This is a genomic window from Streptomyces sp. PA03-6a, from assembly GCF_033792765.1.
Lineage (GTDB): Bacteria > Actinomycetota > Actinomycetes > Streptomycetales > Streptomycetaceae > Actinacidiphila.
The window spans coordinates 1-44,564 of sequence record NZ_JARAVK010000052.1; the positions used below are offsets into that span (position 1 = coordinate 1).

Sequence of the window (44,564 nt, forward strand, 5' to 3'; positions counted from 1 at the left end):
CCTCCCTGCGGGGCGGGCGGGGCGGGCGGGCCCTTGGAGTTGGAGGTCGCCGGCGACCGGCGCCTTTTCGACCGGCTCCTGGCCCGGGACCAGGAGGCGTAGCCAAGGAGGGGACCCGGGGCCGCCGGACGACCGGCGGCCCCAGAGGCGTCTCAGGCGCGGGCCGCGGCCGCCGCGGCCGGCTCGTCCTGACGGGCGGCGAGCGAGGCGACGATCTCACCGGCCCGGACGGCGGTGGTGGACAGCAGCGTGGAGGTCAGCCCGTGCGTGTGCTCGGTGCCGCCCTGCACGTAGATGCCCGCCCGCACCTCGGGGGCGACCTCGACGCGGTGGTCGCGGCCGACGCGGAGGGCGTCGCCGTCGTCGCGCAGGCAGATCTTGGCGGACTCCCCGAGGAGCGTGCCGACGTCCTGCGAGCGGTACCCGGTGGCGTGCACGAGGACGTCCGCCTCCAGGACGTGCCGCTCGCCGGTCGGCAGGAACTCCACCGTCACGTCGAGGCCGTCGTCCGCGGCGCTCACGTCGCGGATGCGGGAGACGTTGAGGAAGCGCAGCCGTTCGCGGCCCTGCACCTTCTCGCGGTAGGAGGTCGCGTACAGGGCCTCGATGAGGTCCATGTCGACCACCGAGTAGTTGGTGCTGCGGTGGTAGTCGACGAGGGACTGCTTCACCTCGGACGGGGAGCCGAAGTAGAGGTCCACCGCCTCCGGGTCGAAGATCCGGTTGGCGAAGGGGCTGTCGTCGGCGGGCGTGTAGCCGTACTTGGCGAACACCGCGCAGATCTCCGCGTCGGGGAAGGTGCGGTGCAGGAAGTCGACCGCCTCGGCCGCGCTCTGGCCGGCGCCCAGGACGACGGCCCGGCGCACCGGGGTGCCCGTCGCGGTGAGCTCGGCGACCCTGGGCAGCAGCTGGCTGTTGTGCCACACCCGGTCCGACAGCTCGGTGCCCGGCGGCAGGTGCGGCTCGAGCCCGACGGCCACGCTGATGTTGCGGGCTCGGTGGGTGACCGTCCGCGCGGGGTCCTCGGGGTCCCGGCACGTCACGTCGAGGTGGTCGACCTCGCCGCCGGCGTCGCGGACCGGTGTGACGGACAGCACTTCGCAGGAGTAGTCGACGACGTCGGCGACGCGGGCGGCGGCCCACTCGAAGTAGTCGTGGAACTCCACGCGGAGCGGGAAGAGCGTCTTCTGGTTGAGGAAGTCGACCAGCCGGCCCTGTTCGCGCAGGTAGCACAGGAAGCTGAAGTCGCTGGTCGGGTTGCGCATGGTGACCAGGTCCTTCAGGAACGAGACCTGCATCGTCGCGTCGTCGATCAGCATGCCGCGGTGCCATCCGAAGCGGGGCTGCCGCTCCAGGAAGCGGGCGTTGATCCGCCGGGAGGCGGGGACTTGTGCGTTGTGCTCCTCGATGGCTATCGCCAGAGCCAGATTTGACGGACCGAAACCGATTCCCAGGATGTCGTGGATCGTGTCCGGCTCATTGAGCGGTGCTGTCACCGTTGCATCGCCTCCCTATGCGCGCCACATACTAGATAAGGTAAGCCTAACCTTGCAATAATCACTGAAGGAGAGGCAGCCCATGCGGGTCGTCATGTTCGGCTATCAGACCTGGGGACACCGGACGCTGCAGGCCCTGCTGGAGTCGGATCACGAGGTCGTCCTCGTCGTGACCCACCCCAGGAGCGAGCACGCGTACGAGAAGATCTGGGACGATTCGGTGGCGGAACTCGCCGAGAAGCACGGCGTGCCCGTGCTGCTGCGCAACCGCCCCGACGACGCCGAACTGCTGGAGGCCATCCGCGCCGCGGCACCCGACATCATCGTCGCCAACAACTGGCGCACCTGGCTGCCGCCGGAGATCTTCGACCTCCCGCCGCACGGCACCCTCAACGTGCACGACTCCCTGCTCCCCGCCTACGCGGGTTTCTCCCCGATCATCTGGGCGCTGATCAACGGCGAGGAGCGCGTCGGCGTCACCGCCCACCGCATGGACGGCGAACTGGACGCCGGCGACATCCTGCTGCAGCGCTCGGAGCCCGTCGGCCCGGACGACACCGCGACCGACCTCTTCCACCGCACCTGCGACCTGATCGCACCCCTCGTGCGCGAGTCCCTGGACCTGATCGCCTCCGGCCGCGCCAAGTGGACGCCCCAGGACCGCTCCCGCGCCAGCTTCTTCCACAAGCGCTCCGTCGAGGACAGCCGCATCGACTGGAACTGGCCCGCCGAGGACCTGGAACGCCTGGTGCGGGCGCAGTCCGACCCGTACCCCAACGCCTTCACGTACCACCGCGGCGAACGCATCAGGATCGTCTCCGCCGCCGTCTCGCAGGCCCGCTACGGCGGCACGCCCGGCCGCATCTTCATCCGCGAGGGCGACGGCGTCGTCATCGTCGCCGGCGCGGACGCCCGCGGCGGCCACCGCAAGGGACTGCTGGTGCGCACGGTCCGCACGGACGACGGCACCGAGTACGCGGCCGGCGACTGGTTCCGCACCATGGGCGGCTACCTGACCGCGCGTCCGTGACGACGGCCCTGGCCGGCCCCGGGCCGCTTCCCGCCCTGCGCGCGCTCGGGGGCCGCACCGTCGTCGTGAAGGTGGGTGGCAACGCCATGGGCGACGGCGCTCTGCTGCGCACCTTCGCGCAGGACGTCGTCCGCATCCGGGAGGCCGGGGTGCGGGTCGCGGTGGTGCACGGCGGCGGCCCGCAGATCAGCGCCCAGCTCGACCTGATCGGCATCGAGGCCCGCTTCGTCGGCGGGCTGCGGGTCACCACCCCCGAGGTCCTGGACGTCGCGCGGATGGTCCTGGCCGGCAAGGTCCAGCGGGACCTGGTGGGGCTCCTCAACGAGCACGGGCCGTACGCCGTGGGGCTCACCGGCGAGGACGCGCACACGCTGACCGCGGTGCGCCGCTACGCCGAGGTCGACGGCGAGATCGTCGACATCGGCCTCGTCGGCGAGGTGACGGAGGTCAACACGGCGGCCGTGGACGTGCTCCTGGACCACGGCCACATCCCCGTCGTCTCCTCGCTGGGCCGGGGCACGGACGGCCAGATCTACAACGTCAACGCGGACGCGGCTGCCGGGGCCCTGGCCGCCGCGCTCGACGCCGAGGCGCTGGTCGTCCTCACCGACGTGCCCGGGCTGTACGCCGACTGGCCGCGCCGCGAACGGGTCCTGGACCGGCTCACCGCCGCCGAACTGGAGGCGATGCTCCCGGCGCTGGGCGGCGGCATGGTGCCCAAGATGGAGAGCTGCCTGCGGGCCGTCCGGGCGGGCGTCCGCACGGCCCGCGTGCTGGACGGCCGCGCCCCGCACGCCCTGCTGCGCGCGCTGTCCGTCGGGCCGGGCGGCGCCGGCACGACCGTCCTGCCGGGCTAGGGCCGTGAGGTTCGCCGGGGTGGCCGGGCCGCGGTCGCCCGCGCCTGTCCGCCCCGGCGGCCGAAGCCGGCAGCCGGTCAGTCGGTTCCTGCCGGCCAGTCGCCTTCGTCCCCCGGCTCGGGCAGGATGCGGCCTCCCTCGGCGGCGAACCGGGCCGGGCTGTCCTTGATGATCACGAGGATGTGCGTCTCCGGCACGCCGGTCACCCTGCTGCCGGCGGCCGAGATGTCCTTGGCCAGCTGTGTCTTCTCCGTGTCCGCGTGGCCCGCCCGTGTGGTCGCCTCGATCAGCAGGGGACGTGAGGGAGCCGCATCCGTGAAGACGCTGCCTTCGGGCAGTTCGGCGAACGTCACGTGCACGAAGGAAGTGGGCGCCCCGGTGATCGACGCGTGGAGACGCGTGATCTCCGCCGCCAACTCGGCCTTCTGCCGCGCCGAGACCGTGTTCTGCGTGGTGACCACATGGTAGACAGGCATGGCCGGCTCCGATCAGCCGTGCGGACCCCGTACCAACACCGTAGGCCGCAGCCGTACGCGCCGCAGGTCGGCGGTGTCCGGCTCCCGGATCGCCTCCGGCCCGCCACCGGGCGGGTCACTCGGCGGCGACGGGGACCGCCTCGTGGTGGCGGCCCATGGGGATCACCAGCGGGGTGCCGCTCACCGGGTCGGTGGTGACCTGGCAGCGCAGGTCGAAGACGTCCTCGACGGTCCCGGCGGTGATCACCTCGGCCGGTGTGCCCTCGGCGGCGATCCGCCCCGACTTCATCGCGATGACGTGGTCGGCGTAGCGGCAGGCCTGGTTGAGGTCGTGCAGGACCATCACCACCGTGCGGTGCTCTCGGCGGTTGAGGTCGGTGACGAGGTCCAGGACGTCGATCTGGTGGGCAAGGTCCAGGTAGGTGGTCGGTTCGTCCAGCAGGAGGACGGGGGTGCCCTGGGCGACGGCCATGGCGATCCAGGCCCGCTGGCGCTGGCCGCCGGACAGCTCGTCCACGGCCCGGTTCGCGAGCTCGGTCATGCCGGTCGCCGCCAGTGCCTCGTGGACCGCCAGCTCGTCGGCCTTGGACCACTGCCGCCACCACGTCTGGTGCGGCGAACGGCCGCGGCTGACCAGGTCGATGACGGTCAGCCCCTCCGGGGCCACCGGGGTCTGCGGCAGGATGCCCAGCCGTTGGGCGAGTTCCCTGGTCGGCACCGACCGCAGGGCGCGGCCGTCGAGTTCGACGACGCCCTGACGGGGCGCGAGAAGCCTGGCCAGGGCGCGCAGGAGGGTGGACTTGCCGCAGGCGTTGGCGCCGACGATGGCGGTGATGCGGCCGGAGGGTATGACGAGGTCGAGGTCCTCGACCACCAGCCGGTCGTCGTACGCCAGGTGCAGCCCGCGTGCCCGCAGGTCGGGGCCCGCGGCGGCGGTGGGGGCGGGGTCGGTGGTCGCCATGGGTTCAGCCTCCTGAGCCCGCGCGGTTGGCGCGGATGAGCAGCCAGAGCAGGACCGGCGCGCCGATGACGCCGGTGACGATCCCGACCGGGAGTTCCGTGCCGGGGATCGCTTCACGCGCGATGAGGTCGGACCCCAGGACGACCAGCGCGCCGGTCAGTCCCGAGGCGGCCAAAGGCGGCCACGCCGTGCCGGCCATCCGCTGGGCGATCTGCGGGGCGGCCAGCGCCACGAAGGCGACCGGTCCGGCCGCGGCCGTGCCGAAGGCGATCAGCCCGACGCCGATGAGCAGCAGGGCCAGCCGTACCGGCTGCACCGGCGTGCCGAGGCCGGCCGCCACGTCGTCGCCCAGCTGCAGGGTCCGCAGCCGGCGGCCCATGCCGAGGGCGAGGGGCACGAGCACGGCCGTGGCGACCGCGAGTTGCGTGACCTGGTCCCAGGTGCGGCCGTTGAGGTTGCCCACCAGCCAGCCGAGGGCGGCCTGCGCCTCGAACCGCTCGCCGCGCGCGACCAGGTAGTCCGTGGCGCTGGTGCACATCCAGGACACGCCGATGCCGACCAGGATGATGCGGTAGCCGGTGGCACCGCCCTTCCACGCCAGCGCGTACACCAGCAGCGCCGTCACCAGCGCTCCGAGCAGGCCGAGGCCCTGGGTGCCCAGGCCGCCGTCCCAGCCGAGCACGATGCCCGCGACCACGGCGGTCCCCGCGCCCTCGGTCAGCCCGATCATGTCGGGGCTGGCCAGCGGGTTGCGGGTCATGGTCTGGTACAGCGCGCCGGAGATGCCGAAGGCGATGCCGACGAGCAGTCCCGCGAGCGCGCGCGGCAGCCGCAACTCCCGTACGACCAGCACCGTTCCGGGGTCGCCGGCGCCGGTGAGGGCCTTGACCACGTCGGCGAACCCGATGGGGTAGTCCCCGAGGGAGACGCCCCAGCAGAAGAGCAGGAACACCGCGACGACCAGGGCGGCGCACACGGCGACCAGCCGCGGCCGGAGCACTCCGGAGACCGGTGGGGCCGCCAGCCGGAAGGGCCGGCGGCCGCGGAGGGGGGCGAGGGCGGTCATGCTCAGACCTCCGCGAGTTTGCGCCGGCGGACCAGGGCGACGAAGAACGGGCCGCCGATGAAGGCGACGAGCACTCCGGCCTGGACCTCGGTGGGCCGTGCGACGACCCGGCCGAGGATGTCCGCGGTGAGCAGCAGGCACGGGGCGAGCACCGCGGAAAGCGGCAGCAGCCAGCGGTGGTCGGGGCCGATGCCCGCGTGCTGGGCCAGCACCCGGGCGACGTGCGGTACGACCAGGCCGAGGAAGACCACCGGGCCGATCACGGCGACCGACGCTCCCGTGAGAAGCATCACCGCGACGACCCCCTGCAGGCGTACGAGGCCGAGCCGGCGCCCGAGGGACGCGGCCACGTCGTCGCCCAGGGCCAGGCTGTTGAGCGCGGGGGCGGCGGCGAGCGCGAGCACCGCCCCGACCGCCAGGAACGGCAGGATGCTCCGCACGACGGTGCCGTCCTGGTCGGCGAGGGTGCCAGCGGACCAGAAGCGGTAGCGGTCCAGGGCGTCGGGATCGGTGAGGACGATCGCGTTGGTCAGCGAGAACAGCAGGAAGGTGACGGCGACTCCGGCCAGCGCCAGCTTCACCGGCGTCGCGCCCGAACGGCCCGTCCGGCCCAGCAGGAAGACCAGCACGCTGGTGCCGAGCGCGCCGGCGAGGGCGAACCAGATCGTGCCGTACAGCGAGCCGAGCCCGAACAGGGCGATGGCGACGACGATCCCGAAGGACGCGCCCGCGCTGACCCCGAGGATGCCGGGGTCGGCGAGCGGGTTGCGGGTCAGGGCCTGCATGAGTGCGCCGGACAGCCCCAAGGCGGCGCCCGCGGTGAGGCCGAGGACGGTGCGCGGTACGCGGACGGTCCAGACGATGTTGTCCACGAGATGGCTCGAGGGGTGGCCGAAAAGCGCCCGGACGACCTGGTCCGGGGGGATGTCGACGGCACCCAGCCCGATCGACAGCACGCACAGTCCGGCCAGGGCGACGACCGGCAACACGACGAGCAGGGCTGGGCGCAGGTTTCCGCGCGCGGTCACCGGCCTGGCCCCACGGCCAGCATCCTTAGGTTAGGCACACCTTAACCCTACCGCCGTGAGCTGTGCGGTCATGCCCCGATGGGGAGGTCTATCAAGTTAGGTAATGCTTACCTTAATATGGCGAGCGGTCACGGCTCGGTCGAGTCGATTCCGCACATAAGGGAAGGCACGGGCACCGGTGTCGGGTAACGAAGAACTGGCGATGGCGGCAAAGGACTTCTGGCGCGAGCGGCTGATTCCGCTCGCACAGGAGACCGTTCTCCCCGTCGACTTCCCCTATCCGCAGCGTCCCGCGGGACCGGCCGCGGTCCGCTCCCGTGCCCTGCCCGGCACGGCCTCGGGTCAGGAACGGCACCTCGCGGCGTACGTCGCCCTGCTCCACCACTACGGCGGCGGGGCCACCGACCTCGTCCTCGCCCACGACGGCCTGCCGCTGCGCGTCGCCCTCACCGCCGACACCACCTTCGCCGGGCTCACCGCGCGGGTGGCCGACGCCGCGGAGCGGGCCCGTGCCCACCGCGCCCCGGCCACCGTCCTCGCCGCCGAGCTGGGCGCCGCGGCGACCCGCGGCGGCGGTCTGCTCTGCAACACCGGCTTCGCCGCCGGCGACTGGGCCGGCGGTCCTCTCGACCTCGAACTGCGGGTGGCGTCCGGCGAGGTCCACGCCGCCTATCACCCGGGCCTCTTCGAGGCCGCCACCGTCGACCGGATCCTCGGCCACTACGCCACCCTCCTCGCCGACGCCACCGCGTACCCCGACCGCGCGGTCGGCGACCTCGCGCTGCTCGACGGGCCGGAGCGGCACCGGGTCCTCCACGAGTGGAACGACACCGACCACGACGTGCCGCTCGCCACCTGGCCCGCCATGTTCGCCGAGCAGGTCCGCACCCGGCCCGACGAGACCGCCCTGGTCTTCGAGGACGTCCGCCTCACCTACGCCGAACTCGACGCCCGCGCCAACCGGCTGGCCCACGCCCTCGTCGCCCGGGGCGCCGGCCCCGAGACGGTGGTGGCACTGGCCGTGCCGCGCTCGGCCGAGCTGATCGTCGCCGAGGTCGCGGTGCTCAAGTCCGGCGCCGCCTACCTGCCGGTCGACACCGACTACCCCGCCGACCGCGTCGCCTACATGCTCGCCGACGCCACGCCGGTGTGCCTCGTCACCACCGCCGAGGTCGCCGCCGACCTGCCCGGCGAGGTGCCCACGCTGCTCTTGGACGCCCCGGAGACCGTCGCCGAGCTCGCCGGGCTGCCGGCCCACGACCCCGGGTCCGGCGGCCGGCTGACGGTCGCGAACGCCGCCTACGTCATCTACACCTCCGGCTCCACCGGCCGGCCCAAGGGCGTCGTCCTCTCCCACGCCGGCGTCGCCAAGCTCGTCGCCACCCAGAGCGAGCGCTTCGGCATCGGCCCGCACAGCCGGGTGCTGCAGTTCGCCTCCCCGAGCTTCGACGTCGCCTTCTGGGACCTGTGCCTCGGCCTGCTCTCCGGCGGACGGCTCGTCGTCGTACCCTCCGAACGACGCGTCCCCGGCCCGCCGCTGGCCGACTACGCGAACGCCCACGGCATCACCTTCATGATCCTGCCGCCCGCGCTGCTCGCCGCCATGCCCGACGACGTGCACCTGCCCGCGGAGGCGACGCTGCTCGCCGGCACCGAGCGCGTCTCGCCCGAACTCGTCGGCCGCTACGCGCGCGGCCGCATGATGTTCAACGCCTACGGCCCGACCGAAGCGACCACCAACTCCACGCTCGGCCTGTGCGATCCCGACACCCCGGCCGGCACCATCGTGCCCATCGGCGTACCCGATCCCGGCACCCGCGCCTACGTCCTCGACGCCCGGCTGCGGCCGGTCCCCGCCGGTGTCGCGGGAGAGCTCTACCTCGGCGGCGCCGGGCTGGCCCGCGGCTACCTCGGGCGCCCCGACCTGACGGCCGAGCGCTTCGTCGCCGACCCCTTCGGCGAACCGGGGGAGCGGCTGTACCGCACCGGCGACCTCGTGCGCTGGAAGTCCGACGGGCGGATGGAGTTCCTCGGCCGCGTCGACAGCCAGGTCAAGATCCGCGGCTTCCGCATCGAGCCCGGCGAGATCGAGTCGGTGCTGCGCGCCCACCCCGGCGTCGCCCAGGCCGCCGTCGTCGTCCGCGAGGACCGGCCCGGCGACCGGCGGCTGGCCGCTTACGTCGTGCCGTCGCTCGACGCCGACGCCGAGGTCGCCGAGTGGAAGGACCTGCACGAACTCCTTTACTCCGCCGCGGGTTCCGAGGGCTTCCAGGAGAACTTCGCCGGCTGGAACAGCATGTACGACGGGCTGCCCATCCCGCTCGCCGACATGCGCGAGTGGCGGACGGCCACCGTCGAGCGCATCGCCGCGCTCGCGCCGCGCCGCGTCCTGGAGATCGGCGTCGGCAGCGGCCTGCTGCTGTCCCGCCTGGCCCCCGGCTGCGAGGCGTACTGGGGCACCGACGTCTCCGAGGAGGCCGTCGCCGCGCTGCGCGCCCAGATCCGCGACGTACCGGAACTCGCCGGTCGCGTCGAGCTGTCGGCCCGCCCCGCGCACGACACCACCGGACTGCCCGAGGGCCACTTCGATGTCGTCGTCATCAACTCCGTCGCCCAGTACTTCCCGGGCGCCGACTACCTCCAGGACGTGCTGCGCAAGGCCGCCGCGCTGCTCGCCCCCGGCGGTGCGATCTTCGTCGGCGACGTGCGCAACCTGCGGCTGCTGCGCACCCTGCGCGCCGCCGTGGAGAGCCGCCGCGGTGCCGGCGACGAGGGCGCCGCCGGTGACGCCGCCGACAAGGAGGCCTTGCGCGCCGCCGTCGACCGCTCGGTGGCGTGGGAGGGCGAACTCCTCGTCGACCCGGACTGGTTCGCGGGTCTCGACGGTTTCGCCGCCCAGGTGCGCGTCAAGCGCGGCGTCCACCACAACGAGCTGACCCGCTACCGCTACGACGTCGAACTGCGCCCGGCACCCACCTCGGTGGAGCCGGACACGGGTGACGAGATCGCGTGGGCGGCCCTCGGCGGCCTCGACGCCCTGGACGCCCGGCTCGCCGCGCGCCCGGAGCGGCTGCGCGTCACCGCCGTGCCCAACGCCCGCCTCACCGAGGACCTCGACGCCCTCGCCGTCCTCGACGACAGCAGCCGCCCCGGCGCAGACGGCGCCGGCAGCGTCGATCCTGAATCGCTGCACGAACTCGCCGCGCGGCACGGCCTGTCCGCCGCCCTGACCTGGACCGGGGACGCCGACGACGGCAGCGTCGACGCCGTCTTCACCGCCGAGGGCGCCGACCCGGGCCCGCTGTACCGGCCCGGCGGCGGCCGCCCGTTCGCCAACCGGCCCGCGCCCTTCCGCGACGTCACCGCGCTGATGCGCACGCTGCGCGCGCACGCCGCCGAATTCCTGCCGGAGTACATGGTCCCCGCGGCCCTCGTGCCCCTGGACCGGCTGCCGGTGACGCCCAGCGGCAAGCTCGACGGCGCCGCCCTGCCCGTCCCCGACTACGCCGCCCTCAGCTCGGGCCGCGCCCCGCGCGACCCCCGCGAGGAGCTGCTGTGCGCCCTGTACGCGCAGGCCCTCGGCGTGCGGACCGTCACGATCGACGACGACTTCTTCGCGCTCGGCGGCGACAGCATCGTGGCGATCCAGCTGCTCGTCCTCGCCCGCCGCGCCGGCCTGCGCCTCACCCCGCGCGACGTGTTCCGGCACCGCACCGTCGCCGCGCTCGCCGAGGTCGCCGAGGAGGGCGGCCCGGACGACGCCACCGCGGAGGAGCAGGCCGCGCCCCTGCTGTCCCTGACGGACGCCGAACTGGCCGCCGTGCGCGGCGACCTCGCGGTCACCGTCGACGAGGTGCTGCCGCTCGGCCCGCTGCAGGAGGGCTTCTTCTTCCACGCCCTCGTCGACGGCGCCGACCACGACGCCTACGTCGTGCAGCAGGCCGTGGAGCTGTCCGGCCCCGTCGACGGCGCAGCGCTGCGTCGCGCCATGGAACGGCTCCTGGAGCGGCACGCTCCGCTGCGCGCCTGCTTCCGCCAGCTCCCCGACGGCCGGCCCGTCCAGGTCGTCACCAGTGGCGCCGTGCTGCCCTGGCGCGAGGTCGACCTGTCCGCGCAGGAGGACGGCGTGCGCCGCGGCCTCGCGGACGCCGTCGCCGCCGACGAGCGGTCCCGGCCCTTCGACCTCGCCCGGCCGCCGCTGCTGCGCTGCGCGCTCGTCCGCCTGGGCGCGGACCGCAGCCGCCTGCTGCTGACGTTCCACCACATCGTCGCGGACGGCTGGTCGCTGCCCGTCCTCCACCGCGAGCTGATGGCCCTGTACGCGGACGACCCGGCGCCGCTGCCCGCGGTGCCCGCGTACGCCGGCTACCTGCGCCGCATCGCCGCCGCCGACCGGGACGCCGCCCGCACCGCGTGGCGTACCGCGCTCGCCGGGCTCGAAGGCCCGACGCGCCTGGTGGACGCGCCCGCGGACGGCGGCCCGGTGGAGCCCGCGCAGATCCGCGTGGAGCTCTCCGAGCGCGTCACGGCCCGCCTCACGGCCCGTGCCCGCGAGCTCCGCGTCACCCTCGGCACCGTCGTGCAGGGCGCCTGGGGCCTGCTGCTGGGCCGGCTGACCGGACAGCAGGACGTCGTGTTCGGCACCACCGTCTCCGGCCGCGACGCCGCCGTCGACGGCATCGACTCCATGGTCGGCCTGTTCATAAACACCCTGCCGACCCGGCTCGCCTGGGACCCGGCCACCGGCCTCGGCACGCTGCTGCGCCGCCTCCAGGACGAGCAGAGCACCCTGCTGGACCACCAGCACCTCGGCCTCGCCGAGATCCAGCGGGCCGCCGGGCACGCGGGCGGCGGCGAACTCTTCGACACCCTCGTCGTCTTCGAGAACTACCCCGCCGAGACCGGCCTCGCCGACCCCTCGGGCACCGTGCGCGTCAGCGGCCACGCGTTCCACGACACCGTGCACTATCCGCTCGCGCTCATCGTGAAGCCCGGCCGCCGCATGGACCTGCGGCTCAAGCACCACGTGCGCCGGATCGACGCCGAGGCCGTCCGCGCCCTCGGCGACCGGCTCACGCTGCTGCTGGAAGCCATCGCCGACGACCCCGGCCGCCCGGTCGGCTCCGTCGACCTGCTCACCCCGCACGAGCACGCCACCGCCCACCTCGACGGCGCCGCCCGCGACGTCCCGGCGACGACGCTGCCCGCCGCCATCGCCGCGCAGACCGCCCGTACCCCCGGCGCGACCGCCGTCGTGTACGGCGACACCACCCTGACGTACGCCGAACTCGACGCGCGCGCCGAGGCGCTGGCCGCGCGGCTGCGCGCCCGCGGCGCCGGCCCCGAGGGCTTCGTCGCCGTCGCCGTCCCGCGTTCGGCGGAACTGATGGTGGCGCTGCTCGGCGTCCTCAAGTCCGGCGCGGCCTACCTGCCCGTCGACCTGGACTACCCCGCCGAGCGCGTCGCCTACATGCTCGCCGACTCAGGCGCCACCACCGTCGTCACCACGGCGGCCGACGCCCCGCGGCTGCCCGCCGTGGAGGGCCTGACACCGCTGCTGGTCGACGCCCCCGCCGAAGACGCCCAGGTGAACGGTGCGGGTGCGGCGGCCCGGCCCGACGACCCGGCGTACCTGATCTACACCTCCGGCTCCACCGGCCGCCCCAAGGGCGTCGTCGTCACCCACCGCGCCGTCGTCAACCGCCTCGCCTGGACGCAGGGCGAGTACGGCCTGACGGCCGACGACCGCGTCCTGCAGAAGACCCCGTCCAGCTTCGACGTCAGCGTGTGGGAGTTCTTCTGGCCGCTGTGCGAGGGCGCCGCCGTCGTCCTCGCCCGGCCCGACGGGCACCGCGACCCGGTCCACCTCGCCGGGCTCGTCCGCGAACAGCGCATCACCACCATGCACTTCGTGCCCTCCATGCTGGAGGCGTTCCTCAGCACGCCGGAGGTGACCGCCGACGCCTCGTGGGCGGCGAGCCTGCGTCGCGTGCTCAGCAGCGGCGAGGCCCTGCCCGGCGCCGCCGCCGCGCGCTGGCAGGCGCTCACCGGGGTGCCGCTGCACAACCTCTACGGGCCCACCGAGGCCGCCGTCGACGTCACCCACCACGCCTTCGACGGCGCCCCGGACACCACCGTGCCCATCGGCCGCCCGGTGTGGAACACGGGCCTGCGCGTGCTGGACGCCTGCCTGCGCCCGGTGCCGGACGGCGTGCCCGGCGAGCTCTACCTGACCGGAGTGCAGCTCGCCCGCGGCTACCACGGCCGCTCCGCGCTCACCGCCGAGCGTTTCGTCGCCGACCCGTACGGCGCGCCCGGCGAGCGGATGTACCGCACCGGCGACCTCGTGCGCCGGCGTTGGGGGTCCCCCCGGACGGAGGCTGGGGGAGGTGTCCTGGAGTACCTGGGCCGCACCGACCGCCAGGTCAAGCTGCGCGGCAACCGCATCGAGCCCGGCGAGACCGAGGCCGCCCTCGTACGGCTCCCGCAGGTCGCCCAGGCCGCGGTGACCGTGCGCGAGCAGCGCCTCGTGGCGTACGTCGTCCCGACGCGCGACTGCCGCCCGGACACCGCCGCCCTGCGCGCCGCCGTGGCCGAGCTGCTGCCCGCGCCGCTCGTCCCGGACGCCTTCGTCGTGCTGGACGCGCTGCCGCTGACCCCCAGCGGCAAGCTCGACCGCGCCGCGCTGCCCGCGCCCGAGGCCGAGCGCGCCCCCGCCCGCGCCCCGCGCACCGACCGCGAGCGGACGCTGACGGAGGTCTTCGCGGCCGTCCTCGGCCTGCCGGACACCGGCCCCGACGACGACTTCTTCCTCCTCGGGGGCGACAGCATCAGCTCCATAGGCGTCGCCAGCCGCGCCCGCGCCGCCGGTCTCGAACTGACCCCGCGCGACGTCTTCGAGCACCGCACCCCCGCCGCCCTGGCCCTGGCCGCCCGCACCGGCGCCACCGCCCCGGAGCGAACCGGCCCCGTCCGCCCCGAGCTGACGCCCGGGGAGACCGAGCGCGTCCACCGCACCGCCGGGGGAGCCGTCGCCGAGATCTGGCCGCTCGCCCCGCTCCAGGAAGGCCTGTTCTTCCACTCCGCCTACGACGACGGCGCCCTGGACGTCTACACCGTCCACGAGACCTTCGACTTCGCCGAGCGCCTGGACGAGGACCGGCTGCGCGCCGCCGCCCGCACCCTGCTCGACCGCAACCCGGGGCTCCGCGCCGGGTTCACCAGCGACGGGCTGCGCCAGCCGGTGCAGTTCATCGTCGCCGAGCCCGAAGTGCCGCTGGAGACCGTCGACCTGTCGGAACTGCCCGCCGCCGAGCAGGAGGTGCGGCTGCGCGCCCTGATGGACGAGGAGCGCACCTGCCGCTTCGACCTGTCCGCGCCGCCCCTGTTCCGCATGCTGCTCGTACGCCGCGGCGCGGAGCACGGCGACCGCCTCGTCATCGGCCGCCACCTGATCCTGTGGGACGGCTGGTCCGCCTGGCTCTTCCTCGACCAGCTCTTCGCCCTCTACGCGACGGGCGGCGACGACGCCGGCCTGCCGCGCCCCGGCTCCTACGGGGACTACCTGGCCTGGCTCGGCACCCAGGACGACGCCGCCGCGACCGCCGCCTGGCGCGCCGCGCTGGCCGGCCTGGAGGAGCCCACCCTGCTCGTCCCGGCCGTCGCCGACGCGGGCCTGGAACCCGTCATCCCCGAGCAGCTGGACGCGGTGCTCCCCGCGGAGCTCGGCGACTCGCTGCGCGAGCGGGCCCGCGCCCACGGCCTCACCCTCAACACGGTGCTCAACGCCGCCTGGGGCCTGACCCTGGCCTCCGCGACCGGCCGCACCGACGTCGTGTTCGGTACGACCGTCGCGGGCCGGCCGACCGAGGTGCCGGACGTCGGACACGTCATCGGCATGTTCCTCAACACCGTTCCCGCCCGCGTCCACCTCGACCCGGCGGAGCCCGTCCTGGACCTGCTGCGGCGCATCCAGGGCGAGCGCCTGGAACTCATGCCGTACGAGTACCTGGGCCTCGGTGTGCTGCAGGCCGAGACCGGTCACCGGCGGCTGTTCGACACCCTCTTCGTGCTGCGCAACAACGACACCGAGGACCGGCTGGAGCGGCTGCGCACCGAGCACGGCGCCGCCGCCGTCGCCAACGTCGACGCCACGCACTACCCCGTCAACCTGATCGTGACGCCGGGGCAGCGCGTCCTCGTCACGCTCGCGCACCGGCCTGACGTCGTCCCGCACGAGACCGCCCGCGCGCTGCTGGACCGCTTCACCCTCCTTCTGGAGCGCTTGGCGCAGGACCTGACGGCCCCCGTCGGCGGTCTCGACCCGCTGCTGCCCGCCGAACACGCCGCCCTGGAGCGGGAGTGGGCCGTCAGCCGCGTCCCGGAGCCCACCGAGACCATCGCCGACCTCCTCGCCGCGCAGGCCGCCCGCACCCCGGACGCGACCGCCCTCGTCTTCGGCGAGCGCACCCTCACCTACGCCGGACTCGACGCGGCCGTGAACCGCACGGCCCGGCTGCTGCTGGCCCGCGGCGCGGGCCCGGAGAAGGTCGTCGCGCTGGGCCTGCCCCGCTCCGCCGAGATGGTCGTGGCCCTCTTCGCGGTGCTGCGGACCGGCGCCGCCTACCTGCCGCTGGAGCTGGACCACCCGGCCGACCGGCTCTCGTTGATGCTGGAGGACGCCCGGCCGCTGCTGCTCCTGACCAACGCCGCCGTCTCCGCCACCCTGGACGCCCGCACCCCGCGCGTCCTGCTCGACGATCCGTCCGTCGCCGCCGAGCTGGCGGAGCTGTCCGACGCCCCGGTCGTCGCGAGCTTCAGCCTGGAGCACCCCGCGTACGTCATCTACACCTCGGGCTCCACCGGCCGCCCCAAGGGCGTCGTCACCCCCTACCGGGGCCTGACGAACATGCAGCTCAACCACCAGAAGGAGATCTTCGAACCGGCGATCGCCGCGGCGGGGGGCCGGCGGCTGCGCGTCGCGCACACCGTCTCCTTCGCCTTCGACATGTCGTGGGAGGAGCTGCTGTGGCTCGTCGAGGGCCACGAAGTGCACGTCTGCGACGAGGAGTTGCGGCGTGACGCCCACGCGCTGACCGCCTACTGCGAGCGGCACCGCATCGACGTCGTCAACGTCACCCCGACCTACGCCCGGCTGCTCATCGAGGAGGGCCTGCTCGAAGGGCACGTCCCGCCGCTGGTGCTGCTCGGCGGCGAAGCCGTCCCCGAGGCGGTCTGGACGCGGCTGCGCGACACCGAGGGGAGTTACGGCTACAACCTGTACGGCCCCACCGAGTACACCATCAACACCCTCGGCGGCGGCACCCACGACAGCGCCACGCCCACCGTCGGCCGCCCCATCCGCGGCACCCGCGCCCACATCCTCGACGCCTGGCTGCGCCCGGTGCCCGACGGCGTCCCCGGCGAGCTGTACATCGCGGGCATCGGCCTGGCCCGCGGCTACCTGGACCGGCCGGGTCTGACCGCCGAGCGGTTCGTCGCCGACCCCTTCGGCGAGCCCGGCGAGCGGATGTACCGCACCGGCGACCTGGTGCGGCGTAACCCGGATGGGAACCTCGACTTCCTCGGGCGCACCGACGACCAGGTCAAGATCCGCGGCTACCGCGTCGAGCCCGGCGAGATCGAGACCGCCCTCAGCCGCCACCCGCGCGTCTCGCAGGCCGCCGTCGTCGTCCGCGACGACCGGCTGATCGGCTACGTCGTCCCGGCCCCCGCCGACGCCACCGAGCGCGAGTCCACCGAGCGCGCCCAGGTCGGCGAGTGGCAGGAGATCTACTCCGACGAGTACGAGGAGATCTCCACCGCCGTCTTCACCGAGGAGTACGCGGGCTGGGACAGCTCCTACGACGGGCAGCCCATCCCCTTCGAGGACATGCACGAGTGGCGCGAGGCCACCCTCGCACGCATCCGCGAACTGCGCCCGCGCCGCATCCTGGAGATCGGCGTCGGCTCCGGCCTGCTGCTGTCGCGGCTGGCCCCGGACGCCGATGCGTACTGGGCCACCGACTTCGCCGCCCCCGTCATCCGCAAGATCGGCGAGGAGCTGCGGCGCGATCCGGAGCTGGCCGCCAAGGTGGAGCTGCGCTGCCGTCCCGCCGACGACCTGGAGGGGCTGCCCACCGGGTACTTCGACACGGTCGTCATCAACTCCGTCATCCAGTACTTCCCCAGCGTGGCCTACCTGGAGTCGGTCGTGCAGGGCGCCATGGACCTGCTCGCCCCCGGCGGCGCGCTCTTCGTCGGCGACGTCCGCAACCTGCGGCTGGCCCGCACCTTCCACACCGAGATCCAGCGCGCGCGGGGCACCGACGGAGAGGAGTTCGAGCGGGCCGTGGAACGCGGCCTGCGCCTGGAGAAGGAACTCCTGGTCGACCCGGACTTCTTCGCGCACCTCGGCTACGGCCTCGACCTGCGCACCAAGCGCGGACGTCACCACAACGAGCTGACCCGGCACCGCTACGACGCCGTGCTCTACCGCGGAGAGGCCTCCGTTCGGCTGGGCGAGGAGTCCGTGGTGGCGTGGTCGCCCGGTCTTGCCGAGCGGCTGCGCGAGGAGCGGCCCGAGCGGCTGCGCCTCAGCGGCGTGCCGGACGGCCGCGTCCGTCCGGACGGCGTCGACCCGGAGACCCTGCACGACCTGGCCGCCGACCTCGGCTGCCGCGTGCTCACGACGTGGGGCGCCGAAGCCGGCACCTACGAGGCCGTCTTCGTCCCGGCCGGCACCACCGGTACGACCGCCGGGCTGTACCGGCCGGGCGGCGGCAGCGCCCCGTACGCCAACGACCCGGCCGCGGGCCGCGACGAGAGCGCCCTGGTCCGCGTGCTGCGCGAGGACCTGAAGCGCGAACTGCCCGAGTACATGGTCCCGGCCGCCTTCGTCACCCTCGACCGGCTGCCGATGAACGCCAACGGCAAGCTCGACGTGCGGGCGCTGCCCGACGCCGAGCCGGCCGTGGCCCTCGGCGGCGGACGCGGACCGCGCACCCCGCAGGAAGAGGTGCTGTGCCGCCTCTTCGCCGAGGTGCTGGCCCTGCCGTCGGTGGGCGCCGAGGACAGCTTCTTCGACCTGGGCGGCCACTCGCTGCTCGCCACCCGCCTGGTCAGCCGGGCCCGCACCGAGCTCGGCGCCGAACTCGCCATCCGCGACCTCTTCGAGGCCCCGACGCCCGCCCGGCTCGCGGAGCGCGCCGACGCCGGACGGCCCGCCCGCCCCGCGCTCACCGCGGCCGCCGAACGGCCCGCCCTCGTCCCGCTCTCCGCCGCGCAGCGCCGCCTGTGGCTGGTGGAAGGCCTCACCGGCGGCGGCGCCGCGTACAACTTCCCGCTCGTCTTCCGGCTGCGCGGCGCCCTGGACACCGACGCACTGCGCCGGGCCCTTGGCGACGTCGCGGCCCGCCACGAGGCGCTGCGCACCCTGATCGGCGAGCAGGACGGCGAGCCGTACCAGCGGATCGTCCCCGCGGCCGAAGCCCTGCCGGGGTTCAGCGTCGCCGAGTGCGCCGAGTCCGACCTCCCCGGGCTGATCGAGGCGGCCCAGCGCCGCCCGTTCGACCTGACGGAACACCTGCCGCTGCGCTGCGAGGTGTTCCGGGTCGGCGCCGACGACCACGTGGTGGCCGTGGTGCTGCACCACATCACCACCGACGAGTGGTCCGACCGCCCCTTCATGGCGGACCTGACCGCCGCCTACACCGCCCGCGCCGCGGGCTCCGCCCCGGCCTGGCAGCCGCTGCCCGTCCAGTACGCGGACTACACCCTGTGGCAGGAGCGCCTGCTCGGCACCGTCGGTGACACGCAGCTCGCCTACTGGACCGACCGGTTGCGTGACCTGCCCGAGGAGCTGGCGCTGCCGCTCGACCGGCCGCGTCCCGCCGCGCCCACCGGCGCCGGCGCGATCGCGCGCGGTGAGGTGCCCGTGGGGCTGGGCCGGGAACTGCGGGAGCTGTCCACCGCGACCGGCACCAGCATGTTCATGCTGTTCCAGGCCGCGACCGCCGCGCTGCTGCACCGGCTCGGCGCGGGCGAGGACGTCCCGCTCGGCGCGCCCATCGCCGGCCGTACCGACAGCGGTCTCGACGACCTCGTCGGCTTCTTCGTCAACACCCTCGTGCTGCGCACCGACCTGTCCGGCAACACACTGACGTTCCGTCAATTGCTTGGCCGGGTCCGCGAGTCGGCCCTTGAGGCCTTCGAGCACCAGGACATGCCCTTCGACCGGGTCGTGGAGGCGGTGAACCCGCCCCGCGCGGCGGGCCGCAACCCGCTGTTCCAGGTGATGCTGGGCTACCACCACCGCCCCGACGGCGACCCCGACGTCTTCGGGCTGCCCACCGAGTGGTTCGACATGGACACCGGCACGGCCAAGTTCGACCTCGACTTCACCTTCGTCGACCACGGCGAGGCACACCCACTGGCTCTGCTGCTGGAGTACGCGACCGACCTGGCCGACGAGGCCACCGCCGCGCTGCTCGTCGCCCGCCTGGTCCTGCTGCTGCGGCAGGCCGCGGCCCACCCGGACCTCCCGCTGGCGGAGTTCGACCTGCTCACGCCCGCCGAGCACGAGGCCGCCGCCGTCGCCTGGAACGACACGACGCGGCACGGAGCGGAGACCCGGGCGGTGCCCGAGATCCTCGCCGACACCGTACGGGCCCACCCGGAGCGGACGGCCCTGGTGACCGCCTCCGGCACGCTGACCTTCGCCGAACTGGGCGTCCGCGTCGACTCCGTCGCCGCCCTGGTCCGTGCGCACGGCGCGGCCGAGGGCACGGTGGTGGCCCTCGCGCTGCGGCGGCACGCCATGGTCCCGGCGATCCTCGCCGTGCTCGCCTCGGGCGCCGCCTACCTGCCGCTCGATCCCGCCCTGCCCGCCGACCGGCTGGAGTTCATGCTCCGCGACGCAGGCCCGGTCTGCCTGCTCACCACCGCCGACCTCGCCGAACGCCTCCCGGCCACGCCGGGCGTCGCGCGGCTGCTGCTCGACGGGCCACTGCCCGAGGCCGAGTTCGCACACCCCGCCGGGTACCCGCCGCCGAGTGCCGCGTACACCCTCTACACCTCCGGCTCCACCGGCACCCCCAAGGGCGTCATCGGCACCCACCGGGGCCTGTCCAACCTCTTCGGCGCCCACCTGCGCGACATGGTCGAACCGGCTGTCCGTGCCACCGGCCGCGCGGTCCTGAAGGCCGCGCACACCGCGTCGTTCAGCTTCGACGCCTCCTGGGACCCGCTGCTGTGGCTGCTGGCCGGCCACGAACTGCACGTCGTGGACGAGACGACGATGACGGAACCGGCCGCGCTCCTCGCGCACCTGGCGGAGACCGGCGCCGACTACGTCGACCTCACCCCGACCTACCTGGGCGAGCTGACCCACCACGGTTTCCTCGCCGCGGGCGGCTACGCGCCCGCCGTCCTCACCGTCGGCGGCGAGGCCACCCCGCCCGGCCTGTGGCAGCGGCTGTCCGGGCTCCCCGGCACCCAGGTGCACGACCTGTACGGGCCCACCGAAGCCTCCGTCGACGCCTACGGTCGCCACAACGGCGCACCGGAGTGGGCGGCGCCGCTGGACAACACCCGCGCGTACGTCCTCGACGAGCGGCTGCGCCCGGCACCGCTCGGTGTGGCCGGCGAGCTCTACCTCGCCGGAGCGGGCCTGGCCCGCGGCTACCTCGGCCGGCCGGACCTGACCGCCGAGCGGTTCGTCGCCGACCCGTACGGCACCCCCGGCGAGCGCATGTACCGCACGGGCGACCTGGCGCGACGCCGGGCCGACAGCACCCTTGAGCACCTGGGCCGTACCGACGACCAGGTCAAGATCCGCGGCTTCCGTGTGGAGCCCGGCGAGATCGAGTCCGTCCTCACCGCCGATCCCGGTGTGTCCACGGCCGCCGTCGTCGTCCGCGAGGACACCCCCGGCGTGCCGCGCCTCGTCGCGTACGTCGTCCCCGCCCCCGGCCACGAGCCCGACCCGGCCGCGCTGCGCGCCCGTGTCGCCGCCGTGCTGCCCGAGCACATGGTGCCCGCGGCGTTCGTGAACCTGGCGGCCCTGCCGCGCACCGTCAACGGCAAGCTGGACCGGGCCGCGCTGCCCGCCCCCGACCTGTCGTCCGCGGTCGGCGGCCGCCTGCCCCGCACCCCGCGCGAAGAGCTGCTCGCCGAGCAGTTCGCGGCCGTGCTGGGCCTGGAACGGGTCGGCATCGACGACGACTTCTTCGTCCTCGGCGGCCACTCGTTGCTCGCGATGCGTCTGATCAGCCGCATCCGTACCGCGCTCGGCGGCGAGGTCACGCTGCGCGCCGTCTTCGACTCGCCCACCGTCGCCCGGCTCGCCACCCTGCTGGACAGCCGGGGCGCCGAGGAGCGTCCGGCCCTGACCGCCGGCCGCGCCCTGCCCGAGCGGCTGCCGCTCTCCTCGGCCCAGCGCCGGCTGTGGCTGCTGCACCAGGTCGATGCCGCCGACCCCTCGTACAACCTCCCGGCCGCCTGGCGCCTGACCGGCGCCCTGGACCGTGCCGCGCTGGAGGCGGCGCTGAACGACCTCGTCGCCCGCCACACCACCCTGCGCACGGTCTTCCCGGCCGTGGACGGCGTGCCCCACCAGCACGTCCTGGCCCCGGAGCAGGCGCGCGTGACGCTCGGCACCGCGACCCCCGACGAACTGCCCCGGATCGCCGCGCGGCCGTTCGACCTGGAGCGCGAACTCCCGCTGCGTGCCCACCTGTCCGCGACCGGTCCTGACGAGCACGTACTGCTGCTCGTGCTGCACCACATCGCCACCGACGAGTGGTCCGACCGGGCCCTGCTCGCCGACCTCGGCACCGCCTACGCCGCGCGCGCCGCAGGCCACGGCCCCGACTGGGCCCCGCTGCCGGTGAGTTACGCCGACTACACGCTCTGGCAGCGCGAGCTGCTGGAGCACTCCGGCGACGACCTGCTCGCGTACTGGACCGAGACCCTGCGCGGCCTCCCCGAGGAACTGGCGCTGCCCACCGACCGGCCGCGCCCCCAGGAGTCCTCGCACACCGGCGGCACCGTGGGCTTCACGATCCGGCCCGAGCTGGAACGCTCCCTGCGCGCGCTCGCCCGCCGCGAGGGCGCCAGCATGTTCATGGTCTCCCAGGCCGCCGTCGCCGCCCTGCTGCACCGGCTCGGCGCGGGCGAGGACATCCCGCTCGGCGCGCCCGTCTCCGGGCGCGCGGACGAGCGCCTGGAGGACCTCGTCGGCTTCTTCGTCAACTCCCTCGTGCTGCGGACCGACCTGTCCGGCGCGCCCGGCTTCGCGGAGCTGCTGCGCCGCGTCCGGACCGCCGACCTGGCCGCGTACGAGCACCAGGACCTGCCCTTCGAGCGGCTGGTCGAAGCCCTCAACCCGAGCCGCTCGCTGGCCCGGCACCCGCTCTTCCAGGTGATGGTCGTCCATCTCGCCGAGCGCGCCGGCACCCCCGTGCTGCCGGGCCTCACGGCACGCCCGGAGCCGGTCGGCCAGGACACCGCCAAGTTCGACCTCAGCTTCGACTTCGTCGAGCAGGGCGAGGGCAACGGCATCCAGGGCTGGATCGAGTACAGCGCCGACCTCTTCGACCGGCCGACCGCCGAACTCCTCGCCCGCCGCATGGAACGCCTGCTGGAGCAGGCCGCCGCCGCACCCGAGCGGCCCGTCGGGCACCTGGACGTACTGGAGGACGACGAACGCACCCGCGTCCTGGGGGAGTGGAACGCCACCGGCCACGCCGTGCCCGGCCGCACCCTCCCCGAGCTGTTCCGCGCCCAGGCCGCCGCGACCCCGGCCGCGCCCGCGCTGCTGGTGGAGGACACCCCGGTTGCGTACGCGGAGCTGGACGCCCGCGTCGAACGCCTCGCCCACGTCCTCGCCGGCGCGGGCGTCGGCCCGGAGTCCACGGTGGCCGTCGCGCTGCCGCGCTCGGCGGCCCTGGTCGTCACCCTGCTCGCCGTCCACCGCGCGGGCGGCGCCTACCTGCCGCTCGACACCGACTACCCGGCGGAACGGCTGGCGTTCATGCTCGCCGACGCCCGCCCGGTGTGCGTGGTGACCACCGACGGCGTCGGCCTGCCGGACACCGACGCGCCGCGCCTCCTGGTCGACGCCGACGGCGCCCCGGCGGCGGACGCCGCCACCGGCCCGCTCCCGCAGGCGTACGACCCGCTCCGGCCCGCCTACGTCATCTACACCTCCGGCTCGACCGGCCGTCCCAAGGGCGTCGTCCTACCGCAGGAGGGCATCGTCAACCGCCTGCTGTGGATGCAGGACACCTACGGCCTGACCGCCGACGACCGCGTGCTGCAGAAGACGCCGTCGAGCTTCGACGTGTCGGTCTGGGAGTTCTTCTGGCCGCTGATCACCGGCGCGACGCTCGTCGTGGCGCGCCCCGAGGGCCACAAGGACCCGGCCTACCTCGCCAGGCTCATCCAGGACAGCGGCGTCACCACGGCGCACTTCGTGCCGTCGATGCTGCGTGCCTTCCTTGACGAGCCGGCCGCGGCCGGCTGCACCGGACTGCGCCGTGTGATCTGCAGCGGCGAGGCGCTGCCCGCCCCGCTCGCCGCCCGTTTCCACGCGGTGCTGGGCACGGCCGGGCTGCACAACCTGTACGGCCCCACGGAGGCGTCCGTCGACGTCACCGCCCACCACGTCACGCCGGGGGCCGGCACCGTCCCCATCGGCCGTCCGGTGTGGAACACCCGCACCTATGTGCTGGACGCCTCGCTGCGCCCGGTTCCCCCTGGCGTGCCGGGTGAGCTGTACCTCGCGGGCGTCCAGCTGGCGCGCGGCTACCTCGGCAGGGCCGGGCTGACCGCCGAGCGGTTCGTCGCCGACCCGCACGGGGAGCCCGGGAGCCGGATGTACCGCACCGGCGACCTGGCCCGCTGGACGCGCGAGGGGGAGCTGGACTACCTGGGCCGCGTCGACGACCAGGTCAAGCTGCGCGGCTTCCGCGTCGAACCGGGTGAGATCGAGGGAGTGCTGTCCGGGCATCCCGCGGTCGCCTCGGCCACCGTCCTGCTGCGCGACGAGCGCCTGGTGGCGTACGTCGTCCCCGCTCCGGGACAGGACGCCGGCACGGCGACGCTGCGCGCCCACGCGGCCGCCGCGCTGCCGGAGCACATGGTGCCCGCCGCCTTCGTCGTCCTGGACGGACTCCCGCTCACGCCGAACGGCAAGCTCGACCGCGCGGCCCTGCCCGCGCCGGACTTCGCCGCCCAGGTCACCGCGACCGTGCCCCGCACCCCGCGCGAGGAGCGCATGTGCGAGCTCGTCGCTGCCGTCCTCGGCCTCGAACGGGTCGGCGCCGACGACGACTTCTTCACCCTCGGCGGCGACAGCATCGTCGCCATGCAGCTCGTCGTCCGGGCCCGCGCCGCCGGGCTGACGATCACGCCGCGCGACGTCTTCCGCCACAAGACCCCCGCGGGCCTGGCGGCCGTCGCCGTCGACACCGTCCGCGAGGACACCGAGGGCGACACCGAGCTGCTCCCGGATCTCACCGACGCCGAGCGCGCCGAACTCCCCGGCGCCGGAACGGCCGAGTTGTTGCCGCTCACCCCGCTCCAGGCCGGCCTGCTCTTCCACGCCTCCTTCGACTCCGGCGACCAGGGACCCGACGTCTACACCGTCCAGGTGTCGTACGACATCGAGGGCGAGCCCGACCCCGAGCGGCTGCGCGCCGCCGGGCAGGCCCTGCTCGACCGGCACGAGAGCCTGCGCGCGGGCTTCCGCTACCTCTCCTCCGGCCGCCCGGTGGCCGTCGTGCCGCGCTCGGTGCCGCTGCCGTGGCGCCACGTCGACCTCACCGCCGTCCCGGACGCCGGGCAGGAGTGGGAGCGTCTGCTGCTCCAGGAACGCCGCCGCTTCGACCCCGCCGAACCGCCGCTGCTGCGGCTGCTGCTGGCCAGGACGGGCGAGGGCGCCCACCGCCTCGTCCTGTCCCACCAGCACCTGCTGCTCGACGGCTGGTCGGTGCCCCGCCTGATGGCGGAACTGACCGCCCTCTACGAAGGGACCACCCCGCCCGCCGGCGCCCCCTACCGCGACTACCTGCGCTGGCTCGCGGCGCAGGACACGGCGGCCTCCGCGGCCGCCTGGGCCGCGGCCCTGGACGCGCTGGAGGAGGCCACCCACCTGGTGCCCGCCGACGCAGGCCGGGCGCCGGTCGTGCCGCTCACCCACACGGTCGAGGCCGACGAGGAGCTGACGGAGGCGCTGGGCGCGCTCGCCCGGCGCCGTGGGCTCACCGTCAACACCCTCGTGCAGGCCGCCTGGTCGGTCGTGCTGTCCCGGCTGACCGGCCGCGACGACGTGGTGTTCGGTGCGACGGTCGCGGGTCGTCCGCCGGAGCTGGACGGCGTCGAGTCGATGATCGGCCTGTTCATCAACACCGTGCCCGTACGCGTCCGGCTGCGCCCGCAGGAGCCGGTCGGCGCCCTGCTGGACCGCCTCCAGGACGAGCAGTCGCGCCTGCTGCCGCACCAGCACCTGGGCCTGGCGGACATCCAGCGCGGCGCCGGACTCGGCGACCTCTTCGACACGCTGATGGTCTTCGAGTCCTACCCGGTCGCGGAGGAGCCGGAGGAGCCGGGGCTGCGCCTGTCGGTGCGCGAGCACGAGGACTCCACGCACTACCCGTTCGCCTGGGCCGTCGAGCCCGACGAACGCCTGCGCCTGACGGCCGAGTTCCGCCCCGACCTGTTCTCCCCGGCCGCCGCCGGGCGCATCGCCTCGGCGATGCTCTCCGTCCTGTCGGCGATGGCCGCCGACCCGGACACCGCCGTCGGCCGCATCGACATCCTGGGCGACGCCGACCGGCGCCTGCTGCTGGAAGCCTGGAACGACACGGCCCTGCTCCCGCGGGCCGGCGACGCCACCGTCCCCGCCCTCTTCGCGGCGCAGGCCGCCGCGTCCCCGGACGCGGTCGCCGTCACCGACCCGTCCGTGACGTGGACCTTCGCCGAACTGGCCGCACGTACCGGCCGGCTGGCCCGCGTGCTGGCCGGCGCGGGCGCGGGCCCCGAGGGCATCGTGGCGCTGGCGCTGCCCCGTACCGCCGACCACATCACGGCGATCCTGGCGGTCATGACGGCGGGCGCCGCCTACCTGCCCATCGACCCCGGCCTGCCCGCCGACCGCGTGCTCGACATGCTCGCCGACGCGGCGCCGCGGCTGATCCTCACCACGCGGGAACTCGCCGCGTCCCTGCCGGACACCGGTGTCCCGGTGCTCCACCTGGACGCCCTCGACGGGCTGCCCGAGGCGGCCCCGCAGGCACCGGCCCCCGACCACCCGGCGTACGTCATCTACACCTCGGGCTCGACGGGCCGCCCCAAGGGCGTCGTCGTCACCCAGCGCAGCCTCGCCAACCTCTTCCGCAGCCACCGCCACGACCTCCACGACCGCGCCAAGGAACTGACCGGGCGCCGCCACCTGCGGGTCGGCCACGCCTGGTCGTTCTCCTTCGACGCGTCCTGGCAGCCGCAGCTGTGGCTGCTCGACGGCCACGCGCTGCACATCGTGGACGACGAGACGCGCCGCGACGCGGAGCAGCTCGCCGCCCTGATCCGCGCCGAGGGGCTGGACTTCATCGAGGTCACACCGTCGCTGCTCGCCCAGATGGCGGACGCCGGACTGATCCGCGACGGGAACTGCCCGCTGGCGGTGGTCGGCGTCGGCGGCGAGGCCGTGCCGGACGCCCTCTGGTCGCGCCTGGCGGCGCTGGGGTCCACCGAGGCCTTCAACCTGTACGGGCCCACCGAGGCCACCGTCGACGCCCTCGTCGGCCGGGTCGCCGACAGCGACCGGCCCGTCGTCGGCCGCGCCGTGCGGGGCACGCGGGCCTACGTCCTGGACGGCTCGCTGCGCCTGGTCCCGCCCGGCGTCACCGGCGAGCTGTACCTGTCCGGCGCCGGGCTGGCCCGCGGCTACCTGGGCCGGCCCGACCTGACGGCGGAGCGCTTCGTCGCCGACCCGTACGGCCCGCCCGGCGCCCGGATGTACCGCACCGGCGACCTCGCGAGGTGGACCGAGGAGGGGCAGCTGGAGTACGCCGGCCGCTCCGACGACCAGGTCAAGATCCGCGGCTACCGGGTCGAGCTCGCCGAGGTCGAGACCGCCATCGCCGCGCACGGCACCGTGGCCCAGGTCGTCGTCGCCGCCCGCGAGGACCGGCCCCGCGTGCGGCAGCTGGTCGGCTACGTCGTCCCCGCCGAGGGCCGCACCGCCGACCCCGCCGCCCTGCGCGCCCACGTGGCGGCGAGCCTGCCGGAGTACATGGTCCCGGCCGCCGTGGTCGTCCTGGACCGGCTGCCGCTGCTGTCCAACGGCAAGCTGGACCGCAAGGCGCTGCCCGCCCCCGACTTCACCGCGGGCACGGGCGGCCGCAGGCCCGGCAACGACACCGAACGCACCCTGTGCGGCCTGGTCGCCGAGGTGCTGGGACTGCCCGCCGAGGCCGTCGGCACCGACGACGACTTCTTCGCCCTCGGCGGCGACAGCATCGTCGCGATGCAGTTCGTCAGCCGTGCCCGGGCGGCAGGGCTGCGGATCACCCCCCGTCAGGTGTTCCAGCACCGCGACGTGGCCTCGCTCGCCGGGGTCGCCGTCCCGCTCGCGGGCGACGAGCTGGTCCGCACCCACGACGACGGCACCGGCCTCGTCCCGCTCACCCCGATCATGCACGCCCTGCGCGAGCGCGGCGGCCCCATCTGGGGCTACCACCAGGCCGCCTTCCTGCAGACCCCGGCGGACCTGGACGAGGACGGCCTACTGGCGGTCCTGCGCGCCGTGGCCGACCGGCACGACATGCTCCGCGCCCGCCTGGAACGCACCCGCACCCAGCCGTGCCACAAGGGCGACAGGGGCGAGCAGTGGGCGCTGCGCGTGCCCGCCCCGGGCACCGTCGACGTGGCGTCCTGGCTCGCCCGCGCCGACGTCTCGGGCGCGGACGACACCGCGCTGCGGGAGGCGATCTCCGCCCACGCGGTCAGCGCGCGCGCCGGACTCGACCCCGACACCGGCGACATGGTGCGCGCGGTGTGGTTCGACGCCGGGCCCGGACGGCCGGGACGGCTGCTGCTGCTCCTGCACCACCTCGTCGTCGACGGCGTGACCTGGCGCATCCTGCTCCCCGACCTCGAGACCGCCTGGGCGGCCGTCGCGGCGGGCCGCACACCGGAGCTGCCCCCCGTGGACGTCTCCTTCCGCCGCTGGTCCGAACTGCTCACCGCCCGCGCCCTCGACCCCTCCCGCGAGGACGAACTGCCCCGTTGGACCTCGGTCCTCGCGGACGGCGCGGGCCTGCCGCTGGCCCGGCCGCTGGACACGGCACGCGACACCGTGGAGAGCACCCGCTACCTGTCGCTGACCCTGCCCGCCGAGGTCACCGGGCCGCTGCTCGGGCGGGTGCCCGCCGCGTACGGCGCGAGCGTCAACGACGTGCTGCTGACCGCCTTCGCGCAGGCCGTCGCCGACTGGCGCACCCGGCTGCTGGGCGCGGAGCCCGGCACCGCGGTCCTCGTCGACCTCGAAGGCCACGGCCGCGAGGAGGAACTCGCCGGCAACGCCGACCTGTCCCGTACCATCGGCTGGTTCACCAGCGTCGTCCCGGTCCGCCTCGACCCGGGCCCGGCGGGCCTCGACCCCGACGAGGCCGTCGCCCGCGTCCGCGAGCACCTGACGGGCCCGTCCACCGGCGGCGTCGGACACGGCCTGCTGCGGCACCTCAACCCGGTCACCGGTCCGGAACTGGCCCGGCTCGCCGAGCCGCAGATCGAGTTCAACTACATGGGCCGCTTCGACGTCCCCGAGGCCGCCGACTGGTCGTACGCGCCGGAGGGCGACGCCGCCGACCTCGACGCCGACCCCGGGATGCCGATGTCCCACGCCCTCACCCTCAACGCCCTCACCGAGGACCGCCCCGGCGGCCCCGAGCTGAGCGCCCACTGGGCCTACGCCGGCGAACTCCTCACCGAGGAGGCCGTCCGGGATCTGGCGCAGACCTGGTTCCGGGCCCTTGAGGCCCTGGTCACACGGAAGGAAACCACCCGATGAGCAGCAACCCCTTCGAGAACCCCGACGGCGTCTACTCCGTCCTGGTCAACGCCGAGGGCCAGCACAGCCTGTGGCCGGACTTCGTCACCGTCCCGGCCGGCTGGACCGTCGCCCACGGCCCGGCCGCCCGCCAGGATTGCCTGGAGTACATCGAGACCAACTGGACGGACCTGCGCCCGAAGAGCCTCGTCGAGGGCCGGTAGCCGCCCGCACACGCCGAGGGGGCCGCCCCGCACCGCGCGGGTCGGCCCCCTGCGTACCCCGGCCGACGGATCCGACCGACCTCGACCGTAATTCCGTCGACGAAGTGTGAGCAGGCCTGGCAGGCTGCGCACATGACCGACCGAATCGAGTCCCACCCCGCCCGGTGAGCGCCCGGGAAGAGCGCGACGCGCTCACGCTGCCGCCCGCCCTGTACGACCGTGCCCTGCACCTGCTGCGCGAATCCCCGGACGGGCTGCCGCCCCGGCGCGGGCACTCCCTCCCGGGGAAAGCCGAGTCAGCCGGTCCCCACCTGCCCCGGGACGAGGTCAGGGCCGCCATCCGCGCGGCCCTCGACCCGCTGCCGGACGACTCACCCACCCTCCACCACCGCTTCGCCCGGCTCGGCGTAGGGGACCGCCACAGGTCCCTGATCCGCTCCGCCGTCGCGGACCTGCAGCTGCCGGAGGAGCAGCGGGACACGGCCCGCGCACTGGCCCGGCGACTGACCAGGACCGGTACCACCGTGCCCGCCGTCACGGCGGGAATCGCCCTCCTCATCCGTCTCGGCGAGCCCGAGGACGTACCGTACCTCGCGGCTCTCGGGGTGTTCCGGCAGCTCACCGGTCTGGCCGTGAACGCCCTCGACCGACTGGACCGCAGGTCCGCGGCCGTCGTCCACCTCGCCACCTTCGCCGACGACGAGCTGCGGCCGCTCGTCAGGGCCCTGCGGACGGGAGACGAGCACGCGGTTTTCGCCGCGACGACCGCCCTTCCCAACCCGCTGCGCGGACTCGGCGCGGCGCACGCACGCCGGGTCGCGGAGGCCGTTCGGTTGCCCGGACTGCTTGACCGGCACCCCCGGGACACGGCTCTGCTGGCCCAGGCGGGCAGGCTGCTCGTGGTGATGGGGCGCTCGTACGACGACCCGAGCCACCTCCTCGCCTACCGGGACGCACTTGCCCTGTACGAGAGGGTCGTCACACGTGCGGGACTCCTCGCGCCTACCCTCGACCACCATGCCACCCTGCTCTCGCTCGCCCTCGACATGAGCAGCGGCTCAGCGGTGCTCCTGGACTGGCCGAGGAACCGGCGTGCGGCGCTGCTCGACACACTGGGGCGGCTGCTGGCCGAACCACGATGGGCCCCGCAGACGGCAGTCCCGGCGAGCACCGCGGAGCAGCGGCGGCGAGCGGGCTGGATCCGGCGGACCGGGCGGCGGCCGTTCACCCTCCCGGCCACGGGCGGCCGGCTGCGCATCGAGGTGGTGCCGGGTGACCCCGCGGACCGGGACCGGGCCGAGACCCGCATCCTCGTCGACGGCCGCCCCGTCGTCCCGGCGCTCTTCTCCCACGGTCCCGCGAACAGCCCCGAACTCCTGCTGGAGGAGGGGCGACTGCGCGCAGGTCCGGAGCCTCGCGAAGTGCAACTCGCGGAGGCCCGCTGCACCGAAGGCTGCTGCGGGGCGCTCCACGTCACGATCCGGCGCGACGGGGAGCAGGTTGTGTGGTCGAACTGGCGCCGGGCGCTGCCCGGTTCGGAGGAGCCCACGCCCGAGCCACCGCCGTACCGCTTCGACGCCGCGGCCTACGACGCGGAGGTCGCCCGCGCGGAGACCGACCGCGGGTGGTCCTGGCGCGCCCGTACCGTGGCCCGCCTCATCAAGGCGGGTCTGGTGGCGGAGCCCGATCTGCTGGGCAGATGGGATGCCAGCCGGGGCTGGATCAGCAGCAGCTTCGACGACCGGACGGACACCACCGTGGTGACCTTCTGGTACGTGCCCGGACTCGCCTCGGGGAACCCCGACCGGCCCGACAGCCCGCTCCAGTTCCGGTGGGACATCGCGGACGACGGCACACCGCCCGAGGCACAGGCTGCGGCCGCTTTGCGGCGCCTGTCGGGGGAGGACCCGAAGACCTACGCACGGCTGTGCGGCGGAACCCGGGAGCGCGCTCGGGAACTCGGGTACCCGTGGCCCGACACCTGGTGACCGGCACCGGGCCGACAGGAAGCTGCCCGGTGGTGTGTGCAGGCGTGCACACACCACCGGGCAGGCGGACGCTCAGGACGCGGGCTGCTCCACCTTCGTGGCCGGGTCGCCGTCCACCGCGGCGGCGAGCTGCGGGACGAGGCGGTCGAGGACGTAGGGGATGCTCAGCACGGTCGACAGGGAAACCGCGTTGCCGTAGTCGCCGGACTCCTTGACGAAGACCTCGCGGCCCTCCTTCACGACCTTCAGGTCGGCGTACAGCTTGTCCTCGTGCAGCTTCGCGACGGCCGTGGTGGTGTCCGGCACGATCCACACCGCGACGCTCTGGTCGAGCAGATCGGTGCGCTCCTTGCTGATGTTGGCGCCGAACGTGTCGCCGATCACCTTGTCCAGGTCGGCCGGGAGCTTCAGCCCGAGGTCGGCCAGCAGCCGCGAGCGGGCGTCCTGGCTGCCGTAGACGAAGGTGCCCTCGTACGGGGTGGCCATCACCGTGGTGGCGCCGGCGAACTCGGGGTGCGCCTTCTTGGCCTCGGCGAACTTCGCCTCGACGCCCTCGACGAGCTTCGTGGCCTCCTCGGGCTTGCCGAGCGCCTTGCCGATGGTCTCGGTCTGCTGCTGCCACGGGATGCCGTAGTCGTTGAACTCCTTGGGCTGGGCCACGACCGGCGCGAACTTCGACAGCGTGTCGTACTGCGCCTTGGTCAGGCCCGAGTACAGGGCGAGGATCAGATCGGGCCTGAGGGCGGCGATCTTCTCGACCTGCGGCCCGGTGCCGGTGTCCTTCAGGACGGTGGGCGCCGCGGCGGAGCCCAGCTTGTCCTGCGCCCAGGGGCCGACGGCGCCCTTGTAGCCGCCGATCCACTCGGTGGTGCCGACCGGGACGGTGCCGAGCGCGAGGACGGCGTCCTGGTCGGTGAGGCCCACGGTGACCACGCGCTTGGGCTCGGACTTGATCGTGGTGCTGCCGTACTTGTGGGCGATCGTGACGGGGAAGGCGTTGCCCGCCGACGCCTTGGTGGAGCCGGAGCCCGGCTTCGACGCGTCGGAGGGCGAGTCGGAGGAGCCGCAGGCGGCTGCCGCACCGACGAGCATCAGTACGGAGGCGAGCAGTCCGGCGAACCGGGTGGCTCTGTTGGCGCGGGGCATCGGGTGATCCTTCTGTTCGTTTCGGTTCTGGACGGGTTGGTTCAGAGGCGGCGGCCGCTACGGCCGGGGGGTGCTGCGGTGCTCCGCCCAGGCCTGCCACAGGGCGGCGTACGGCCCCCCGGCGGCGCGCAGTTCGTCATGGGTACCGCTCTCGGCGATGCGGCCCTCCTCCATCACCACCACCCGGTCGGCGGCGGCGGCCTGGCTGAGCCGGTGCGCGACGACCAGGGCCGTACGGCCCTCCAGCGCGCGCTCGGCGGCCTCCTCCAGCCGCCCGGCGCCGGCGCTGCCGGCCTCCGCGGTGGCCTCGTCGAGGACGGCGACCGGTGGGTCGGCCAGCACCAGCCGGGCGAGGGCGAGTTGCTGCGAGCGGTCGGCGGTCAGCCGGTGGCCGCCCTCGCCGACGACGGTGTCGAGGCCCTCGGGCAGCGCCTGAGCCCAGCCGAGCGCGCCGACCCGCTCCAGGGCTTCGCGCAGTTCCTCGTCGGTGGCGTCCGGTCGGGCCAGGCGCAGGTCGTCGGCGAGCGGGCCGGAGAAGACGTGCACCTCCTGCGTGACCAGCGCGACCGTGCGCCCGGTCTCCGCGGGTTCGCCGCCGCCGACGTCGACCCGGCCGGACGACGGCCGGTGGATGCCGACGACGATCTTGGCGAGCGTGGTCTTGCCGGCGCCGCTGGCACCGACGAGGGCGACCCTCTCCTTGGGCCGCAGCACCAGGTCCACGTCGGTGAGCACCGGCCGTCCTGGCACGTAGGCGTGGCCGACGCCCTCCACGGTCACGGCGGGAACACCGGGGACGTTCTGCCGCTGGGCGTCATCCGCGACGAGGGGCGCCGGCTCGTCGACGACGCCGACCAGCCGGGCCAGGGCGGCGGTCGCGGACTGGGCGTCGTCCAGCAGCACCAGCGCGGTGTTCACCGGGCCGAACAGGCTGTGGAAGTACAGGGCCGCCGCCGTCGCCGTGCCGATCGACGCGGAGCCGCCGCGCACCAGCAGGAAACCGGTGACCAGCACGGCGGCCAGCCCGGTGTACTCGGCCACGTGCAGCCGGCTGTAGAAGCGCAGCACCAGCTGCACCCCGCGCAGCGTCAGGTCGACCGCCGCGCGGGAGCGTTCGGTGACCCGCTCGGTGTGCCCGGCCTCGGCCCGGTAGGCCCGTACGGTCGCCGCGCCGCCGATGGTGTCGAGCAACTGCTGCTGCTGGGCGCCGGTGGCGATGCGCTCCTTGGCGTACAGCGGTGTGGCGTTGCGGACGTACCAGCGCGCGGTGTGCGCCTGCACGGGCACCGCGAGCAGCGCCGCCAGCAGGAACCGCCAGTCCAGGACCGCGAGGGCGGCCAGCGTCAGCACGATCGACAGCCCCGAGTGCACCAGTTCCGGCAGCGCGGTGCGCACCGCGTCCGCCACCCGTGACACGTCCCGCGTCACCCGGGAGTTAAGGTCGCCGGAACCGGCCCGCTCCAGGCGCTCCAGCGGCAAAGACAGTGCCCGCTCGACGAAGCGCTCGCGCAGCTCGGCCAGCACGGTCTCGCCGAGCCGTGACACCAGCGACATGCCGAAGGCGGTGGCCACGCCCTGCGCCACGGCGACCAGCACCAGCAGCACCACGGGCAGCGTCAGCGCCCCCGCCGGGTGCCGGTCGGTCACCAGGTCGACGATGTGCCCCAGCAGCGGCTGGGTCAGCAGCCCCACCGTCGTGGCCGCCACCATCACCACGGCCCCGCCCACCGCCAGCGCCCGGTGCGGACGCAGCAGTTCCCGTACCGCGGCACGCGTCCGCGCGGGCGTCGCCGTGGGCAGCAGCTCCCGCGCCGCGGATCCCGATGCCGTCGTCATGCCAGTACCGCCGTCCGGTAGGTCGCGTCGCCGTGCACGAGGTCGCCGTGCGCGCCGTCGGCCGCCACCCGGCCGCCGTCGAGGAGGACGACGCGGTCGGCGACGGACAGCAGGGCCGGGCTGTTGGTCACCAGCAGCGTGGTGCGGCCGCGGCGGTGCTCGCGCAGGCCGCCGGCGATGCGGGCCTCGGTGACCGCGTCGACCGCCGTGGTGGGGTCGTGCACGACGAGCACCGGGCGGTCGGCGACGAGGGCGCGGGCGAGCGCGACGCGCTGGCGCTGGCCGCCGGAGAGCGAGCGGCCGCCCTCGGTGACCTCGGTGGCGGTGCCCCGCGGCAGGGCCCGGGCCACCTCGTCCGCGCAGGCGGCGGCCAGCGCGAGGTCGTCGTCCCCGGTGCCGCCCAGGTTGTCGGCGAGGGTGCCCTCGAACAGGTCGGCGTCGTGCGCCGCGACGAGGACCACGGTGCGCAGCCGCGCGGGGTCGAGCTCCGGCAGGGGTACGTCGTCCAGTTCGACGACGCCGGCCTCCGGGTCCGTGGTGCGGCCGAGGCAGGCGAGCAGTGCCTGCGCGGCGGCCGGGTCGGTGCTGGCGACGCCGAGCAGTTCTCCGGGCCGGACGTCGAGGTCGGCCTCGCGCAGGGCGCCGAGGGTGACGCCGCGCAGCCGCAGCCCGCCGCGTACCGGTTCCGGCAGGGCGCGGTCGCCCGGCTGCACGTCGGGCTCCGCGGCGAGCACGGCCGCGATGCGTCCCGCGGAGGCCCGCCCCTGGGCGAACTCGGTGTTGACCCAGGCGAAGACCTCCAGCGGCCCCAGGAGGAACAGCGCCAGGCCGACCGCCGAGACGAGCTGACCCAGCGTGATGTCGCCCGCCGTGGCGAGCCGTCCGCCGATCAGCGCGACCACCGCGATGAAGACCCCGGTCAGGGTGAGCACCACCCCGCTCTGCCAGGCCTCCGCGCGCGCCGCCCGCACCGTGGCGCCCAGCGAGGCGCGGCTGGTGCGCCGGTACCGTTCGACGGCGGCGCTCTGCGCCCCGATCCCCTTGAGCACCCGCAGTCCCGCCACCAGGTCGGCGGCGATCCCGGAGGCGTACGCGGCGCGCTCCTGCTCGGCCTCGCTGCGCCGCTCCAGGGGCTTGCTGAGCAGGTGCCCGAGCCAGAGCAGCACCGGTGTGCCGAGGAGGACGACCAGGCCCAGCAGGACGGAGATCCGCAGCAGCGCCACGGCGCTGACCAGGAGTCCGGTGAGGGCCGAGATCCCGGTCATGACCGCCATGTTGACGGCGCCGACCCGCTTGGCGTCCTCGGTGGCGATATTGGCCAGCTCACCGGGCAGATGGCCGCGTTCGGCGCCGCCGCGGGGGTCGAGGACCCGGCGTACGAGGGCGATCCGCAGTTCGTGCGCGGCCTGTTCGGCGGCGCGTTCGCCGGCGCGGGCGCCGAAGCGGAAGCTGAAGGAGAGCCCGACGTACACGACGGCCAGCACCGCGAGCCAGCCGGAGAGTGCACGTCCGTCGCCGTCGGACACGGCCTGGTCGATGACGATGCCGATGAGGACGGGGACGAGCGCCTCCCCGAACTGATGGCCGGCGCCGAGCACGGCGCCCACGGCGACGTCCTTCCGCCGGTCCTTGACCGTCCGCAACAGGACATCCCGCCCCGACGGCACCTTCGTTCCCACCCCGCGACCCCTCCGGAACCCAGCCGACGGCGACCAGCACGCCCTGCCTGAAGCTTAGGTAAGGCTACACTAAGTCCCCCTCGGGGGTGAGGTCCCCCGGAGACGTCCCGGACCCCGCGGCAGGCGACGCGCCGGGGCCCGGCGAAGTGACCTCGGCCACGTGCGCACCCCACGCTTGACCTCAAGCGCTTGAGGTTCCGAAGACTGAGGACGTGGCAATGACAGACGCCCCGCCGGTGTCGATCCAGGAGGTGTCGCGACGCAGCGGCCTCTCCGAGCCGACACTGCGCTACTACGAGAAGATCGGCCTGATCGGCCCGGTCCCCCGTGACGAGAGCAGCGGCCACCGCCGCTACGGCGCTTCCACGGTGGAGAGGATCGAGGCCCTGAGCTGCCTCAAGGCGACCGGGATGAGCGTGCGCGACATGCACGCCTACCTCCGTCACCTCGACGGGGAGGCGGACCCCGACCGGGCCGTGCAACTGCGCGAGCTGTTCCGGCGCAACGCCGACCGGGTGGCCGAGGAGCTCGAGCGGATGCGGGTCCGCCTGCGGTACCTGCAGCTCAAGACAGACCTGTGGGACGCGCGGGAGCGGGGCGACGACGACGCGGAGCAGCGTGCCGTGGACGAACTCACGCGCACGGTGCCCGATCTGAGATAGGGAAGAGAACACCATGTACGACCTGAACCCCGGCTCCGGACCCGTCCTCGTGACGGGCGGCAGCGGCTACCTCGGCTCGCACGTCCTCGACGCGCTGCTGCGCGCCGGCCACCGGGTACGCACCACCGTCCGGTCGCCGGACCGCGCGGAAGGCGTCCGCGCGACGGCGGCCCGGGTGGGCGCCGACCCCGGACGGCTGGAGATCGTCGTTGCCGACCTGGGCGCGGACGTGGGCTGGGCGGAGGCGGTGAAGGGCTGCGAGCACGTCCTGCACGTGGCGTCGCCCTTCCCGGCCCGGCAGCCCCGCCACGAGGACGAGGTCATCGTCCCGGCCCGGGACGGAGCACTGCGCGTGCTGCGGGCGGCGCGTGACCACGGCGTCCGGCGCGTGGTGATGACCTCGTCCTTCGCCGCCGTCGGCTACAGCCGTACGGGTGGCGGCGCCTACGACGAGAGCGACTGGACCGACCCAGGGGACGACCTGACCCCCTACGTCAAGTCCAAGGCGGTCGCCGAGCGCGCCGCATGGGACTTCACGGCCGCCGAGGGAGGCGGGCTCGAACTGGCCGTGATCAATCCGCCCGGGATCTTCGGCCCCGTGCTGGACCGGCACCTGTCCGCCTCGGTGGGGCTCGTCAAGGCGATGCTGGAGGGGGCCCTGCCGGTGGTCCCGCCGCAGTACTTCGACGTGGCCGACGTGCGTGACGTGGCCGAGGCCCACCTGCGGGCGATGACGGAACCGGCCGCCGCGGGCGAGCGCTTCCTCATCGGCACCGGAACGGCGACGAGCCTCTTCGCGATGGCCCGCATCCTGGCGGAGGGGCTGGGCGAGCGCGCCGCGAAGGTGCCGTCCCGGGAACTCACCCCCGAGGAGGTGCGGGAGGGCGCGCGCACCGACCCGGCGCTGCGGGAGGCGGCGGGTCGGCTGGGCAAGGTGCCGGTGCTCCGCACCGACAAGGCGCGCGCGGTGCTGGGCTGGGAGCCCCGCTCCGTGGGGACGACCGTCCTCGACACCGCCGAGAGCCTGTTGCGGCTGGGGCTGGTCGACGTCTGACGCCCCGTGCGGGTCACGTCGGCCAGTGGTACCCGAGGGTGAAGTCGACCACCACGGCGAAGGTCAGGTACAGCAGCCAGGCGGCGGTCAGCAGGCGGAACAGCCCCATCACGCGCTCCGCGACGGGCACGCCGACCGACATGACGAACTTGCTGAGGTAGACGGCGAAGAGCCCGACGAAGACCAGCCCGACGGGCCAGTCGTGGACCGCGAAGAACACCGTCGCGCCGAGGGCCGAAAGGACCATGTAGGCCACGCCGACCCCGGCGTTGACGCGTGCGTCGTTGCCGCGGTAGCGGTCCCAGCCGAGCGCGAACCAGTGGATGCCGTACGCGGTGAAGGCCAGCGCGGCCATGTAGAGCGGCGGCTCCTTGAACACCTCGAACCAGGTGAGGCCCACGAAGAGGATGACGCCGGCCAGGAGCTGGCAGAAGCCCGGCAGCCAGATGCCCCAGACGCCCATCGCCCGGTCGACCCGCTCGTCCCTCTTGGGCCAGCCGAACAGCTCCTGGGAGCCCCAGATCAGATAGCCGGTCGCCAGGCCGAAGAAGCCGAGGGCGAGCGGTGGGTACACCGACGGTTCAAAAATGACATCCATTAGTCCATTATTCACCCAAATGGGTCATAATGCCCATTCGGCCCACGGGGCGCGGTCCCCGCACTTCGGCGCACGGTGATGACGGAGGGTGTCGAAATCGTCACCTTCCGTCCATGCCGAACGAGTCGTGGACGGGGCGGACCTCGACCGCCACGACGTGGAAGTCGACGACGCGTCCGGCGATCTCCCGCGCACGTTCCGGGCTCGCGCAGTCGACCACGTAGTAGGCAGTCACCTGCTCCCTCGCCTCCGTGAGCGGTCCGTCCGCCGTCGTCGCGCCGTCCGCGCGCAGCCGGATCGTCGTGGTGTCCCTGGGGTAGGCGAGTCCGGCCCCGTTCAGCAGCTCGCCGGTGCCCGCGAGATCCTTGTGCAGCTCGTCGTGCCGGCGGAACACCTCGGCGCGTTCCTCGGCGGTCATCGCCTCGGTCGCCGCGGGGTCGGCGTACATCAGCACCAGGTACTTCATGCCACCACCCTGGCAGAAGGCCGCTCGTCGCGGCCTTCTGCCGGCGGAACTTCAGCCCGCCGCGATGCGGAGCCTGATCGTCCGTGACTGCGGGCGCAGCGCGAACTCGGGCCACACGTCCGGCCCGCACGCCCGGGAGCCGAGGCCGTGCTGGGCCGCGTCGACGAACAGGTGGCTGGTCGCCGACTCAGGGAGCTCGAACGGGTGCGCCGCCCGGGCGATCTGCTGCGGGGTGTGGCGGCTGAGCGTGAAGCCCGGGAGGCGCCCCTGTCCGTCCGGGACGGTCACGAAGCGCAGCACTCCGGCGCCGCCACTGGTCAGTTCCAGCCGTCGCAGGCGGGAGCGGTGCCCGGTCTCCTGGGGGCGCGCGTAGGCGACGGAGAGCTCGTCGACGCCGGCGGAGAAGCGGCCGGTGCGCGCCGCGCGGAGGCTGTCGGGATAGGACTCGCGCGGGCCCGTGCCGAACCACTCGGCGCCGTCGACGGGGGCGCCGCCGTCGGGCAGGTCGAAACGGACGCCGATGCGCGGCCACACCGTCGCCCAGCCGCCCGACGGCTCGATCTCCACCCGCAGTTCGAGCTCGTCCCCCTGGAGGGACCAGACGGTCTCCACCGTCACCGACGACGCGGTGTTCGCCGCGGACACCTTGGCGACGGTCCGCAGCGCGTCCGTGGCGGTCTCCACCGACAGCACCCGCGTGGTCAGCCGGTCCAGGCCGTCGCCACGCCAGAGTTCGGCGTTGGAGACCCCGGGGACGTGGGCGTCGCTCTCCTCGGCCACCCCCGAGGTGCCCTCGTCGTTGTCGGTCGGGGCGCGGAACAGCTCCAGCCGCGGGCCCGCCACGGCGCGGCCGGCGAGCCGTACCAGGTCCCCGCCGGCGAACTCGGCGATGCCGAGCGTCAGCGTCCCCTCGCTCCGCCGCCAGTCGGCCGGAAGCCGGACGGCGGGCACGGCACGTCGCGCCGAACGGTCCAGCTGGGCGGTCGCGACCACATGGCCCTCGCTCGCCCACGCGGTGCCGGCCGCCAGGACCGCGTCCAGGGTGAGCCAGGTCTCCGCGTCCCGCGACACCGCGATCCGCGGCAGCGGCACGCGCGCCGACCCGCCCGCCACGACGACGGGCACGTCCAGGTCCCCGGCGTCCACGGGCGTCCCGTCGTGCTCGACGCGCCAGCGGAAGCGCAGGTCGGCGGTGTCGGCCGAGTGCCGCAGATTGGTGATCGTCACCACGCCGTCGTCGCCGCCGTCGCCGTCGGCGCCCGCGTCGAAGGTGAAGCGGACCGGCTGCACGACCGCCTTGAACTCGTGGAGGCCTGGGGTCGGGACGTCGTCGCTGAGCACCATCCCGTCCATCACGAAGTTGCCGTCGTGCACGACCTCCCCGAAGTCGCCGCCGTAGGCGTAGTAGGGCGTGCCGTCCGGGGCCGTCGTCAGGATGCCGTGGTCGCGCCATTCCCACACGAAGCCGCCGTGCAGGCGCGGATGCCGGTGCACCAGCGCCTCGTACTGGTCGAGGGCGCCCGGCCCGTTGCCCATCGCGTGGGCGTACTCGCACAGCAGGAACGGCTTGGTGCGCTGCCGTGCGCCCTGCGAGGGGGTGCAGTCCTGCAGCGGGGTGCGCGAGCCGTCGGTCCCGATCTGCTCGGTCTCCGGCACCGAGGCGTACATGCGCGAGTAGACGTCCGTGTACGCGCCGGTGTGGTCGCCCTCGTAGTGCACGGGGCGCCCCGCGTCGCGGGCGTGCACCCAGGCCGACATCGCGGCGAGGTTGGCGCCGGTGCCCGCCTCGTTGCCGAGCGACCAGAGCACGATGCTGGGGTGGTTCTTGTCCCGTTCGACGGTGCGCCGGATCCGGTCCAGGTACGCCTCCCGCCACGCCGGGTCGTCGCTGGGGTTGCCGGCCCAGCCGACCTTGTCGAAGCCGTGCGTCTCCAGGTCGCACTCGAGGACGACCCAGAACCCGAGTTCGTCGGCGAGGTCGAGCAGCCGCGGATGCGGCGGGTAGTGGCTGGTGCGGATCGCGTTGACGTTGAACCGCTTCATCAGGGCCAGGTCCTCGCGCGCGTGCTCCTCGTCGAAGACACGGCCGCGCTCGGGGTGGGTCTCGTGGCGGTTCATCCCGTGGAAGACGACGCGGCGGCCGTTGACCAGGAACCGGTCGCCGCGGATCTCGACCGTGCGGAAGCCCGTCCGCACCGTGACGGTCTCCGCCGCCGAGGCCACCGTGACCTCGTACCGCCGCGGCACCTCGGCCGACCAGGGTTCCACGCCGTCGACCTCGAACGCGGTCACCTCGGCCGCGGAGCCCCAGACCCGCTCGACGCCGAGCTCGGGGATGCGGAGGGTGACCGGGAACGCCGCCGCCTCCGCGGTGACCTCCGGGTCGATCCGGCCGCGCCCCCGCTCGAACCCGGTGCGCAGCCAGACGTCTTCGATGCCCCCGACGGGCCGCGCGATCAGGGTGACGTCGCGGAAGATGCCCGGCAGCCACCACTGGTCCTGGTCCTCGAGGTAGCTCGCCGCCGACCACTGGTGCACGCGCACGGCGACGACGTTGTCGCCCGGGCGCACGGACGCGGTCACGTCGAACTCGTGGGCCAGCCGGCTGCCCGAGGCACTGCCGACCTCGTCGCCGTTCACCCACACCTTGAAGAGCGACTCCACGCCGTCGAAGCGCAGCACGACCCGCTCGGCCCGCGACCAGTCGGCGGGCAGGTCGAAGTGGCGGCGGTAGTCGCCGGTCGGGTTCTCGTCCGGCACGTGGGGCGGGTCGATGGGGAAGGGGAACTGGATGTTGGTGTAGATGGGCCGGCCGTAGGCCCCGTCCCCCTGGAGCACCCAGTGGGAGGGCACCGGGATGTCGTCCCAGCCGCCGTCGTCGAAGCCTTCGGCCGCGAAGTCGTCCGCCGCCGTCGCCGTGGGCGACAGACGGAACCGCCAGTGCCCGTTGAGCGAGCGGGAGGGGGCGTCGGAGTGCAGCCACGAGCGCGCCGGACGCAGCGCGCCACGCCCTGGTGTGGTGTCCGAAACATACGCGGAGAGCTCGGAGGGCAAGAGGTCACAACTCTTTCTTGGTAGCGAGAGGGGGATCCGGTGTGCGGTCACCGCCGCGGTCGGGGTCACGGCCGCGACCGCGGCTACCTGAGCACGATCGTCCGGATCTCCCACGGGCCGAGGGCGAGTTCGAGCGCGCCTTCCGCGGGTGCGGTGGCCAGCGGCCGGCCGAGCAGGTCGACCGTGGTCACCCGGCCGAACGCACCGGTGACACGGGCGGTGGAGCCCGTGTCGCTCATCGCCACCAGCCGCACCTCGGTGCCGGCACCGAGCTCGTCGCCGGTGACGCGGCGGACGCTGGAGACGAAGACGTCCGTGCCGTCGACCCGCACGCCGGCCGTGTCGGGGGGCAACTGCCCACCGGCGGGCGCCGTACCGCGGGTGACCAGTACGTCGTTGCGGAACTCCTCGGCCAGGGCGACCGCGTCCGCGGCCTGCCAGCCGGTCGCCGACGGCAGGACGGCGAAACGGTTCTCGATGCGCACCCCGAGGTCCTGCGCCCCCGGCGCGGGGATCTCGCTCGCCGCCGGCTCGTCGCGGAGCGGATGGATGTTGACGCTGATCGAGCCGATCGCGCGCAGGAGGGTCACGGCGAGTTCGGCACCCCCGGCGGTCAGTTCGTACTCGGTGGCGTGGTCGAGCAGCACGGTGGCCGCGCCGGCCGACACGAAGGTGCTCGCGGGGAAGGTCGGGATCGGGTACTCGCCCCAGCCGCCCTCGGCGGTCAGCCCGCGCTCGGTGACGGCGAACTGCCCGGCCGACGCCGAGCCGGCCGCCGGCCGGGGGAGCGGGACGTGGAAGCGCAGCCGGTGGTCGGCGGCCTGGTTCAGGAACGACGTGGTGACGCGCACGAAGGGCTCACCCGCGCGCAGCTCCACCACGGTCTCCACCGGCGTCGGCACGGTCCGGTCGCCGCGTACGTCGCGGTCGGGGGAGAGCGCGGCGGGCCACGGGTACACGCGGGTGATGCGCACCCGCGAACGCAGCGGGCCGTTCTCCAGGAGTTCGACGGAGACCTCCGTCGGCTCCGAGACGAGCAGGTCGTGCGCCGGGGGGCCGTAGTTGTAGCTGTCGCCGCGGTCACCGCCGTCGACGAGACGGCCGACCCCGCGCAGCACGGTGCCGTCCGCCCCGGTCACCTCCAGGGTGCCGTCGGCGGCGATCACGACCTCGGCCAGCCCGTTCGACAGCGACCCGGCCGTCGCCGTCGCCGGCGCGAAGGCGGTCCCCGGTGCGGGCGCCTGCCCGGCGGGCGCGACCGTGAAGCTCGCGAGCCCGGAGGCGGGGACGGCGACCGGCACCAGCGCGGTCGCGCGTGCCTCCTCCAGCGTCAGCACCCGCCACTCGCCCGGGTGCGCGGCGGCAGCGGCGGCGACCTCGCGGCGCAGGATCAGCAGGTCGAACGGACCGCTGGAGGGCACCTCGGCGAGGTGGAAGACGAGCGAGCCCGCGGTGAGTTCGTAGTGGTCGATCTGACGGCCGAACAGCTCGCGGCGGTGGATGCGGCGCAGCACCCGTTCGAGCTGCGAGGCGTCCATGCGCTCGTCGCTGAGCACGGTCGGCGCCTGCGCGACCAGCTGTACGGGGTGCTCCGAGCCGTCGGCCGCGGTCGCGACGAGGACGGTCCCCTCGGGCGGGGCCACGACGCCGACCTCGACCAGCGTCGTGCGCGGGACCGCCAGCGGGTTGGCGACCAGGTGGCCGTCGCTCGGCACGCGGGCGGCGGGTCCGGCCAGCGCCGCGTCCCGTACGGCGCGCGCGGCGTGCGCGGCCTCGGCGAGCCGCGCCTCGACCTGGTCGGCGGTCTCGTCCGTGCCGGAGCCGACGACCGAGTCGTGGGCGCTCGACTCGATGATCTTGTGCCACGCGAGCGAGAGGAACGGCGTGTCGTCACGTCCGGACCACAGCGCGTTCAGTCGCTCGGCGTGGTCGACGGTGCGCTCGGCGACGGCCATCCGGCGCTTGAGCCCGCGCCGCACCGAGAGCACGCCCGGGAGGATGTTGCCGCGTACGTGGCTGCGCAGTTCACCGGTGACGACGGCCGGTACCTCGTCGCGCACGTGCTTGCGTATGTACTCGTCGAGCGTGGCGATGGTGATGGTGCGCCCCTCGCCCGAGGCCTGCCGCAGCCACTCCGCGAGGCGCGGGTCCGGTGCGTTGTGGTCGGTGCCGGCCATCGCGAGCACCGGGTCGTCGCCCCACCGTCCGGCCGTCATCTCCGCGTACTCGCCGAGTGCGCGCCCGATCTGATCGGGCACCAGCAGGACGTCGAGGCCGTTGTCGTAACCGTCGAAGAGGAACTCGGTGCGCACCTCGGAACCGTCGGGGGCGCGCCAGCGGAAGGCGTGGCCGTCGACGGAGCCGGGCACCCCGCGCCACAGCGCCGCGTGCTCGATCCCGGCGCGCGCCAGGATCTGCGGCATCTGGGCGACGTGGCCGAACATGTCCGGGAGGTAGCCGATGGGCATGGAGCCGCCCAGCTCCGCCGCGGCCGCCCACCCCATCTGCAGGTTGCGGACGATGGTCTCGCCCGAGCAGAGGAACTCGTCGAGCAGGATCAGCCACGGCCCGATGGCGAGCCGGCCCTCGGCGACCAGGGCCGTGACGCGCTCGCGGTTCTCCGGCCGCATCTCCAGGTAGTCCTCGACCGCGGCCATCTGCCCGTCGACGGTGAAGCGGAAGTCCGGGTTCGTCTCGGCCGTCTCCAGCACGGTGTCCAGGGCGGTGACGAGCCGGTGCCGGAACACCTGGAAGGGCTCGTACCATTCCCGGTCCCAGTGGAAGTGGGGCACGAAGACGGCGGATCGGGGCTGGCACAGGGGCCCTTCCTTTCTTTATACCAACTTCCGACCCCCCGAAACCCCTCCAAAACAAGTATGGCGCTTTCTG

The 44,564-nt window shown here is 74.3% G+C and carries 19 protein-coding genes; 7 read left to right on the forward strand and 12 right to left on the reverse strand.

From position 1 onward, the window contains the following. Positions 1–152: 152 nt before the first annotated feature. Complete coding sequence (locus PV350_RS15180) at positions 153–1,496, reverse strand: lysine N(6)-hydroxylase/L-ornithine N(5)-oxygenase family protein (RefSeq protein ID WP_499516153.1); 1,344 nt, start codon at positions 1,494–1,496, stop codon at positions 153–155. A gap of 82 nt (positions 1,497–1,578) precedes the next feature. Here PV350_RS15180 and PV350_RS15185 point away from each other — a divergent pair, with 82 nt between their 5' ends. Next, positions 1,579–2,526, forward strand: a complete 948-nt coding sequence (locus tag PV350_RS15185; protein ID WP_500334285.1) for a methionyl-tRNA formyltransferase — start codon at positions 1,579–1,581, stop codon at positions 2,524–2,526. Continuing rightward, a complete protein-coding gene (argB, locus tag PV350_RS15190) occupies positions 2,523–3,383 on the forward strand; it encodes an acetylglutamate kinase (RefSeq protein ID WP_499516155.1) in 861 nt (286 codons plus the stop codon). The genes PV350_RS15185 and argB overlap by 4 nt, the downstream gene beginning before the upstream one ends. Positions 3,384–3,460: 77 nt before the next feature. Here the strand turns inward: argB and PV350_RS15195 are convergent, their stop codons facing one another. The 4 genes from PV350_RS15195 to PV350_RS15210 all read right to left on the reverse strand — a co-directional run bounded on the left by PV350_RS15195 (position 3,461) and on the right by PV350_RS15210 (position 6,914). Continuing rightward, a complete protein-coding gene (locus PV350_RS15195; protein WP_499516156.1) occupies positions 3,461–3,859 on the reverse strand; it encodes a tautomerase family protein in 399 nt (132 codons plus the stop codon). A 115-nt stretch (positions 3,860–3,974) separates the two neighbouring features. Further along, positions 3,975–4,820 (reverse strand): ABC transporter ATP-binding protein, encoded by an 846-nt coding sequence (locus PV350_RS15200; RefSeq protein ID WP_499516157.1) that lies wholly within the window; start codon positions 4,818–4,820, stop codon positions 3,975–3,977. A gap of 4 nt (positions 4,821–4,824) precedes the next feature. Next, positions 4,825–5,886, reverse strand: coding sequence for a FecCD family ABC transporter permease (locus PV350_RS15205; RefSeq protein ID WP_499516158.1), 1,062 nt, complete (start codon positions 5,884–5,886; stop codon positions 4,825–4,827). Positions 5,887–5,888: 2 nt separating this feature from the next. Next, complete coding sequence (locus tag PV350_RS15210; protein ID WP_500334287.1) at positions 5,889–6,914, reverse strand: FecCD family ABC transporter permease; 1,026 nt, start codon at positions 6,912–6,914, stop codon at positions 5,889–5,891. Between the two features lie 202 nt (positions 6,915–7,116). On the opposite strand from PV350_RS15210, the gene PV350_RS15215 reads away from it, so the two are divergent. The 3 genes from PV350_RS15215 (at position 7,117) to PV350_RS15225 (ending at position 31,180) form a co-directional block, all read left to right on the forward strand. Then, positions 7,117–28,989 (forward strand): non-ribosomal peptide synthase/polyketide synthase, encoded by a 21,873-nt coding sequence (locus tag PV350_RS15215; RefSeq protein ID WP_500334301.1) that lies wholly within the window; start codon positions 7,117–7,119, stop codon positions 28,987–28,989. Beyond that, positions 28,986–29,192, forward strand: coding sequence for an MbtH family protein (locus PV350_RS15220; protein WP_500334288.1), 207 nt, complete (start codon positions 28,986–28,988; stop codon positions 29,190–29,192). The genes PV350_RS15215 and PV350_RS15220 overlap by 4 nt, the downstream gene beginning before the upstream one ends. A gap of 164 nt (positions 29,193–29,356) precedes the next feature. Continuing rightward, entirely contained in the window at positions 29,357–31,180 is a 1,824-nt protein-coding gene (locus PV350_RS15225) for a hypothetical protein (RefSeq protein WP_500334290.1), read from the forward strand. 72 nt (positions 31,181–31,252) lie between these two features. On the opposite strand, the gene PV350_RS15230 is transcribed toward PV350_RS15225, so the two are convergent. Genes PV350_RS15230 through PV350_RS15240 form a run of 3 tightly spaced genes read right to left on the reverse strand, consistent with a single transcriptional unit; the run spans position 31,253 to position 35,841 of the window. Next, the gene (locus PV350_RS15230; RefSeq protein ID WP_500334291.1) at positions 31,253–32,326 is read right to left on the reverse strand and encodes an iron-siderophore ABC transporter substrate-binding protein; all 1,074 of its coding nucleotides are present in this window, start codon (positions 32,324–32,326) and stop codon (positions 31,253–31,255) included. 57 nt (positions 32,327–32,383) lie between these two features. Then, positions 32,384–34,162: an ABC transporter ATP-binding protein gene (locus PV350_RS15235; protein ID WP_500334293.1), complete on the reverse strand. Its 1,779-nt coding sequence runs from the start codon at positions 34,160–34,162 to the stop codon at positions 32,384–32,386. Then, positions 34,159–35,841, reverse strand: coding sequence for an ABC transporter ATP-binding protein (locus PV350_RS15240; RefSeq protein WP_499516164.1), 1,683 nt, complete (start codon positions 35,839–35,841; stop codon positions 34,159–34,161). Before PV350_RS15240 ends, PV350_RS15235 begins: the two co-directional genes overlap by 4 nt. 218 nt (positions 35,842–36,059) lie before the next feature. Here PV350_RS15240 and PV350_RS15245 point away from each other — a divergent pair, with 218 nt between their 5' ends. Then, positions 36,060–36,503, forward strand: coding sequence for a MerR family transcriptional regulator (locus PV350_RS15245; RefSeq protein ID WP_499517035.1), 444 nt, complete (start codon positions 36,060–36,062; stop codon positions 36,501–36,503). 13 nt (positions 36,504–36,516) lie between these two features. Then, the gene (locus tag PV350_RS15250) at positions 36,517–37,557 is read left to right on the forward strand and encodes an SDR family oxidoreductase (RefSeq protein WP_500334295.1); all 1,041 of its coding nucleotides are present in this window, start codon (positions 36,517–36,519) and stop codon (positions 37,555–37,557) included. A 13-nt stretch (positions 37,558–37,570) separates the two neighbouring features. On the opposite strand, the gene PV350_RS15255 is transcribed toward PV350_RS15250, so the two are convergent. The 4 genes from PV350_RS15255 to PV350_RS15270 form a co-directional block, all read right to left on the reverse strand. Continuing rightward, positions 37,571–38,155 (reverse strand): hypothetical protein, encoded by a 585-nt coding sequence (locus PV350_RS15255; RefSeq protein ID WP_499516166.1) that lies wholly within the window; start codon positions 38,153–38,155, stop codon positions 37,571–37,573. 100 nt (positions 38,156–38,255) lie between these two features. Continuing rightward, a complete protein-coding gene (locus PV350_RS15260) occupies positions 38,256–38,621 on the reverse strand; it encodes a YciI family protein (RefSeq protein ID WP_499516167.1) in 366 nt (121 codons plus the stop codon). Between the two features lie 51 nt (positions 38,622–38,672). Beyond that, positions 38,673–41,675 (reverse strand): glycoside hydrolase family 2 TIM barrel-domain containing protein, encoded by a 3,003-nt coding sequence (locus PV350_RS15265; protein WP_500334297.1) that lies wholly within the window; start codon positions 41,673–41,675, stop codon positions 38,673–38,675. Positions 41,676–41,758: 83 nt separating this feature from the next. Continuing rightward, positions 41,759–44,467, reverse strand: coding sequence for a glycoside hydrolase family 38 N-terminal domain-containing protein (locus PV350_RS15270; protein WP_500334299.1), 2,709 nt, complete (start codon positions 44,465–44,467; stop codon positions 41,759–41,761). Positions 44,468–44,564: the final 97 nt, after the last annotated feature.

Coding starts and splice junctions, on each gene's coding strand:
- PV350_RS15185 (WP_500334285.1), top strand. CDS start 1,579: ATGCGGGTCGTCATGTTCGGCTATCAGACCTGGGGACACCGGACGCTG.
- PV350_RS15195 (WP_499516156.1), bottom strand. CDS start 3,859: ATGCCTGTCTACCATGTGGTCACCACGCAGAACACGGTCTCGGCGCGG.
- PV350_RS15200 (WP_499516157.1), bottom strand. CDS start 4,820: ATGGCGACCACCGACCCCGCCCCCACCGCCGCCGCGGGCCCCGACCTG.
- PV350_RS15205 (WP_499516158.1), bottom strand. CDS start 5,886: ATGACCGCCCTCGCCCCCCTCCGCGGCCGCCGGCCCTTCCGGCTGGCG.
- PV350_RS15215 (WP_500334301.1), top strand. CDS start 7,117: ATGGCGGCAAAGGACTTCTGGCGCGAGCGGCTGATTCCGCTCGCACAG.
- PV350_RS15220 (WP_500334288.1), top strand. CDS start 28,986: ATGAGCAGCAACCCCTTCGAGAACCCCGACGGCGTCTACTCCGTCCTG.
- PV350_RS15230 (WP_500334291.1), bottom strand. CDS start 32,326: ATGCCCCGCGCCAACAGAGCCACCCGGTTCGCCGGACTGCTCGCCTCC.
- PV350_RS15235 (WP_500334293.1), bottom strand. CDS start 34,162: ATGACGACGGCATCGGGATCCGCGGCGCGGGAGCTGCTGCCCACGGCG.
- PV350_RS15245 (WP_499517035.1), top strand. CDS start 36,060: ATGACAGACGCCCCGCCGGTGTCGATCCAGGAGGTGTCGCGACGCAGC.
- PV350_RS15250 (WP_500334295.1), top strand. CDS start 36,517: ATGTACGACCTGAACCCCGGCTCCGGACCCGTCCTCGTGACGGGCGGC.
- PV350_RS15255 (WP_499516166.1), bottom strand. CDS start 38,155: ATGGATGTCATTTTTGAACCGTCGGTGTACCCACCGCTCGCCCTCGGC.
- PV350_RS15260 (WP_499516167.1), bottom strand. CDS start 38,621: ATGAAGTACCTGGTGCTGATGTACGCCGACCCCGCGGCGACCGAGGCG.